This window comes from Streptomyces sp. NPDC031121 (genome assembly GCF_055570615.1).
On the sequence record NZ_JBVIGV010000001.1, the window covers coordinates 74,421 to 129,455 of the forward strand.

Consider the following 55,035-nt stretch of genomic DNA (forward strand, 5'->3'; position numbering starts at 1 on the left):
CTTCTTCCCTTTTTCCCCCCCCCCCCCCCCACCCATCCCCCCCCCCCCCCCCCCCCCCCCCCCCCCCCCCCCCCCCCCCCCCCCCCCCCGTACGCGCACCCGCGGGGCGGCACGCCGCTCACTCGGGGAGCGGCTCCAGGCGGTCGGTCCGGGCGGCCGGGTCGGCGCGCAGCTTCTCCTGGAGCTGCCGGCTCTCCTCGGTGAGCCGCTGGGGGCCGCTGAGCGGCGGCACCCCGGAGACGCTGGTGCCGGGGAAGACCGGGGGCTCGTACCGGGTGGGGGCGGTCGCCAGCGTGTAGGCCGTGGCCGCGGTGAGCAGCGCGGTCACCCCGGCGACGGTGCGGGACCAGCGCCGGGCGCGGTACTCGGCGGCCCCGCGGACCGCCGCGGCCGGGCGCGGCACGAGCCGTACGGGCGGCCGCAGTGCACCGAGCCGCTCCTGCAGCAGCGCCGCCCGCTCCTGCGGCGGCACCGCGGCCACCGCGGGGATGCGGCACGCGAGGTCGTCGTGGGCGTACAGCAGGCGGTGGCCGGCGGTCGGCGTCGTGGCCTCGGTCTCGGCGGCGGTGTCGGGGAGGTCGAGGCCCACGGCGTGGTACAGCAGGACGGTGCGGCGGTGGACCGGCGGCAGCGCCAGCACGGCGTCCATCAGGACGCGGTCGGCGGGGTCGACGGATCCGGCGGGCGGCTCGGGGTGCCGGTGGGCGCGCCGGAAGCGGTGCCAGGGGGAGAGGGCGTACTCGTGCGCGGCCGCCCGGACCCAGCCCACGGGGTCGGGGTCGGTGGCCACCTCGGGCCACCGCGCCCACGCCTGCTGGAACGCGCGCTCCACCGCCTCCAGGGCCAGCGGGCGGTTCCCGGTGAGCAGGTACGCCTGCCGGGCCAGGGCCGTGGCCGAGCGCCGGTACAGGGCGTCGAACGCCGCCCGCGGCCCGTCGACCGGACCCCCGGCCTCCGCCCCGGCCTCCGCCGCGGCCTCCTCCTCGGGCGCCTCGCCGGAGGGGTCCGCCGAGCCGGGCCCCTCCGCGCCGGGACCCGGGAGGGTCCCGGGCGAGCCGCCCGCAAGCGCATCGCGGCCCCGCGCCGCGGCACCCCCGGCGGCGGCGTCCGGGGCGGCGTGGGGGCCGGACTCCGGGGTGAGGGCGCCCGGGGTGGCGTACCTCCCCGGGCCCGGGTCGGGATTGGCAGGTGTGGCGTACGGGCCGGGCTCCGGGCCTGAGCTGCCCGGGATGGCGTACGGGCCGGGCTCCGATCCGGAGCTGCCCGGGATGGCGTACGGGCCGGGCTCCGGGCCTGAGCCGCCCGGGGCGGCGTACGGGTCCGGCATCGGGGTGGGGCCCGGCGGCGGGGGTGCCGGGTCCGCGGCCGGGACGGGGCCGGGGCGCGGCGGCGGGGTGTCGGGGCGCCGTACCGGCCCGGGCCGGGTGGCGGGGCGGCGCGGGGCGCGCGCGGGCGGCCCGGCCGCGGGGTCGGCGACCGCGCCCGGGCCGGGAACGGGCCCGCCGTCGGGCGGCCGTGACGGCCCGTCCGCGGCGCCGCGCGCCAACAGCCGCGCGTAGGCGGCCCGCTTGCGCCCGCGCGGGTGCGTGCGGCCCGCCTCCCAGGAGCGGACGGCGGCGCCGGAGACCCCCAGCAGCTCCGCGACCTGTTCGCACGTCAGGTCCGCCGCCTCGCGGAGCCGTCGGCGGTCCTCGGGCGAGGGGAGCCCGGCGGGCTCCCCGGTGCTCTCCGTCATGCCAGACTCCCCGCGCTTTGCCGATCACAGCAAACCTGCACGAAAAAGTACATAAACGTATATTGAGCGACACAACGGACATTCGCCTATTACCCACCCATAGCGCGTGTCGTTGGCACCATGGCGGAGTGACCCAATTGACCGACCGCGACGTGCCGTTGCCGACCGCGCCGCGCCACGCCGCCCCCCGGCGCAACCGTTCGCCCGAGGCCGCCGCCTGCGTGTTCGGCGGGGCCGTCGCCGCCGGGCTGGGGCTCGGCTTCCTCGCCGTCCTCGTGATCGTCCTGTGGATCAGCTCCCCCTACCCCGACAGCGGGCCCGGCGGGGCCCTCCACCTCGCTGCCGGCCTGTGGCTGCTCGCCCACGGCACCGAACTCGTCCGGTACGACACCCTCTCCGGCGTGCCCGCACCCGTCGGGGTGACGCCGCTGCTCCTGATCGCCCTGCCCGCCCTCCTCATGCGCCGCGCCGCGCGCCTCGGCAGCGCCTCCGGCGACGGCAGCGACGGGGACGAGGTACTGCCCGCCGGAGTCGTCTTCTCCGCGGTGCTCTGCGGCTACCTGGGCATGGGCTGCCTCGCCACCGTGTACGCGGCCGGCGGACCCATGCCCGCCGACCCCCTCAGCGCCGCCTGGCACGTCCCCCTCGTGGCCGTGCTCGCCGCGGCCGCCGGGGTGTGGGCGGCGAAGGGGCGCCCGCTCGGCCCGCTGCCGCACTGGGTCCCCGAAGTGCTGCGCAGGGCGGTCGTCCGCCCCCGCTACGCCGTCGCGGTCCGCGCCGGGACGGCCGGGGCGCTCTCCCTGGCCGGCGGCGGCGCGCTGCTCGTCGGCCTCTCGCTGGCCTGGCACGGCAAGGAGGTCGAAGGGGCCTTCCTCGCGCTCACCGGGGTGTGGTCGGGCCGCTTCGCGGTCCTGCTGCTCGCGCTCGCGCTGCTGCCGAACGCGATGGTGTGGGGCGCGGCGTACGCCCTGGGCCCCGGCTTCGCCCTCGGCGGCGGCGCGTCCGCCACCCCGCTCGGCTTCGAGGGGGCGCCCGCGCTGCCGCGGTTCCCGCTGCTGGCGGCGCTCCCCCCGGAGGGCCCGGGGACGCCGCTGACCTGCGCGACGGCGGTGCTGCCGGTGGCCGCCGGGCTCGTGGTCGGATGGTTCGCGGTGCGCCGGGCACGGGAGGTGCGGCGCGCGGAGACCGCGCTGACGGCGGCTCTGGGGGCGCTGGTGTGCGGGCTGCTGATGGCGGGGCTCGCGGCGGTCTCGGGAGGGCCGCTCGGCTCGGGGCGGCTGGCGGAGTTCGGGCCGGTGTGGTGGGCGACCGGGTCGGCCGCCTTCGCGTGGACGCTGGTTCTGGCCGTTCCCCTGGCCGTGGCGGTGCACTCGTGGCGGACGCGGCCGGCGCGCAAGGCCGCCGAGGCGGAGGAGGAGGCCCTCGCCGCCGGCGACGAGTGGCACACCGGCGGGGGGCGGGAGGTCCGCTGGGAGGCGCTGCGCCGTACGGCGGGCGCCCTGGTCCCGGACCTCGCCCCGGAACCTCCGGCGCCGCCCGCGGAGGCGTCCGCTCCGGCGGCGGACACACCGTCCGGGGGCCGCTCCCGCCGCCTCACGGTGGTCACGGGCCTCGGCATCGACCTGCCCGCCGCCCTGCACCGCCCCGCGCCGGACGGCTCCACCACGGATGGCCGAACCCCGCCCGCCGCGGCCGACCCCCCGCCCGGCCCGCCCCCGCAGGCCCCCGCCGGGGAACCGGAGCCCGGCGCCGCGCCCGCGGCCCCGGACGCCGTCCCGGCCCCCGCGGGGCGGCCGCTGGCCCCGCCGGTCGCCGGGGCCCGCGTCCTGGCCAGGCGCCGCCCGACCGCCTGAAGCCGACCGCCTGAAGCCGACCGCCTGAAGCCGACCGCGCCCGCCCCCGTACTGCGGGAGCGGGCGCGGCGGCCGGCCCGCTACTGGCGGACCTTGAGGACCTTGCCGAGGGGGTTGTCCGGCAGGAGGTCGTTGCACTGGAGCTCCGCCGCCTTCGTCAGGGCGTCGTCGCGGCAGATGTAGAAGTCCTTGTAGGCGATCTGCACGCCGTACGAGCCGAGGGCCAGGGCGATCGCCAGCGTCGCCGTGACGAGTCCGCCGACCGCGGCCGCCCGCTGCGGGCCCGCCGCCGGGCCGAGCGCGGCGAGACCGCCCCCGCCGCCCCCGCCGCCGGCCGGGCGGGCGTTCGCGCCGGAGGTGTCGGCCGCGGTCCCGGCGGCCGCCGCCGGCCTGCCCCTCAGGCCGCTGACGCCCCAGTACACCGCGAGCGCGCCGAGCAGCAGCCCCACCGACGGGATCCCGAAGATCCCGAAGAAGAACCCCCACATGCCGGCGAGCAGCGCGTAGCGGGCGCGCCGCTGCACGGGGTCGGTCGGGTCCCAGCGCGCCGGGCCGGCCGGCCCGCCCGGTCCCCCGGGGCCGCCCGGGCCGGCGGAGGGGTCCTGGCCGGGGCGGCCGCCGCCACCGCCGGGGCGGGGCTGCCACGGCTGGTCGGGCCGGCCCTCCGGGGGAGCCGCGAAGGGGTTGTCGTCGGTGGAGGAGTCGGGCTGGCGGCGGTCCGGCATCGAGTGCGTTACTTCCCCTGTGTCGTGGACGCCGGCCGCGCCCGGGTGCGGGGCGCCGGCGTCGGAATGCGTCGCGGGCGGCGTGCGTCGAAGTGCTGCGCGGTCCCCTCTCACCACGCCGTTCGCGGCCTGTACGCCAGACGCTACCCGCCGGCCGTCCCCCCGTCCCTCCGGGGCTGTCCGGTGTGCCGGTATCGTTGCAGGCGGTCGGCGGCTTCGTAGGGTCCCCCGTATATCGGGGTGTCGAAGTTTTGTACGACCGCACAAGACGAACGCCGCGCCCCCGGGGCCTCCCCGGGCGGCACCCACGCGAGAAAGGGCCTGTCATGGCCGCCTCCCGCCTGGTCGTCCTGGTCTCCGGATCCGGCACCAACCTCCAGGCCCTGCTCGACGCCATCGCTTCCCACCCCGGAGGGGCCGAGGGCTTCGGCGCCGAAGTCGTCGCCGTGGGGGCCGACCGCACCGGCATCGCCGGCCTGGAGCGGGCCGAGAAGGCGGGCATCCCGACCTTTGTCTGCCCGGTCGGTGACTACGCGAGCCGCGAGGAGTGGGACGCCGCCCTCACCGAGGCGACCGCGGCCCACGACCCCGACCTCGTCGTCTCCGCCGGGTTCATGAAGATCGTGGGCAAGGCCTTCCTCGCACGCTTCGGCGGCCGCTTCGTCAACACCCACCCCGCCCTGCTGCCCGCGTTCCCCGGCGCGCACGGCGTCCGGGACGCGCTCGCATACGGGGCGAAGGTCACCGGCTGCACCGTCCACTTCGTGGACGCCGGCGTGGACACCGGCCCGATCATCGCCCAGGGTGTCGTCGAGGTCAGGGACGGGGACGACGAGGCCGCTCTGCACGAGCGCATCAAGGAAGTCGAGCGCCGGCTGCTCGTCGACGTCGTGGGGCGCCTGGCCCGGCACGGCTACCGCATCGAGGGACGAAAGGTAACGATCCAGTGACCGCCGCAGAGAGCACCACGACGTCGCAGCGACCGATCCGGCGCGCGCTCGTCAGCGTCTACGACAAGACGGGACTGGAGGAGCTGGCCCGCGGCCTGCACGAGGCGGGCGTCGCGCTCGTCTCGACCGGCTCGACCGCCTCCCGCATCGCCGCCGCCGGCGTCCCCGTCACCAAGGTCGAGGAGCTGACCGGCTTCCCCGAGTGCCTGGACGGGCGCGTCAAGACGCTCCACCCGCGCGTGCACGCCGGCATCCTCGCCGACCTGCGCCAGGAGGACCACCGCAGCCAGCTGGCCGAGCTGGGCGTCGAGCCGTTCGACCTGGTCGTCGTCAACCTGTACCCGTTCCGGGAGACCGTCGCCTCCGGCGCCACGCCCGACGAGTGCGTCGAGCAGATCGACATCGGCGGCCCGTCCATGGTCCGCGCCGCCGCGAAGAACCACCCCTCGGTCGCCGTCGTCACCAGCCCCGAGCGGTACGGCGACGTCCTCGCCGCGGTCCGCGGCGGCGGCTTCGACCTGGCCGCCCGCAAGCGCCTGGCCGCCGAGGCGTTCCAGCACACGGCCGCCTACGACGTCGCCGTCGCGTCCTGGTTCACGAACGCGTACGCCCCCGAGCCGGAGGCCGCGCTGCCCGAGTTCCTGGCCGGCGCCTGGGACCGCAAGGCCGTCCTGCGCTACGGCGAGAACCCGCACCAGGCCGCGGCCCTCTACACCGACGGGCAGCCGGGCGGGCTCGCCAACGCCGAGCAGCTGCACGGCAAGGAGATGTCCTTCAACAACTACGTGGACACCGAGGCCGCCCGCCGGGCCGCCTACGACCACGAAGAGCCCTGCGTCGCGATCATCAAGCACGCCAACCCGTGCGGCATCGCGATCGGCGCCGACATCGCCGAGGCGCACCGCAAGGCGCACGCCTGCGACCCGCTGTCGGCCTTCGGCGGCGTCATCGCCGTCAACCGCCCGGTGACCGTCGAGCTCGCCGAGCAGATCGCGGAGATCTTCACCGAGGTCGTCGCGGCCCCCTCCTACGAGGACGGCGCGGTCGAGGTCCTCGCGAAGAAGAAGAACATCCGCGTGCTGCGCGTCGAGGGCAGCCCGCACCAGCCGGGCGACCTCAAGCCCATCTCGGGCGGCGCCGTCCTCCAGCAGAGCGACGTCTTCCAGGCCGAGGGCGACGACCCGGCGAACTGGACGCTGGCCACCGGCGAGGCGCTCGCCCCCGCCGAGCTCGCCGAGCTGGCGTTCGCATGGAAGGCCTGCCGGGCCGTGAAGTCCAACGCGATCCTGCTCGCCAAGGACGGCGCCTCGGTCGGCGTCGGCATGGGCCAGGTCAACCGCGTCGACTCCGCGCGCCTCGCCGTCGAGCGGGCCGGCGCCGAGCGCGCCCAGGGCTCGTACGCCGCGTCCGACGCGTTCTTCCCCTTCCCGGACGGGCTGGAGATCCTGACCGCCGCGGGCGTCAAGGCCGTCGTGCAGCCGGGCGGCTCGGTCCGCGACGAGCAGGTCGTCGGGGCCGCGAAGGCCGCCGGGGTGACCATGTACCTCACCGGCACCCGGCACTTCTTCCACTGAGCCGCGGCGCCCGCCCCACACGGCGAAGGCCGCGCCCCGCACGCTGCGGGGCGCGGCCTTCGCCGTGCCACGGGCTCCGTCGCGGCCCCTGCCGCGCGACTCAGTACCGCGGGCGGTTGAACCAGGCGGCCGAGTCCTTGTTGACGGCGGCGACGAGGAGCAGCACACCGATGGCGATGCCGATCACGTCGCCCACCACCGATCCGGCGTTGGCCTCCGCGCCGGCCAGGTTGGTGAAGTTGAGGAGGCTGAGGAGCAGGAACAGCACGGAGTAGACGATCGTCGTGACGCGGGTCCCGTTGCCGCCCTTGGCGAACTTCACGCCGAGCACGATCGCCCAGATGCCGAAGGCGATGGTGATGATGGCGACGACGGCGATGAGGCCGGCCGCGGCGTCCGCGGTGGAGCTGCTGCCGAGGCTGTCGCTGCTGGAGAGGAAGGCCGCGCCCAGCAGGGCGAGTATGCCGACGATCAGCTGGAAGCCCGCGATGATGAAGAGGAAGACGCGGGCCGTCTTCAGCAGGCCGGGCATCTGCATCGGCGCGCCCGGGTAGCCGCCGGGGCCGGCCGGGTAGCCGGGGTAGCCCTGCTGGGCCTGCTGCGGGTAGGCGTAGCCGCCGCCCTGCGCCGGGTAGCCCTGGGGCTGCTGCTGCGGGTAGCCGTAGCCGGGCTGGCCCTGCGGCTGCTGCCCGTACGGGTTGTTCGGGTCTCCGAAGCTCATGTTGCGGTGTTCCTCCGTGGAAGTGCGGGGACGCACGGCACGCACGGAGGCCGTTCTGTTCTGCGGTCCGCCCCCCGGCACTGCCCGCGGCAATCTCGTCCCGCCATCGTCGGCGCAGGCGGCGGACTTGTCCAGCGGCCGGAGCGGCGGCCCCGCCGCTTGTTGTGCAAGTGCAACGAACGGTGCAGGGCCGTGACATGGGCCCGGCGCGCGCCCGCGCCCGCCGCCGCGGGGGCCGCGCCGGACGGCGCGACTGGAACCGGGGGCACCAGATCCGGGAGGATGGGCGCATGACCGCCCAGATTCTCGACGGCAAGGCCACCGCAGCCGCGATCAAGTCCGAGCTGACCGCCCGTGTGGAGAGGCTCAAGGCCCAAGGCATCACCCCCGGCCTCGGCACCCTGCTGGTCGGGGACGACCCGGGCAGCCGCTGGTACGTCAACGGAAAGCACAAGGACTGCGCCGAGGTCGGCATCGAGTCGATCCGCCGCGAACTGCCCGCCACGGCGGCCCAGGAGGAGATCGAGGCGGTCGTCCGGGAGCTGAACGAGGACCCGGCCTGCACCGGCTACATCGTCCAACTGCCGCTGCCCAAGGGCATCGACACCAACCGCGTGCTGACGCTGATGGACCCGGACAAGGACGCCGACGGCCTCCACCCGGCCTCGCTGGGCCGCCTCGTCCTGAACGAGCCCGGCCCGCTGCCCTGCACTCCGAACGGGATCGTGGAGCTGCTGCGCCGCCACGGCGTGGAGATCAACGGCGCGCACGTGGTCGTCGTCGGCCGCGGCATCACCGTCGGCCGCTCCATCGGGCTGCTCCTGACCCGCAAGTCGGAGAACGCCACCGTGACGCTCTGCCACACCGGCACCCGCGACCTGTCCTCGCTGCTGCGGCAGGCCGACATCATCGTGGCCGCCGCAGGCGTCGCGCACCTGGTCAAGCCGGAGGACGTCAAGCCCGGCGCGGCCGTCCTCGACGTCGGCGTCTCCCGCGACGACGACGGCAGGATCGTCGGGGACGTGCACCCCGGCGTCGCCGAGGTCGCCGGCTGGATCTCGCCGAACCCGGGCGGCGTCGGCCCGATGACCCGCGCGGAACTCCTCGTCAACGTGGTCGAGGCCGCGGAACGGCAGGCCGCCAGTGCAGGCTGAGCACGGCACCGGGCAGGGCCCCGCCGCCGCGGCGGCGAAGTCGCGCCGCTTCCCGTCCCTCACCCGGGACACGGCCCGCCCCGAGGGCGCCGGCCGGGCCGGGCCGGGGACCGCGCTCACCTCCCGCCAATGGCCGATGCTCAGCGTCCTCGCCGCGACCGCGGTCGGCCTGCTGTGCACCGCCCTCGGGGCCGTCCGGGCGGGCTGCCTCGTCATCGGGGTGGCCCTGCTCGCGGCCGCCGTGCTGCGGCGCGCCCTCCCCGACGTGGGCATGCTCGCCGTACGCTCCCGCTTCACCGACATGATCACGTACGGGGTGCTGGGCGCGGCGATCACGCTGCTGGCGCTGGTCGTCGGTCCCCACCCGCTGCTGAAGATCCCGTTCCTGGAGGACGCGGTCCGCTTCACCGTCCGCTGACGGCCGCCTGCCGATCCACCCGTCCGGGCGAGCCCGCCGGGTGGAATCCGCGGCGGCAGCGGCCCCCGGGCCTTCGAACCCGCCCGGTCCGTGTGCCGCGGACCACACGGACCGGGGGGTTGGGCCCGTGAGGAGTCGGATAGCCTGACGCCGGATGTCTCTTCACGTCAAGATTCGCAGGGAAGCGGCGTCCGCCAGCACACGGGGCGGGGACGCCCCACCGCCAGCTGTCTAACGGAGAAGGCCATGACCCGCACTCCTGTGAATGTCACCGTCACCGGCGCCGCCGGCCAGATCGGCTACGCGCTGCTCTTCCGCATCGCCTCCGGTCACCTGCTCGGCGCGGACGTGCCGGTCAGGCTCCGCCTCCTGGAGATCCCCCAGGGCCTGAAGGCCGCCGAGGGCACCGCCATGGAGCTCGACGACTGCGCCTTCCCGCTCCTCAAGGGCATCGACATCTTCGACGACCCGAACCAGGCCTTCGACGGCGCCAACGTGGCGCTGCTGGTCGGCGCCCGCCCCCGCACCAAGGGCATGGAGCGCGGCGACCTGCTGTCCGCCAACGGCGGCATCTTCAAGCCGCAGGGCAAGGCCATCAACGACCACGCCGCGGACGACATCAGGGTCCTCGTCGTCGGCAACCCGGCCAACACCAACGCCCTGATCGCCCAGGCCGCCGCCCCGGACGTACCGGCCGAGCGCTTCACCGCGATGACCCGCCTGGACCACAACCGCGCGATCTCGCAGCTCGCGAAGAAGACCGGCGCCGACGTCACCGACATCAAGCGCCTGACCATCTGGGGCAACCACTCGGCCACCCAGTACCCGGACGTCTTCCACGCGGAGATCGCCGGCAAGAACGCCGCCGAGGCCATCGGCGACCAGGCGTGGCTGGCCGACGAGTTCATCCCGACCGTCGCCAAGCGCGGCGCCGCCATCATCGAGGCCCGCGGCGCGTCCTCGGCCGCCTCCGCCGCCAACGCGGCCATCGACCACGTCCACACGTGGGTCAACGGCACCGCCGAGGGCGACTGGACCTCCATGGGCATCCCGTCGGACGGCTCCTACGGCGTCCCCGCCGGCCTGATCTCCTCCTTCCCCGTCACCTGCAAGGACGGCAAGTACGAGATCGTCCAGGGCCTGGACGTCAACGAGTTCTCCCGTGCGCGCATCGACGCGTCCGTGGCGGAGCTCATCGAGGAGCGCGACGCGGTCCGCGAGCTCGGCCTCATCTGACGACACGGCAAGGGGGCCCCGGCGCAGCAGCGCCCGGGGCCCCCTTGCCGTTCCCCGCGCCCGTCAGCCGCGCGGGCCGCCGGGCGTGTAGCCGCCCGGCACCATCCGGGTGGTGACGGCGAAGCGGTTCCAGACGTTGATCGTCGCGATGACGGTGATGAGCTGGGCCAGCTCCTGCTCCCCGAAGTGCTTCGCGGCCCGGTCGTACACCTCGTCCGGGACGAAGCCGTCCGTCAGGACGGTGACGGCCTCGGTCAGTTCGATCGCGGCGATCTCCCGCTCGGTGTAGAAGTGCCGCGACTCCTCCCAGGCGCTCAGCTGGACGATGCGCTGCACGCTCTCCCCGGCGGCGAGTGCGTCCTTGGTGTGCATGTCGAGGCAGAACGCGCAGTGGTTGAGCTGCGAGGCGCGGATCTTGACGAGTTCGAGGAGGACCGGGTCCATGCCCTTGCGGGTGGCCGCCTCCAGCGCGACGACGGCCTTGTAGATCTCGGGGACCTGCCGGGCCAGGTTCATGCGGGGGGTGTGCTCGGCGCAGCGGTCGGAAGGGGCGGGAGTGTGCGTCTCGTCGGTGGTCATGACCTCACCCTAGGGAGCAGGCGGACCGCGGATATGGTCCATCTCCATGACGGAATCCCGGGCCACTTTCGGAGCCGACCTGCACCTGGAGCTGTCCGCCGGACGGGGTCTGCGGGCGGGCCTCGCCGAGGCGCTGCGGGACGCCGCGCGCAGCGGCCGCCTCGCGCCCGGCACCCGGCTGCCGTCCTCCCGCTCGCTCGCCGCGGACCTCGGCATCGCCCGCAACACCGTCGCCGAGGCGTACGCGGAACTCGTCGCCGAGGGGTGGCTGACAGCCCGCCAGGGCTCCGGTACCCGCGTCGCGGAGCGCGCCCGGCCGCGCCGGCCGGGTCCGGGCGCCGCGGCCGCCCCGCCGCCGCGGCCGCCGGTGCGGCGGGGGCCCGCGTACGACCTGACGGCGGGCAGCCCCGACCTGGGCGGCTTCCCGCGCGCCGCCTGGCTGGCGGCGGCCCGCCGGGCGATCGCCGGCGCGCCGAACGAGGCCTTCGGGTACGCCGCCGACCCGCGCGGCCGCACCGAACTGCGGGAGGCCCTCGCGGGCTATCTGGCGCGGGCGCGAGGGGTGTACGCGGACCCCGGGCGGATCGTGCTGTGCGCGGGCTTCGCGCACGGCCTGACCCTGCTGGCGAAGGTGCTGCGGGCCCGCCGGGTCCGCGAGGTCGCCGTGGAGGGGTACGGCCTGGACGTGCACCGGGACCTGCTGGAGCGGCGCGGGCTGCGGACGGTGCCGCTCCCGGTGGACGCCGCCGGGGCGTGCACGGACCGGCTGCCGGGCCTCGCCGCCGGGGCGGTGCTCCTCACCCCCGCCCACCAGTTCCCGACCGGGGTCGCCCTGACGCCGAGCCGGCGGGCCGCCGCCGTCGACTGGGCGCGGACCACCGGCGGGCTGGTCGTGGAGGACGACTACGACGGGGAGTTCCGCTACGACCGCCAGCCGGTCGGCGCCCTCCAGGGCCTCGACCCGGAGCGGGTGGTCTACCTCGGCACGGCGAGCAAGTCCCTGGCGCCGGGCCTGCGGATGGGCTGGATGGTGGTGCCGGCGGGGCTGCTGGACGAGGTCCTCGCCGCGAAGGGGCCGGCGGAGTGGGCGGCGGGCGCCCTGGACCAGCTCACCCTCGCCGAGTTCATCCGCTCCGGGGCGTACGACCGGCACGTGCGCGGCATGCGGCTGCGCTACCGGCGCCGCCGCGACGAACTCCTCGCCGCGGTGTCGGGGCGGGTCGCCGTCTCCGGGATCGCAGCGGGCCTGCACGCCGTCCTCGACCTCCCCGAGGGCACCCAGCAGGGCGTGCTGCGGGCGGCGGCCTGGCACGGCCTGGCACTGGAGACGCTCTCGCGGCACGCCCATCCGGAGGCCGGGCTGCCGCCGCGCGAGGCCCTGGTCGTCGGCTACGGCACCCCGCCGCCGAGTGCCTGGTCGCCGTCGCTCGCGGCGCTGGTGGCGTCCCTGCCGTGACCGTGTGTCCGAGGGCGGTGGCAGGATGGGGGGATGGCGACTGACCTGGTGTGGGCGGGGCTCCACGAAGAGCTGGCGGCGGCGAAGGCGGCCGTGTACGACCCGGGCGGCTTCGCCTGCACCCCGCCCGTGCCGGAGCCGGAGAGCGCCGAGTACGCGGCCTGCGCGTTCACGCTCGACGGCCGAGCGGTCCGGTTCCGGGCGGCCAAGACCACCCCGCGGAAGGCGGGCCTGTTCGTCACGGTGTGGCAGCGGTCCGAGGAGGGGCCGATCCGGCCTTTCGACGCCGCCGACGGGGTGGACCTCTTCGTCGTCGCCGTCCGCGACGCCGGCGGCCGCGGGCAGTTCGTGTTCCCGACGGGGGTGCTGTGCGAGCGGGGCGTCGTCTCCCGCGGAGGCTCCGGCGGGAAGCGGGGCTTCCGGGTCTATCCGCCGTGGGCGCAGACCACGAGCCGTCAGGCCGGCGCCACCCAGGCGTGGCAGACCGCCCACTTCCTTCCTTTCGAACCGGACGGCGCCGCCGACCCGGCCCGCGCCCGCGCCCTCTACGGCGCCGGCTGAGGAACAGACCGCGGGCCGAACGGGCAAACCATCCCCGATCCATACGAAAAGCGACTTTCGATCATGGAGGGGTTGCGCAGGTTTCCCTGGCCGGATTCCATCCCCTCGACACCCCGTTCTAGTCTGTCGGCCATGGACAGCAGCAGCAGCACCAGCACCCGACGCCGTATGCGCTCCGGCGGCGTCGCCATCGGCGGCATGGGCCTGCTCGCCGCGGCACTCGTCGCCTGCGGCAGCAGCAAGGAGCCGGACAAGCGCTGTGTCGACCGCGTGACCCTGGAGAAGCTCAACAACCGCGAGTGCAAGAGCGGCAGCAGCAGCCGGGGCGGCCACGCCGCGTACTACTACGGCGGCAGCGTCTCCGGGAACAAGGTCTCGGGCGGCAGCTTCGACAAGTCCGCCGTCACCCGCGGCGGCATCGGCGGCCACTCCTCCTCCAGCGGCGGCTGAGCCCCTTGCGGCGCCACACCATCGAACCCCGCCCCGGCTGGCAGCAGACCGTCGAGGAGCAGGGCCTGATCTACCCGCTCACCCGCTACCCCGACGACTCCCTGCGCCCCTACTGGGACGAGAGCGCCTACTACTCCTTCTCGCTCCCCGAGGTGGAGGCGCTGGAAGGGGTCGTCGAGGAGCTGCACGCCATGTGCCTGGCCGCCGCCGAGCACATCGTCGCCGAGGACCGCTTCGCCGACCTCGGCATCACCGACCGCAGACTGGCCGCGCTGGTCGCCGAGTCCTGGCGGCGCCGCGCCGAACAGCCCTCGCTCTACGGCCGCTTCGACCTCTGCTACGACGGCACGGGCCCGGCCAAGATGCTGGAGTACAACGCCGACACCCCGACCTCCCTCGTCGAGGCGGCCAGCCCGCAGTGGTTCTGGATGGAGGAGCGCTTCCCCGGCGCCGACCAGTGGAACTCCCTGCACGAGCGGCTCGTCGACGCCTGGCGGCGCCAGGCCGAACTGCTGCCGCCCGGCCCGGTGCACTTCGCGCACTCGGAGACCGACGAGATCGGCGAGGACCTGATGACGGTCGTCTACCTGGAGGAGACCGCCCAGCAGGCCGGCCTGGAGACCGAGGCGCTCGCCGTCGAGAAGATCGGCTGGGACCGCCTGTCGGGCCGCTTCGTGGACCAGAACCTGCGCTTCATCCGCAGCTGCTTCAAGCTCTACCCGTGGGAGTGGCTGGCCACCGACGCGTTCGGCCCGCACGTCCTCGACACCTACGACCACGGCGGCGGCACCGGAACCACCTGCTGGATCGAGCCGCTGTGGAAGATGCTGCTCTCCAACAAGGCGCTGCTGGCGATCCTGTGGGAGCTCTTCCCCGAGCACCCCAACCTGCTGCCCGCCTACCTCGACGGGCCGCGCGAGCTCGCCGGTACGACCGGCTTCGCCGCGAAGCCGCTGCTCGGCCGCGAGGGCGCCGGCGTGGCCCTGCACCCGGCGGGCCCGGACGCCCGGCCCTTCACCCCGGCCGAGGGCGAGACCTACGTCTACCAGGCCCTCTCCCCGCTGCCCGACTTCGACGGCAACCGCGTCGTGCTCGGCGCGTGGGTCGTCGAGGAGGAGGCGGCCGGCCTCGGCATCCGCGAGTCCGCGGGGCCGATCACGGACGAGTACGCCCGCTTCCTGCCCCACGTCATCCTGTAGCCGCCCCGGCCGGGGGCCCCGCCGGTGCGGGGCCCCCCGGCCGCCCGGTCAGGACGCCAGCACCGCGCGCAGCTGGTCCAGCCCCCAGTCGAGGTCCTCCTTGCCGATCACCAGGGGCGGCGCGATCCGGATCGTCGCCCCGTGCGTGTCCTTCACCAGCACGCCGCGCTCCATCAGCCGCTGCGAGACCTCCCGGCCCGTGCCGTGCGCCGGGTCGATGTCGACGCCCGCCCACAGGCCGCGCCCGCGCACCGCGGTCACCGCGCCGCTGCCGACCAGCAGGTTCAGCTCCCGGTGCAGGTGGTCGCCCAGTTCGGCCGCCCGCTGCTGGTACTCGCCGGTGCGCAGCATCGCCACCACCTCCAGGCCCACCGCGCAGGCCAGCGGGTTGCCGCCGAAGGTCGAGCCGTGCTCGCCCGGCTTGAACACCCCGAGGACGTCCCGGTCGGCGACGACCGCCGAGACCGGGACGACGCCGCCGCCGAGCGCCTTGCCGAGCAGGTACACGTCCGGGACGACGTCCTCGTGCTGGCAGGCGAACGTCCGGCCCGTCCGCCCCAGGCCCGACTGGATCTCGTCCGCCATGAACAGCACGTTCCGCTCGCGCGTCAGCTCGCGTACGCCCTTCAGGTAGCCGGCCGGCGGCACCAGCACCCCCGCCTCGCCCTGGATCGGCTCCAGCAGCACGGCCACCGTGTTCGGGGTGACCGCCTGCGCCAGCGCGGTCAGGTCGCCGTACGGCACGATCTCGAAGCCGGGCGTGTACGGGCCGAAGTGGTCGCGGGCCTCGTGGTCGGTGGAGAAGCTGACGATCGTGGTGGTCCGGCCGTGGAAGTTGTCCGCCGCGACGACGATCTTGGCGTGGCCGTCCGGGACGCCCTTGACCTCGTAGCCCCACTTGCGGGCCGTCTTCACGCCCGTCTCCACCGCCTCCGCGCCGGTGTTCATCGGCAGCACCATGTCCTTGCCGCACAGCGCGGCGAGTTCGGTGCAGAAGTCGGCGAAGCGGTCGTGGTGGAAGGCCCGGGAGGTGAGGGTGACGCGCTCCAGCTGCGCCCGTGCCGCGGCCAGCAGGCGGGGGTTGCAGTGGCCGAAGTTGAGCGCCGAGTAGCCCGCGAGCATGTCGAGGTAGCGGCGGCCCTCCACGTCGGTCATCCAGGCGCCCTCCGCCGTCGCCACGACGACGGGCAGCGGGTGGTAGTTGTGCGCGCTGTGCGCCTCGGCGGACGCGATGGCATCTGCGGTGGTCGACACGGGGTCTCCGATCGTCGGTCACGGGCGGGGGCGGGCCGCGGGGTGTCGGCCCCGAACCCGTCCCTCGTACACCGCTATACGTCGCTCGTATACCGGACGCGGAAACCTCCCGGCGCAGGCGGCGGCTAAGGTGGGCGGTACGCACGGCGACTGGCGCACGGGGAACGGACTCCGGGGGAGTCGTGCGCGCACGACCGCACACAGGGCCGCCCGCCTGGGCCTCGCGGGGACGAGACTTGGACATCGACCCCGGAGGAGCCGCCGTGACCGCGCCCCGCCATCCCGCCCTGACCGCGACCGACCCCGAACTCGCCTCGTTCGTCGCCGCGGAGGAAGACCTCCAGGCGCGGACGCTGCGCCTGATCCCCAGCGAGAACTACGTGTCGGCGGCCGTGCTGGAGGCCTCCGGCACCGTGCTGCAGAACAAGTACAGCGAGGGCTACCCGGGCCGCCGCTACTACGAGGGCCAGCAGAACATCGACCGCATCGAGGCGCTGGCCGTCGAGCGGGCGAAGGGCCTGTTCGGCGTCGACCACGCCAACGTGCAGCCGTACTCCGGCTCGCCCGCCAACCTCGCCGTCTATCTGGCCTTCGCCAAGCCCGGCGACACGGTGATGGGCATGGCGCTGCCGATGGGCGGGCACCTGACGCACGGCTGGGGGGTCTCCGCGACCGGCTCCTGGTTCCGCGGCGTGCAGTACGGCGTGTCCGCGGACACCGGCCTGATCGACTACGACGCCGTCCGCGACCTCGCCCTCGCCGAACGCCCGAAGATCATCTTCTGTGGCGGCACCGCCCTGCCCCGCACCATCGACTTCGAGGCCTTCGCCTCGATCGCCAAGGAGGCCGGCTCCGTCCTCGTCGCGGACGTCGCCCACATCGCCGGCCTCATCGCCGGGGGCGCCCACCCCTCCCCGGTGGGCCACGTCGACGTGGTCTCCACCACCACCCACAAGACGCTCCGCGGCCCGCGCGGCGCGATGCTGATGTGCCGCGAGGAGCACGCCAAGGCCATCGACAAGGCCGTCTTCCCCGGCCTCCAGGGCGGCCCCCACAACCAGACCACCGCCGGCATCGCCGTGGCCCTGCACGAGGCGGCCCAGCCCGCCTTCACCCGCTACGCGCACGCGGTCGTCGCCAACGCCAGGGCCCTCGCGCAGGCCCTCCTGGAGCGGGGCTTCGACCTGGTCTCCGGCGGCACCGACAACCACCTCGTCCTGATCGACCTCACCGGCAAGGGCGTCCCCGGCAAGACCGCCGCCAAGGCCCTCGACCGGGCCGGCATCGTCGTGAACTACAACACGGTGCCCTTCGACCCGCGCAAGCCGTTCGACCCCTCCGGCATCCGCATCGGCACCCCCTCGCTGACCTCCCGGGGCCTGGGCACCGGGCACATGCCGCAGGTCGCCGAGTGGATCTCCCGCGCGGTGGACGCCGCCGCGGCCGGGGACGAGCCGGCACTGGCCGCGATCCGCGCCGAGGTCGCCGACCTCATGGCCGCGCACCCCGCCCCCGGCCTGCCCGTGGCCTGACCGCACAGGAAGCGGCCCCGGCCGGAACCGGCCGCCCGGCCGGGGCGGTATCCCCACACCCCCTACGCCCGGGTAGGCCGCCCCGCGGCGGGAACCCGGCGCCACCGGCGCCGCGGCCCCGCCCCGGCCCCGGCGGGAACCGGCGGCTTCCGGCCGCCGAACGGCCGGAGTCGGCCCCCGCACCTGAGAGAATGGGCCCATGGCTTCTGACCGTCCCCGCGCGCTCTCCGGCATCCAGCCCACCTCCGGCTCGTTCCACCTCGGGAACTACCTCGGAGCGATCCGCCAGTACGTCGCACTCCAGGAGACGCACGACGCGTTCTACATGGTGGTCGACCTGCACGCGATCACCATGCCGCAGGACCCGAAGGACCTCCGCGCGAACACCCGGCTCTCCGCCGCCCAGCTGCTCGCCGCCGGCCTCGACCCGGAGCGCTGCACCCTCTTCATCCAGAGCCACGTCCCCGAGCACGCGCAGCTCGGATGGGTCATGAACTGCATCACCGGCTTCGGAGAGGCCAGCCGGATGACGCAGTTCAAGGACAAGTCCGCCAAGGGCGGCGTCAACAACGCCAGCGTCGGCCTGTTCACGTACCCGATCCTCCAGGTCGCCGACATCCTGCTCTACCAGGCGAACGCCGTCCCGGTCGGCGAGGACCAGCGCCAGCACATCGAGCTGACCCGCGACCTCGCGGAGCGCTTCAACCAGCGCTTCGGGCAGACCTTCACGGTCCCCGCCGCGCACATCGTCAAGGAGGTCGCCAAGATCTACGACCTCCAGGACCCCGCGATCAAGATGTCGAAGTCGGCGTCCTCGCCCAAGGGCCTGATCAACCTCCTCGACGAGCCCAAGGCCACCGAGAAGAAGATCAAGAGCGCGGTGACCGACACCGGCACCGAGATCCGCTTCGACGCCGAGAAGAAGCCCGGCGTCAGCAACCTGCTCACCATCTACTCCACCCTCACCGGCGAGACGGTCCCCGCGCTGGAGGCCCGCTACGAGGGCAAGGGCTACGGCGCCCTGAAGACCGACCTCGCCGCCGTGATGGTCGACTTCGTCACACCCTTCCGCCGGCGCACCCAGGAATTCCTGGACGACCCGGAGACGTTGGACGCGATCCTGGCCAAGGGCGCCGAGAAGGCCCGCGCCGTCGCCTCCGAGACCCTCGCCCAGGCCTACGACCGGCTCGGGTTCCTCCCCGCCAAGCACTGACGCGGGCCGCCGGGCCCGCCGGCGGGACGGAAGGGCGCTGGCCATCCGGGGCCCCCTGGCCGCACACTGGGCCGGGCGGCACAGCACGCATCCGGCAGACGCAGACGCAGACGACCAAGGAGAGACACGTGGGGACCGTCACGCTCGGCGTTTCGATCGCGGTCCCGGAGCCGTACGGCAGCCAGCTCCAGCAGCTGCGGGCCGGCTTCGGGGACGCCGCCGCGCACGGCATCCCCACGCACGTCACCCTGGTCCCGCCGACCGAGGTCGAGGCGGAGCGGCTGCCCCGGATCAGGGCCCACCTCGCGGAGGTCGCGGAGGCCTTCGGGACCTTCGCGATGCGCCTGGAGGGCACCGGCACCTTCCGCCCGCTCTCCCCGGTCGTCTTCGTCCGGGTCGTGGAGGGCGGCGAGGGCTGCAACCGCCTCCAGGGCCTCGTCCGCGACCCGGCCGGGCCGCTCGACCGGGAGCTCGCGTTCCCGTACCACCCGCACGTCACGGTCGCCCACGGCATCCCCGACGAGGCGATGGACCGGGCCTTCGCCGAGCTCGCCGACTACAGCGCCGCATGGCCGTGCACCGGCTTCGCGCTCTACGAGCAGGGCTCCGACGGCGTCTGGCGCAAACTGCGCGAGTACCCCTTCGGGAACGCCGCCGCCGGCGCAGTCCCCGCACAGCCCGGCTCGCCCGTCGACGAGGCGGCCGGAACGGCTGCCGACCCGGCCCCCGGGCAGTCCTGACGCGCCTCCCGGCGCAGCGGGCGCAGGGTCCGGCGGGTACGGAACAGCACGGCGCGCAGGACCAGGCGCGGGAACGGGTGGAGGCCCGGGCGAAAAGTCACAAACGACGACCGTAGTGCGCGCAAGCGGCAATCACCGCCATTTCCGAGGGCTCCTTTACGGTGACCCCATGGACTGGCTGGTGAAACTCCCCGTGGTCGGCCCGGCGGCCGCCCGGCTCATGCAGACCCGCGCATGGCAGGCGTACCAGCGCCTGGAGCGCGTCCACTGGAGCCGGCTCGCCGCCGCGATCACCTTCATCAGCTTCCTCGCGCTCTTCCCCCTGATCACCGTCGCCGCCGCCGTCGGCGCGGCCACCCTCGGCGAGGACGAGCTGGACAGGCTCCAGCAGACCCTCGCCGAGCAGGTCCCCGGCATCTCCGACCAGCTGGACCTGCCCGGACTCGTCGCGAACGCCGCCACCATCGGCGTCGTCGCCGGGGCCCTGCTGCTGCTCACCGGCATCGGCTGGGTCGGCTCCATGCGCGAGTGCCTGCGCGCCGTGTGGGAGAAGGACGACGACGAGGGCGAGAACCCGGTCGTCCGCAAGGGCAAGGACGCCCTCGTCCTGCTCGGCCTCGGCGCGGCCGTCCTCGCCTCGGCCGCCGCCTCGATCATCGGCTCCAGCGCCGTCGGCCGGGCCGGCTCCTCCCTGGGCGTCCCGCAGGACGGCGCGGGCGGACTGCTGCTGCGCGCCGCGGCGTTCCTCGTCGGCGTCCTCGCCGCGTTCCTGCTCCTGCTGTACCTGCTGACCCTGCTCCCCGGCGTCGAGCCGCCGCGCCGCGCCCTCGTCCAGGCGGCGCTGATCGGCGCGGCCGGCTTCGAGCTGCTGAAGCTGCTGATCGGCGGCTACATCCGGGGCGTGGCCGCGAAGAGCATGTACGGCGCCTTCGGCGTACCCGTCGCCCTGCTGCTGTGGATCAACCTCACGGCGAAGCTCCTGCTGCTCTGCGCGGCCTGGACGGCTACGGCAGAGCCTGTAAGAGCGTCCCGGCCCTCAGATCAGGGGTGAATCGCCAGGCCGCCTGATTGTGGCGATATATGTTCGATATCACCCTATAGTGCGGTTTTGCTCTTGTGTGGTGGCATGGATCGATAGAGTGATCGTCGTGCATATCCGGTACAGCTTCCGCGTGTACCCGAGCGCTGGTCAACGCCAGGTGCTCGACAGGACGTTCGGATGCGTGCGGGTCGTCTTCAACGACGCTTTGCGCGTCCGCGAGGAGGCCCGGGCGGCGGGGCTGCCGTTCATCACCGCAGCGGAACTGTCCAGGCGCCTGACCGCTGCCAAGAAGACGCCGGAACGGGCCTGGCTCGGCGCGGTCTCCGCAGTCGTTCTCCAGCAGTCCCTCCGGGATCTGGACTCCGCATACCGGAGCTTCTTCGACGGCCTCAAGGGCAAGCGCCCGCGAATGGGTGCCCCGCGCTTCAAGACGAAGCGGGACAGCCGGCAGTCGATCCGTTTCACCGCGAACGCCCGCTGGGCGATCACAGAGGGTGGGAAGCTGAGGCTGCCGAAGATCGGCGACCTCGCGGTGAAGTGGTCCCGGGCACTGCCGTCCGCCCCGTCAAGCGTCACGGTACTGAGGGACGCCGCGGGCCGGTACTTCGCGAGCTTCGTCGTGGAGACCGGCCCGGACGAGATACTGCCGAAGACGACGCCCGAGGTCGGTGTCGACCTCGGCCTCGGGCACTTCGCCGTCCTCTCCGACGGCCGGAAGATCGACTGCCCGCGTTTCCTGCGTCGGGCCGAGAAGCGCCTGAAGAAGGCGCAGCGAGACCTGTCCCGCAAGACCAGGGGTTCCCGTAACCGGGACAAGGCCCGGCTGAAGGTCGCCCGCACGCACGCGCGGGTCGCCGATGCGCGCCGCGGGTTCCACCACCAGCTCTCCACGAGGCTGATCCGCGAGAACCAAGCGATCGCGGTGGAGAATCTGGCGGTGAAGGGGCTCACCCGCACCAGCCTGGCCAAGTCCGTCCACGACGCCGGATGGTCGGCGTTCGTGGCGATGCTGGAATACAAGGCCGCCCGGTACGGGCGGACCTTCGTCCGGATCGGCCGTTTCGAGCCCACCTCTCAGGTGTGCTCGGTGTGCGGTGTAAACGACGGCCCCAAGCCCCTGCACGTCCGTGTGTGGACTTGCGGGTCATGTGGGGCCGTCCTGGACCGGGACATCAACGCGGCGGTCAACGTCGCCAGGGCGGCCGGACTGGCCGTGACAGCCTGTCGAGCGCAGGTAAGACCAGGACTCGTCCCGGCACCGCGCAGCGAAGCAGGAACCCACCCGAAGCGGTCCCCACGGCTCGTGCGGGCGCAGGCGGGAATCCCGGGCCGTTAGCCCGGGAGGATGTCAAGGCAAGAGCTCTTCCTCCGGACGGCGGCGACGGCCGGCCGGGAAGCGCCGGTTGAAGGCGTACGACCCGCCCACCACCAGGGCCAGCGTCCCGGCGGCGACCGCGAGGGCGGTGCCGCGGGCGCCGCCCTCCCCGCGGCCGGCCGCGGCCGCCTCCCGGTCGTGGGACTGGGCGGGGGAGCCGAAGGAGGAGGTGTCGGCGCTCTTCGGCGGGACCAGCTCGCCGACCGGCTTGACCTTGCCGGCCGCGGCGAAGCCCCAGTCGAGGAGGTCCGCGGTCTCCTGGTACACCGAGTTCAGCCCGCCCGACGGGTTCATCACCGTGACGAGGAGCTGCCGGTCGCCGCGCCGGGCCGCGCCGGTGAAGGTGGAGCCGGCCATCGTGGTGTTGCCGTTCTTCACCCCCGCGATGCCCTTGTAGGCGGGGAGCCCGCCCGCGCCGGTCATCAGCCGGTTGGTGTTCTGGATCTCGAAGTACTCGCGGGTCCCGCCGTCCTGCCGGCCCGGGAACTTCGCGCTGGCCGTGCCGCAGTACTCGCGGAAGTCCGCCTTCTGCAGCCCGGAGCGGGCGATGAGGGTGAGGTCGTACGCGCTCGACACCTGGCCCGCGGCGTCGTACCCGTCGGGCGAGACCACGTGCGTGTCGAGGGCCTGGAGCTCCTCGGCGTGCGCCTGCATGTCCCGCACGGTCTTCTCCACACCGCCGTTCATCGCCGACAGCACGTGCACGGCGTCGTTCCCGGACCGCAGGAACACCCCCAGCCACAGGTCGTGCACCGAGTACTCCAGGTCTTCCTTGACGCCGACCAGGCTGGAGCCGGAGCCGACCTCCGACAGCTCCTCCGACGTGACCCGGTGGACCCGGTCCTTGGGGAGCTTCGGCAGCAGGGTGTCGGCGAAGAGCATCTTCATCGTGGAGGCCGGAGGCAGCCGCCAGTGCGCGTTGTTCGCCGCGAGCACCTCGCCGGTGGCGGCGTCCGCGACGATCCACGACCGCCCGGTGAGCGTCGCCGGCAGGGCCGGCGCCCCCGCCAGCGGGTTCACCTGCACGCCCGGCTTGCCGAGCAGCGCGCCGCCCACGGTCGACATCGACTCCGGAGGGGCGGCGGGGGCCCGGTGCGGCTGCCCCTTGCCGTCGGCGGGCGGCGCGGGCGGCGAGGCGTGCGCGGGGACCGTCAGGAGCGAGGGGACGAGCAGCGCGGCGGACAGGACCGCGAGCGCGGTCTTCTTTGCAGACACGCAGGTGAACGTACATCCCGATCGGCTCGCGGCCACCGGGGACCGGCCAAGTCGGGCGAACCACTGCCGGGACAGCCCACCCTGGCGCGTCCGTCCTGGGGACCGAACCGATACTGGGGGCATGAGACTCAGCCGCGCCGCCTCCTGGTTCCTGCTCGCCTTCGGAGTGTGGAGCTGGTTCATCTGGGTGTCTTTCGTCCGGAACCTGTGGAGGAACGGCAGCGGCCTGGCCTTCGACGCCGCCGGCGAGCCGACCACGTACTTCTGGGTACACCTTCTCCTGGCGGTGTCCTCCTTTCTCCTGGGGACGGCCGTTGGTGTGATCGGGTTGCGCGGCGTGCTCGCCCTGCGGCGCGAGGCGCGCGCGGAGCGCCCGGAATGAGCGCGGCCCTGGCCGTCGCCGCGGTCCTGCTGGTCCTGTCCCTGCTGGCGCTGGTCCACCGGTGGCTGTGGATACGGCTGGTGCGCGACACGACGCGGCCCGGCGGGGCGGCCCGCCGGGCCGGCACCGTGCTCGCCTTCACCCTGCCGCTCCTCTCGCTGGCCGCCCTCACCGCGGGGCGCGCCGGGGCGCCCTTCCCGGTCCAACAGGCCGTGGCCTGGCCGGGTTACCTGTGGCTGGCCGTCCTGCTGTACCTGACCTTGGCCGTCCTCGTGACGGAGCCGGTGCGCGCCGTCCTGCTCCGGCGCGGCGCGGCCGCGCGGCCGGAGCCGCGGCCCGGGGACCCGCGGCCGCAGCCGGAGCCCCGGCCGGAGCCGCAGCCCGCGTCCGCGGGGGCTCCGGCCGCCGCGCCGCCGCCGCGGCCGGCTCCGGCGGGCGGGCCGTCCGCGGAGCATCCGCAGGACGCGGCGCAGGCCGCCGCCGAACCGGATCCCGAGCCCGCCGCCGAATCCGCCGCCGGCCCGGATGCCGGGGCGGAGGGCGCCGGCCTGAGCCGGCGGGTGTTCGTCGCCCGCGCCCTCGCCGGCGCCGCGGCCGCCGCCGCGGCGGGGACCGTCGGGTACGGGACGTACGGGGTGCTGCGCGGGCCGAGCGTGAAGCGGGTGCGGGTGCCGCTGGCCAGACTGCCCCGCGCGGCGCACGGCTTCCGGATCGCCGTCGTCAGCGACGTCCACATCGGCCCGGTCCTCGGCCGGGCGCACACCGCCCGCGTCGTCGACGCCGTCAACGGCACCCAGCCCGACCTGATCGCGATCGTCGGCGACCTCGTCGACGGGGACGTGGCCGACCTCGGGCCCGCCGCCGAGCCGCTCGCCCGGCTCCGGGCCCGGCACGGCGCCTTCTTCGTCACCGGGAACCACGAGTACTTCTCGGGCGCGCAGCAGTGGATCGACCACGTCCGGGAGCTGGGCGTGACCCCGCTGGAGAACGCGCGCCGCGCGCTGCCGTACTTCGACCTCGCGGGCGTCAACGACGTCCAGGGGGAGCGGGAGGGCACCGGGCCGGACTTCCGGGCCGCCCTCGGGGACCGCGACCGCGGGCGGGCCGCCGTGCTGATGGCCCACCAGCCCGTCGTGGTCCACGAAGCGGTCCGGCACGGGGTCGACCTCCAGCTGTCGGGCCACACCCACGGCGGCCAGCTGTGGCCGGGCGAGTACCTGGCCGGCCTCGCCAACCCGACCGTGGCCGGGCTGGAGCGCTACGGCGACACCCAGCTGTACGTCTCGCGGGGCGCGGGCGCCTGGGGCCCGCCGGTCCGGGTCGGGGCCCCGTCCGACATCACGGTCGTCGAACTGGCCTCCTACCAGGCCTGACCGGCCCGGGGCCCGGGCCGCGTCACGCGGCGAGGCGGCGTTCGAGGCCGTCGAGGATCAGTTCCAGCCCGAAGCCGAACTCCGCGCCGTACTCGTAGCCGGGCTGCATGACGTGCTCCCGGGCGAGTTCCGCGAGGTGGGGGTACTCCTGCGCCGGGAACTGCCCGAGGAGGTCCTCGACGGCGCCCGCCGCGTCTCCGGGCTCGAACGGCAGGGCCGCCTCGGTCAGGGCGAACCCGTACACGTAGCTGTCCAGCAGCGAGTACGCGTGCGCGGCGAGCGCGACGGGGAAGCCGCCCCGCCGCAGCACGGCGATCACCGCGTCGTGGTGGCGCAGGTTGGCCGGGCCGGGGTGGGAGCGCGACTCCATGAGCGCGGTCGCCCAGGGGTGGCGGCGCAGCACGGCGCGGGCGGAGTGGGCGCGGTGGTGCAGCGCGGTGCGCCAGTCCGCCTCGGCGGGCGGCAGGTCGATCTCGGCGAAGACGGCGTCGACGATGCCGTCGACGATGGCCTCCTTGTTGGGCACGTGGTGGTAGAGCGACATCGGCTTGACGCCGAGTTCCTGCGCCAGCGACCTCATCGTCAGGGCTGCGATGCCGCCCTCGTCCGCGACGCGGACCGCCGCGGCGAGCACCCGCTCCCGGGTGAGCGGAGCGTGCTTGGCCATCTCGCCTTCCGTCGGCACTCGTGGGTTGACTGCTGCCCGAAGGGTACCGTACTAAGTAAGTCGTACTTAGTACGGGAGAGAGGCGGACGGCATGGACCCCACCGGACGGGCGGTACCGGCCCCCACGCGGGCCGGCGTGATGAAAGCGGTCGTCCAGGAGGGGTACGGCCCTCCGGAGGTGCTGCGCCTGGCCGAGGTGCCGCGGCCGTCGCCCGGGCGGGGCGAGGTGCTGGTCCGGGTCCGCGCGGCCGGGGTCACCCGGGGCACCTGGCACCTGATGGCCGGCCTGCCCTACGTCGTCCGGCCGTTCACCGGGCTGCGCCGACCGCGGAACCCGGCCGTCGGGCACGACGTGGCGGGCACCGTCGAGGAGGTGGGGCCCGGGGTGGCGGAGTTCGCGCCGGGCGACGAGGTCTGGGGAGTGGCGTCCGGCTCGTTCGCCGAGTACGCGGTCGCCCGCGCCGACCGGATCGCCCGCAAGCCGGACCGGCTGGGCTTCGCGGAGGCGGGCGTCCTGGCGGAGTCCGGGCTCACGGCGCTCCAGTGCCTCCGGGACGCGGGCCGGGTCCGGGCGGGGCAGCACGTCCTGGTGGTCGGGGCCTCGGGCGGCGTCGGGACGTACGCGGTTCAGGTGGCCAAGGCGCTGGGCGCCGAGGTGACGGGGGTGTGCAGCACGGCGAAGACCGACCTGGTGCGCGCGGTCGGCGCGGACCACGTGGTCGACTACACCCGCACCGACTTCGCGGCCTCCGGCCGCCGCTACGACGTTGTCCTGGACATCGGCGGGAGCAGCCGGCTGTCCCGGCTGCGGGCCGTGCTGGCGCCGCGCGGGACGCTCGTCATCGCGGGCGGCGAGGACGACGGCAACTGGCTGGGCCTGCGGCGGCAGTTCGCCGCGCTGGCCCTCGCGCCGTTCGTGCGGCAGCGTATGGCGGTGCTCGTGGCCAAGACGCGCCGCGCCGACCTGGAGACGCTGGCCGGCCTCGTCGAGGACGGCCGCCTCATGCCCGCCGTGGGCGCCCGCTTCCCGCTGGCCGACGCCCCGGAGGCCCTGCGCCTCCTGGCGGCCGGCGGTGTACGCGGCAAGGCCGCGATCGTGGTCCGCGAGGAGGGCGCCTAGTGCTGTGGCCGGGGAGGTTTGCCGGGTCGCGGTGTCCGGTGCGGTGCATCGCAAGGCGGAGGGCCGTGGCTCGTACTGGGCGTACGTGTGCGGTCCGACAACGCGGCGAGGTGCCGGGCCGGGCGCCGTGACCAGGTGAACCTCCCCGGTCACAGCACTGGCTAGCGCTGTGACCGGGTCCGGCGGGTCTTCACCGGCTCCGGGGCGGCCGCCTCGGCCTCCGCCTCGGCGTCCGGCTGGGGGTCCGGGTGGGGGTCCGAGGCGCGCTTGCCCCGGGAGACGGCTGTCTGCGCCATGCCGGGCAGGAAGTCCGCGAACAGCTCGTGCACCTCCCGGACGAGCGGGCGCAGCACCCGGAAGCGGGCCAGGGCGATGCCGCGCGTCGTCAGCTGGGCGCCGCGCTCGGCGAGCCGCCGGGTCTTGGCGCTGCCCGGCGAGCGGTCGAAGACCCAGTACAGGACGAGTCCCATCTGCGCGAGCCACATCAGCTCGGGCAGGACGTCGGCCAGTTCGTCCGGGACCTTGGTCTTCGCGCCGGCCAGCACCTCGCGGTGCATGTCGATCGCGGCCCGGCGGGCGGGCTCGGACTCGGGGGAGAAGGGGCTGAGCGGGCTCTCCGGGTCCGCCGCGTTCTTGAAGAACTGGGAGGCGAACTCGTGGTAGGGCTCCGCGACGTCCAGCCAGCTCGTCAGTACGCCCGCGAGCCGCTTCTGCAGGTCGGTCTCCCGGTCCAGGATCGGCCGGACCGCCGCCTGGTGGGCGGCGCCGATCCGGTCGTAGAAGCCCTGGACCAGGTGTTCCTTCGACTCGTAGTAGTAGTAGGCGTTGCCGACCGAGACTCCCGCCTCCTTGGCGATGGCCCGCATGGTCGTCTTGTCGAACCCGCGCTCCTGGAAGAGGCGGAGCGCGGTTTCGAGGATGAGCGTGCGGGTCTGCTCGCTCTTGGGAGCCTTCTGATCAGTCACGGTGTCCGAGCCTATCGGGACGGCGGGCAGTGGTCTCCGCAGGCGGTCTCCCGCGCATCCTCCGCCCCTTCCCCGGCGGTCTGCGCCGCGGACTGCGCGCCGGGTTCGGCCCGTACGGCCTGACGCCAGGCGGAGGCGGTGTACATGGCGCCCCGGGCGAAGGGGCGGCCCGCGGGGGTGGCGAGCCATTCGGCCTTCGGCCGGTGCTCGGCCAGCGCCCACAGGCAGACGATGAAGGCGTCGGTGCCGGTCCACAGCTGCCCGGAGTCCCCGATCACCGTGATCTCGCGGAGTGTTGCCGCGTGGTCGAGCGCCGGGTAGAGCCGCCGGGCCTCTTCGGATCCGGCGGGGACGAGCCGGAGGGGGACGATCCAGGGCCGGCCGAGGAGCCAGTGCCGGATGTGCACGCACAGCGGGCAGTCGGCGTCGTACAGGACGGTCAGCCGCCGGACGGGCGGGGCGCCCTGTGCCTCCCGGGCCACCGGTCAGGCCCCGGCCGGCGTGGTCCAGCCCTGGGGGGCGACGGGCGGGGTCTGGCGGCGCTCCATGATGCCGCGGCGCCGCATCCTGTTCAGCACCCACACGTTGCCCAGGTGCATCACGCCGAGGACGAGCAGGACGACGCCCAGCTTGACCGAGAGGGCCTCGAAGAGGGTGCGGGCGGTGTCGATGCTGTCGGCCGAGCGCAGGTAGAGCGTCACGAAGCCGATGTTGACGAGGTAGAAGCCGACGACCAGCAGGTGGTTCACGGCGTCGGCGAGCTTCTCGTCGCCGTGCAGGACGTCCGCGATGAAGATCCGCCCGTTGCGGCTCAGGGTGCGGGCGACCCAGATGGTGAGGCCGATGCTGATGAGCAGGTAGATGACGTACGCGACGACGGTGAGGTCCATGCCCTCGCCCCCCTTGAACGTGTTCAACTCGTTGGCACGCCTGACTGTAGACCTCTTTTTGAACAGGTTCAAGCGAATGGGGGTGGTGCACGCGGCGGGCTCGCGCAGAGCCCGCCGCGGTCATCCGCGCCCGCGCCCGCCGAGGAAGTCGAGCAGCAGGGCGGTGGTCTCCTGCGGGCGCTCCAGCGACGGCAGGTGCCCCGCCCACGGCAGCTCCACGTGGCGGGCGCCGGGGATGCGGCGGGGGAGGGAGGCCGCGATCCCGCGGAAGTCCGGTACGTCGTGTGCGCCGCCGACCGCGAGGGTCCGTGCGGTGACCGCGCCGAGGTCGGCCTCGCGCGGGGGCAGCTCGTGTTCGCCCTCCGCCGACAGGGCGGTCTCGAAGCCGCGGCGCTGCATGGCGCGGACCAGGTCGCGCGTGCGGTCGTCGGCGGACGGGCCGAGCCAGGTGCGCACCATCAGCTCCACCGCCCCGTCGACGTCCCCCGCCTCCAGCAGCGCGTCCTCCAGGTCGCCGACCTCCCGCAGCCCGGGGCCGGGGACGTGGCCGGCCACGGCGGGGCACAGCAGGGCGAGGTCGGACACCCGGTCCGGGTGCAGGGCCGCGACCTGCAGGGCGACCAGGCCGCCGTACGACGAGCCGACGAGGGCGGCGCGCCCGATGCCGAGTGCGTCGAGCAGGGCGAGGACGTCGTCCTCGTCGCGGTAGGGGGCGGTGGCCGGCGGCGAGTCGCCGCAGGTGCGGAAGTCCATCCGGACGACCCGGAACCCGGCGGCGGCGAGCGGCTCCCACTGGGGCTGCCACATCCGGCGGTCGCAGACGGAGGAGTGCAGCAGGACCAGCGGGGGGCCGTCGGCCGGGCCGGCGGTGTCATGGGCGGGAAGAGTGTCGATCACGGCCACATCCTGGCCGACCGGGCCCGCCCCCGCGCCCCGGTTTTCCGTGCCCCCGGAAGGCCCGCCCCCGCCCCCCGCCCCCGCCCCCGCCCCCGCCCCCGCCCCCGTCCTCCGCCGGGCCGTCAGATGCTCAGCGAACGGGCCTGGTTCACCATGCTCATGACCCAGTGGAAGGTGTTCTGGTCCGTCGCCGGGATCATCGTGGAATGGTGGCGGCCGCCGCTGGTGACGGTGACCTGGATGAACCCGGTGGTGACCTTCTCCTTCATCAGCAGGAACAGCAGCCCCAGCAGGCAGAAGATGAAGAACACGATGGCCAGGACGACGGCGTGCGTCGGCATCTTCGTCTCGGTGCGGGAGAAGTCCGTCGCGTTCCACATCGCGCCCCGCAGCGGCATCGTGCCCGACGGGGTGATGATCTGGTCTCCGGCGATGGTGATGTCACCGATCGTCAGGCCCGCGCCGCCCGCGCCCGCCCCCGCGACGGGCGCGGCCGGGTAGGCCGGGGCAGGGGCCGGCGGCACCGCCGGGGGCGGGGCCTGGGAGGGGATGCCCGCGCCGCCGACGGTCGGCTGGTAGGCGGGCGGCGCCGGGTACGGCTGCGGGTACCCGTAACTCGGGCTGCCGGGGCTTCCGTTGCCGCCCGGGTAGGGATTCGGCTGCTGGTCACTCATGCGGCCGATCCTCGCACAGAAGCGGCCGCCCGCCCCCGGCCCGGGCGGAATCGGCCCTCCGCCCGGGAACGCCGCGGGGGCGCCGCTCCGGTCGTGGACCGGGGCGGCGCCCCCGCGGGTGGTGCGTGCGGCCCGAGGGCTCAGAAGCGGCGCGTGATCAGGGCGCGCTTGACTTCCTGGATCGCCTTCGTGACCTCGATGCCGCGCGGGCAGGCGTCCGTGCAGTTGAACGTGGTGCGGCAGCGCCACACGCCGTCCTTGTCGTTCAGGATCTCCAGCCGCTGCTCGCCGGCCTCGTCACGCGAGTCGAAGATGAAGCGGTGCGCGTTGACGATCGCCGCCGGGCCGAAGTACTGGCCGTCGTTCCAGAACACCGGGCACGAGGACGTGCACGCGGCGCACAGGATGCACTTGGTGGTGTCGTCGAAGCGCTCGCGGTCCTCGGCGGACTGCAGGCGCTCGCGGGTCGGCTCGTTGCCCTTGGTGACCAGGAACGGCATGACGTCCCGGTACGCCTGGAAGAAGGGCTCCATGTCGACCACGAGGTCCTTCATCACGGTCAGGCCCTTGATGGCCTCGACGGTGATGGGCTTCTCCGGGTTGATGTCCTTGATCAGCGTCTTGCAGGCGAGCCTGTTCTTGCCGTTGATCCGCATCGCGTCGGAGCCGCAGATGCCGTGCGCGCAGGAGCGGCGGAAGGTGAGCGTGCCGTCCAGGTTCCACTTGATCTTGTGGAGACCGTCGAGCACGCGCTCCTTCGGGTCGATCTCGATCTGGAAGTCCTGCCACTCCGCCTGGTCGGAGACCTCGGGGTTGAAGCGGCGGATCCGGAACGTGACCGTGATGTACGGGGAGTCGGCGGCCGGCGCCGCGTCGTCCTTCTTCACGAGGGTCGGGGTGGCCATCAGTACTTACGCTCCATCGGCTGGTAGCGGGTGGTGACGACGGGCTTGTAGTCGAGCCGGACGGAGTCCTTTCCGTCGGCCGCCACCTCGCGGTACGCCATGGTGTGGCGCATGAAGTTGACGTCGTCGCGGTTCGGGTAGTCCTCGCGGTAGTGGCCGCCGCGGGACTCCTTGCGGGCCAGTGCCGAGACGGCCATGACCTCGGCCAGGTCGAGCAGGTTGCCCAGCTCGATGGCCTCCAGCAGGTCCGTGTTGAACCGCTTGCCCTTGTCCTGGATCGAGACGTTCTTGTAGCGCTCGCGCAGCTCCGCGATCTTCTCGACCGCCGTCTTGATGGTCTGCTCCGTGCGGAACACCGACACGTTGGCGTCCATCGTCTCCTGGAGCTCGTTGCGCAGGTCCGCGACCCGCTCCGTGCCGGTGGAGTTCCGCAGCCGCTCGACGAGGTCGACCACCAGCTCGGCCGGGTTCTCCGGCAGCTCGACGTAGTCGTTCTCGGCGGCGTACTTGGCAGCGGCGATGCCGGACCGCTTGCCGAAGACGTTGATGTCCAGCAGCGAGTTGGTGCCCAGGCGGTTCGCGCCGTGCACCGACACGCACGCGACCTCGCCGGCCGCGTACAGGCCGGGGACGACGGTCGTGTTGTCCGCCAGGACCTCGCCCTCGACGTTGGTCGGGATGCCGCCCATGGCGTAGTGCGCGGTCGGCTGGATCGGGATCGGGTCCGTGTAGGGCTCGATGCCGAGGTACGTACGCGCGAACTCGGTGATGTCGGGCAGCTTGGCGTCCAGCTGCTCCGGCGGCAGGTGCGTCAGGTCCAGGTACACGTGGTCGCCCTCGGGACCGCAGCCGCGGCCCTCGCGGATCTCCGTGTAGATGGAGCGGGAGACGACGTCACGGGACGCGAGGTCCTTCATGACCGGCGCGTACTTCTCCATGAAGCGCTCGCCGTCCTTGTTGCGGAGGATGCCGCCCTCGCCGCGGGCGCCCTCCGTCAGCAGGATGCCCATGCGCCAGATGCCCGTCGGGTGGAACTGGAAGAACTCCATGTCCTCCAGCGGCAGGCCGCGCCGGTAGCAGGCCGCCTGGCCGTCACCGGTGAGGGTGTGCGCGTTGGAGGTCACCTTGAAGAACTTGCCGTTGCCGCCGGAGGCGTAGATGACGGCCTTCGCCTGGAAGATGTGGATCTCGCCGGTGGCCAGCTCGTACGCGACGACGCCGGCGGACTTCTTGACGCCGTCGACCTCGGTGATCAGCTGGTCCAGGACGTAGAACTCGTTGAAGAACTCCACGCCCTCCTTGACGCAGTTCTGGTACAGCGTCTGGAGGATCATGTGGCCGGTGCGGTCCGCGGCGTAGCAGGACCGGCGGACCGGAGCCTCGCCGTGGTTGCGGGAGTGGCCGCCGAAGCGGCGCTGGTCGATGGTGCCGTCCGGGGTGCGGTTGAACGGCAGGCCCATCTTCTCCAGGTCGAGGACGGCGTCGATGGCCTCCTTCGCCAGGATCTCGGCGGCGTCCTGGTCGACCAGGTAGTCGCCGCCCTTGACGGTGTCGAAGGTGTGCCACTCCCAGTTGTCCTCCTCCACGTTCGCCAGCGCGGCGGCCATGCCGCCCTGCGCGGCGCCCGTGTGGGAGCGGGTGGGGTAGAGCTTCGTCAGGACCGCGGTGCGGCTGCGCTTCGTCGCCTCGATGGCGGCGCGCATGCCCGCGCCGCCGGCGCCGACGATGACGGTGTCGTACTTGTGGATCTTCATGGGATGTTGTCGCCTCAGCCCCGTTGCCTAGCGGATGTTCGGGTCGAAGGTGAAGATCACCAGCGTGCCCAGGAGGATGGTGAACACCGTGGCGGTGTACAGCAGGCCCTTCAGCCACAGGCGCGTGTTCGCGCGCTCCGCGTAGTCGTTGATCACGGTACGCAGGCCGTTGGCGCCGTGCAGCATGGCCAGCCACAGCATCAGCAGGTCCCAGACCTGCCAGAACGGGGACGCCCAGCGGCCCGCCACGAAGGCGAAGCCGATCTTGGACACGCCGCCGTCCAGCACCAGCTGGATCAGGAGGTGGCCGATGACCAGGACGACGAGGACGATGCCCGAGAGGCGCATGAAGAGCCACGCGGCCATCTCGAAGTTGCCGCGCGTCGAGCGCGGCGTCTTGCCGGTGCGCTTGCGCGGGGCCTCGATGTACGGAGCCGGGTTGTCGACGTCGTAGAGGCTCACGCCCTCCACGTCGCCGATGGCCTTGGCGGAAGAAGTGTCAGAGGACATGCGCGTCACTTCCCGAACAGTTCAGCGGCTGCGTGGCCGAGCACGGGGTACAGGGCCCCGACCATCAGCACGAACCAGATGCCCACGACCCACCAGAGCATCGCCTTCTGGTGGCGGGGTCCCTTGGACCAGAAGTCCACAGCGATGACACGGAGACCGTTGAGCGCGTGGAACAGGATGGCGGCGACGAGGCCGTACTCCAGCAGCGCGACGATCGGGGTCTTGTAAGTCGCCACGACGTCGTCGTACGCCTCGGGGGAGACGCGGACGAGAGCGGTGTCGAGGACGTGTACGAACAGGAAGAAGAAGATGAGGACGCCGGTGACTCGGTGAGCCACCCAGGACCACATTCCTTCCCGGCCGCGGTACAGCGTTCCAGCCGGCACGGAAAACCCTCCGGAAGCGGGGCGGGGGCCAGCCGGCTTCGTTGTCGGTCGGGCCCGGCCGGGTACGGTCCACCGGCCCCGGACATCGTAGCGACGCTTTGTCGGTTCCTTCGCGCGGGGTCCGCCGGTGTGATCAAACAGGCACGGACGGCCTATCCTGCACGGGCGAATCGCCCCGTTTCGGCGCCGGATACCCTCTCCTGGGACGCGAGCCGGTCCGTCAGGTCGGCGAGCCGGGCCAGGGCCAGCCGGCGCAGCTCCTCGGCGGAGATCGCCCGCTCCTCCTCCACCTCCAGGCCCATCCGGCGGCGGATCGCCGCCATCAGGTGCCCGGGCCGCTCCTCCGGCGGATGCCCGTCGAGGCAGACCACGAAGGAGTGCCCGAACGTGCGCTCGTACTCCGCCCGGGCGGCGTCCAGCGCCAGCAGGGCGGCGTACGGCGCGCCGTCGGCCAGCTCCACCGGCGGCTCCTCGGCCAGCGCCTCGACCAGTTCGGAATCGGACAGGTCGTACGACGCCTCGTCGGCGGCGGCGCGCAGGGCGCCCGCATCCGGGTACGGTCGGTGCGCGGCCACCCGCTGCGCCCAGCGCGGGCTGCCGCAGCACCGGAGCAGCACGGCTTCGGCGAGTTCGGCGGGCAGGGCGTTGAACCGCGCCAGGCCGCGGTCGTCGAACGGGACGGAGCTGCCGCGGGCCTGCGCCGGAAGATGGCTCGACAGCGGGGCTCCTCGGGGCGCGGTGCGGGTGTGGGGCAACGCTAGCGACGCCGGACGCGGCCCGCTGTACCGATTCGGGGTTTTCACCCGGAAGTGAGCCGAAAGGATGAGCGGGATGGGCTGCACGCACACCGGGCTGCCGGACGGCGGGGAGAGGGGCGCGGAAGCGCGCCGGAGAAGGTGGAAGACGACCGAGGCCGCCACCCCCCACAGGAGAGGCCCCGGTCGCCGTCCGTACGGGCTCGTGCGACAAGCCCGTATCCCTCTCAGCGCCGCGCGTGCGTTTTCTGTCACACCCCGCTTCGCGCACGCTTGATTGCAGGCCGTACAACTCGTGGACGAAGGTACTTGAAAGCCGTAACGTGCTGATTTGCGCCACACGTACAGGACAGTGAACGGGTTGGGGACTTTGCTGGGGGACGACGCGGAGCTGACCGCCGCCGTGCTCGCGGCACAGGACGGCGACGAGGACGCGTTCCGTGCTGTGTACCGCGCCGTGCACCCGCGCCTGCTGGGGTACGTCCGCACCCTCGTCGGCGATTCCGACGCGGAGGACGTGGCCTCGGAGGCGTGGCTGCAGATCGCCCGTGACCTCGGGACCTTCACCGGCGACGCCGACCGCTTCCGCGGCTGGGCGGCCCGGGTGGCCCGCAACCGGGCGCTGGACCACATCCGCATGCGCGGCCGCCGGCCCGCCGTCGGCGGCGACGAGACGGAGCTGACGGGCCGGGCCGCCGACAGCGACACCGCCGCCCTGGCGATGGAGGCGCTGTCCACGGGCCGCACGATGGAGCTGATCGCGCGGCTCCCGCAGGACCAGGCCGAGGCCGTGGTGCTGCGCGTCGTGGTCGGCCTGGACGCCAAGAGCGCCGCCGAGACCCTCGGGAAGCGGCCCGGTGCCGTGCGCACCGCCGCCCACCGCGGGCTGAAGAAGCTGGCCGAGCTGCTCGGCTCGGAGGGCGGCCCCTGGCCGGACGCCGAGCCCGGCTCCGGGGCGGGCGCGCCCGTCGGCCATAATGCCGGTGGCCAGGGCCCGGACGCCGCGGGCGACCGGGACCTCGACGCGGTTCCCGCGCAGCGCGGGCGGGGCGGCGGTCTCGTAGAGCAAACCGGTGTGACGCATTCACGTTGGCGGACGCAGAAGGACATGTGATGGCCGACGAGCGCAACAGGTGGCTGGACCGGGCCGCCTCGGAACGATTGCTGCGCGGCGCACCTGCCTCTGCCGGCGCGGATCCGCGCGACCGGGAGGCCGAGGCGCGCCTGCGGGCCGCCCTCGACATGCTGGTGCAGCCGCCGGCGTCCCCCGGACCGGAACTCCCGGGCGAGGCCGCCGCGGTGGCCGCCTTCCGCGCCGCGCGCGGCGCTGCGGGCGTGTCCGGTGCGGCGGGGCCGTCCGCGGCGGCCGGTGCGGCCGTACCCCTGGTGGAACTCGGCAGGAAGCCCTCCGCGGGCATCCCGGCGCAGGCGCGGGCCTCCGCCGGGGGCCGGCGCGGCAGCCGCCCGGCGCGGTTCGCGCTGGCCGCGGCGCTGGCCGGGGTCGCCGTCGGCGGGCTGGCCGCGGCCGCGGGCGCCGGACTGCTCGACCGGATCACCCACGACACCGCGGCCCCCGCGCCGGCCGTGTCGCTGAGCGCCGACGACGGCCCCGCGCCCGCGGGCGGGACCGCACGCCCCTCCTCCCCGCCGCAGCTCCTGCCGTCGCCGTTCCGCGGCGACGACCTCGCACCGCCCCCGGCCACCCCGGGCGGGGAGGCGGCCGCGGGCCAGGGCCGCGGCGGAGGCGGCGAGCCGGGCTTCGGCGCGGGCGGCACCGGCACGCCAACGGACACGGCGTCCGGCGGCGGCACCCGCGGCACCGGCAAGGAGACCCAGGGCGGCGCCACCGAGCTGCTCGAACGGGAGCGGGAGATCCACCGCAAGGCGGTCGACCTGTGCCAGGCGTACCGGTCGGGCCAGATGAACGCCGACCGCCGCGACCGGCTCTCCCGGCTGGCGCAGGGCATCGCGAGGATCCCGCTCTACTGCGAGTCGCTGCTCGACGGCCCCCGCGAGTCCGGCAGCGGCGGCGGCTCCACCGCCCCGCGCGCCAGCGCCGACCCGGGCACCGTCCCGAAGGCGCCCCGGCTCGGCCAGGCGCCCGCGGACCGGCCGGCCCTGCCTGCCCCGACCGCGTCCCCCGAGGTCCCCACCGCCCGCTGACCCCTTCCGTACCCCCGGCGGGGTGCGTTCGGAGGGAAACGCGAGGTGGGCGCGGAGCCGCTGTAACACTTTTCGAAGCTGCGGCGCAGTACATAACGAGCCGACTGGTCATCGGCCGCGCAAGAGCCGGGGTTCCCCCCGTACCCCTGGGCTCTGCGCACCCGGCGCGGGCGGGGTTCGTTCCCCCGGCCCTGCCCGCGCCCCCCTTCTCCTTCCCCTCCCCGCGGTACGACGCCTCCGCGCACGCGCGCCCCGCCACCGCATCTCCCCGGCCCCAGCCGCCCGCCTGGCCCCGGACAGCGGAAAGCCCGGGCGCCGGCAGGGCCGGGCACCCGGGCTCGTCAGCGGGGCCCCCTGGGCGGGGGCTCCGGAGCCGACCGTCCGGTCACCAGTAGACGACGACCTTGTCGCCGACCTTCACCTGGTCGAACAGTGCGGCGATCTTGCCCTTGTCGCGGACGTTCACGCAGCCGTGCGAGGCGCCGTTGTAGCCGCGCGCCGCGAAGTCCGCCGAGTAGTGCACCGCCTGGCCGCCGCTGAAGAACATCGCGTACGGCATCGGCGTGTGGTAGATCGTCGACGTCCAGTCCTTGGCCTTCCAGCCCACGCTGAACTCGCCCTCGCGGGTCGGCGTGTTCTCGGAGCCGAAGCGGACGTCCATCGTCGAGATGATCTTGCCGTCGATCATCCAGGCGAGGGTCCGGCTCTCCTTGCTGATGCACATCACGCGGCCCTGCATGCAGCGCGGGTCCGGCGCGTCCGCCTCGTTGACCTCCGGCGGGCGCAGCTCGTCGGCGGTGGGCTTCTTGCTCATCGCCTGGATCTTCTTCCAGGTGGCCGCGTCGACGGCGCCCGTGGCGGGCAGGCCGTTCTTGGCCTGGAAGGACTTGACGGCGGAGGTCGTCTTGGAGCCGTAGAAGCCGGTCGGCTTCACGGACAGGAGCTTGAGCTGCTTCAGGCGGGCCTGGAGCTCGCGCACCTGCTCGCTGTCGTCGCCGTTCGCCATGATCGCCTTGACCGTCGGGGACGGCGAGGCCGAGGCCGACGGGGACGCCGACTGCGACGCGGACGGCGAGGGCGACGGCGAGGCGGCCTTGCCGTCGTCCGACGGCGACGACGCGGGCGACGGCTCCGTCGCGGACGTCGAGGGCACCGCCGACGCGGCGCCGGCCGGCGCCGACTCCGACGGTCCGCACGCCGTCGCGGCGAGCGCGACGGCGGTGGCCGCGCCGAGCGCGCGGACTATGGCTTTCTGGCGGTGCATGGCTGTCCCCCCGGGATCTCTGCTTCGTGTACCTAGGTGATGCCTGGCGGGCGTGGAGAGTTGCACACGCGGACGGGATGTTGCGCCATTGTGACCAGCGGCCGTCAGGGGACGGCGGCAGCCGTCGCGGGGAAGGTTGTATCAGCCCCGGGTCCCTTTGCTCTACGGAGGGTTTGGTCACATGGCGCGCACCGAGAGCGGAAACCCCATCGAACCGGTTTACGGGCCGCGGGACCTGACGGGATGGGACCCGGCGGTCAAACTGGGCGAACCGGGAGCGTATCCGTACACAAGGGGGATTTACCCGACGATGTACACCGGCAAGCCGTGGACCGTGCGGCAGTACGCCGGCTTCGGGACGGCCGCCGAGTCCAACGCCCGCTACCGCCGGCTCATCGACGCCGGCGGCACCGGCCTGTCCGTCGCGTTCGACCTGCCCACCCAGATGGGCCACGACTCCGACGCCCCGCTCGCCCACGGCGAGGTCGGCAAGGTCGGCGTGGCCGTCGACTCCCTCGACGACATGCGGACCCTCCTCGCCGGGATCCCCCTCGACCGCGTCTCCACCTCGATGACCATCAACGCGCCCGCGGCGCTGCTGCTGCTCCTGTACCAGCTCGTCGCCGAGGAGCAGGGCATCGCCGGCGACCGGCTCACCGGCACCGTCCAGAACGACGTCCTCAAGGAGTACATCGCCCGCGGCACCTACATCTTCCCGCCCGGCCCCTCCCTGCGGCTGACGGCGGACACCTTCCGGTACTGCCGCGCCGAGATCCCCCGCTGGAACACCATCTCCATCTCCGGCTACCACATGGCCGAGGCCGGGGCCTCGCCCGCCCAGGAGATCGCCTTCACCCTGGCCGACGGCATCGCCTACGTGCGGACCGCGCTGGCCGCCGGGATGCGCGTCGACGAGTTCGCCCCCCGGCTGTCGTTCTTCTTCGTCGCCCGTACCACGCTCCTGGAGGAGGTCGCCAAGTTCCGCGCCGTCCGGCGGATCTGGGCGCGCGTCATGCGCGAGGAGTTCGGAGCCCGCGACCCGAAGTCCCAGATGCTGCGCTTCCACACCCAGACCGCCGGCGTCCAGCTGACGGCGCAGCAGCCCGAGCTGAACCTGGTCAGGGTGGCAGTCCAGGCCCTCGCGGCGGTCCTCGGCGGGACGCAGTCGCTGCACACCAACTCCTTCGACGAGGCGATCGCTCTGCCCACCGAGAAGGCGGCCCGGCTGGCCCTGCGCACCCAGCAGGTCCTCGCGCACGAGACCGACGTCCCGCACACCGCGGACCCGTTCGCCGGGTCCTACGCGGTGGAGCGCATGACGGACGAGGTGGAGGAGGCCGCCCTCGCCCTGATGCGGCGCGTCGAGGACCTCGGCGGTGCGGTGGCCGCGATCGAGGCCGGCTTCCAGAAGGCGGAGATCGAGCGGAACGCCTACCGCATCGCCCGGGAGACCGACACCGGCGAGCGGGTCGTCGTGGGCGTCAACCGCTTCGCCCTCGACGAGGAGGAGCCGTACGAGCCGCTGCGCGTGGACCCCGCCATCGAGGAGCGGCAGCGGGAGGCCCTCGCCCGGCTGCGCGCGGAGCGCGACGGCGCGGCCGTGGAGGCGGCGCTCGGTGCGCTGCGCCGGGCCGCCGAGGGCACGGACAACGTCCTGTACCCGATGAAGGAGGCGCTGCGCGCCCGCGCGACGGTGGGGGAGGTGTGCACGGCCCTGCGCGGGGTCTGGGGGGCGTACGAGCCGACCGGTTCCACATGGTGAAACACCCGGCACGACAGCAGCAAACCTATGGAACACTCCTGCGCATGCTGGGCGTCACCGACCTGCCGACCTATCTGGCCGGCCTCCTCCTCATCATCCTGCTGCCGGGGCCGAACTCCCTCTACGTGCTCTCCGTCGCCGCACGGCGCGGCGTGCGCACCGGGTACAAGGCCGCCGCCGGCGTCTTCACCGGCGATGCCGTGCTCATGACGCTGGCGGCCGCCGGCGCCGGGGCGCTGCTCCAGACCAGCCCCCTGCTCTTCGGCGTCGTCAAGCTGCTCGGCGCCGGCTACCTGACCTGGCTCGCCGTCGGGATGCTCCGCGGGGCCTGGTCGCTGTGGCGGTCGCGGGCCGAGCGGGACGAGCCCGGCGCGGCCGAGCTGCAGCCGGCCGGGGACGCCGCCGCCGAGCGGGAGCGGCCGTACCGGCGGGCCGTCCTGATCAGCCTGTTCAACCCGAAGGCGATCCTCTTCCTGGTCTCCTTCTTCGTGCAGTTCGTCGACCCGGGCTACGCCTACCCGGCGCTGTCCTTCCTGCTCCTGGGCGCCCTGCTCCAGCTGGGCAGCTTCCTCTACCTGACGCTGCTGATATTCGGCGGCACCCGCCTGTCGGCCGCCTTCCGCCGCCGACGGCGGCTGACCGCCGGAGCGACCTCCGCCGCGGGCGTCCTCTTCCTCGGCTTCGCCGCCAAACTGGCGACGGGTTAGGGCCCGGCCCTGATCCGCCGGACAGGCCCTAGGGCCTGTCGCCCCGGGGCGCGCGTCGACCCCGACGCGCCGTGCGCTCGGCCGAGGCGCCGTCAGCTTCCCGTCCACACCCGTCCACACGCCCCCGTACGCACCGGCGGTCCGGGCGGCCACCGGGGCCGGATGAGCGCGCGAGTTTACCCCTGGGTGCAACCGGTCATGCGTCCAGAGGTCTGGTTTTTTTCCCCTGACGGCATGAACTTTTGCACTTCTCCATCCGGTTGGACCATTCGTGCGCCTACCCTTCAACGGGTGAACCAGTTGATGTCCCGCGAGTCCCAGACCGTCCTGCCCGGTGTGCCCTCCCAGCCCGAGCTGCCGGGGAAGCTGCCGGACCACCTGCGTGCCGAACTGATCGCCTTCCGCCGGGACTTGCACATGCACCCCGAGCTAGGACACCAGGAGTTCCGCACCACGGCGGCCATCAAGGCCCGACTGGAGGAAGCCGGCCTGCGCCCACGCGTACTGGAGTCGGGGACCGGCCTGGTCTGCGACGTGGGCACCTGGGACGGCGGCCGGCCCATGCTGGCCCTGCGTGCGGACATCGACGCCCTTCCGATCCCCGACGCCAAGACCCACGTCCCCTACCGCTCGACGGTCCCCGACCGGGCCCACGCCTGCGGCCACGACGTCCACACGGCGGTCGTCCTCGGCGCCGGGCTGGTCCTCGCCGAGCTCGACCGGCAGGGCCTGCTGCCCCGGCCGGTGCGGCTGCTGTTCCAGCCGGCCGAGGAGGTGCTGCCGGGCGGGGCGACCGACGCCATCGCCGCCGGTGTGCTCGACGGAGTCGGCAAGATCATCGCGGTGCACTGCGACCCCCGCGTCGACGCCGGGAAGATCGGCCTGCGGACCGGCGCGATCACCTCGGCCTGCGACCGGCTGGAGGTCACCCTGGAGGGCCCCGGCGGCCACACCGCCCGCCCCCACCTGACCACCGACCTGGTCACCGCCGCGGCGCGGGTCGCCGTCGACCTGCCGGCGGTGGTGGGCCGCCGCATGGACGCCCGCTCCGGCATGTCGATCACCTGGGGGAGGATCGAGACCGGGCACGCCTGCAACGTCATCCCCATGCGCGCGGAGCTGTCCGGGACGATCCGCTGCCTCGACATCAACGCCTGGCACGAGGCCCCCGACCAGATCCACGCCGCGATCGACGAGATCGCCTCGCTGCACCGCGCCAAGTCGGAGATCACCTACGTGCGCGGCGTCCCGCCGGTCGTGAACGACCCGGCCGTCACCGAGCTGCTGCGCGAGTCCATGACCGCCCGCTGCGGGGCGGCGTCCGTCGAGGGCACCGAGCAGAGCCTCGGCGGCGAGGACTTCTCCTGGTACCTGGAGCACGTCCCCGGCGCGATGGCCCGCCTCGGCGTCCACCCGCCGGGCGGATCCGTCAAGAAGGACCTGCACCGCGGCGACTTCGACGTCGACGAGGACGCGATCGCCGTCGGAGTCGAGTTCTTCACGGCCGCGGCCCTGCTCGACGGGCGCCGCGCAAGCGCGGTCGGCTAGAAATCTTTACCTCATCTGAGCGGCGCCCGGCACACCTGTCCAGCCCTTGATACACAAGGGCTGGACGCCCCGGCAGTCACCAACCGGTCACTGTCCGGTTCGCGACGATCCGATAACGACTCCTGAACGGGCTCTTAACTGACATCTACGCGCGTTACGATCGCCGCGAAACCAGCGCCGGTCATGGCGCTTTCGGTCAGGTTTTGAAGGAGCCTCCCCTTGCGCCGGATCACCAGGATCGCCACCGTGGGCATCGCGTCCGCGGCGCTGGCCCTCTCGGCCACCGCCTGTGGCGGAAAGAAGTCGTCCGACTCCGCCTCCTCCACGGAGACGGGTCAGAAGTCCGCAGCCATCGCCTACGACATCGGCGGCCGCGGCGACCAGTCCTTCAACGACGCCGCCTACGCGGGTCTGGAGAAGGCCGAGAAGGACCTGCAGATCAAGGGCGCGGAAGCCGAGCCCACCGAGGGCGAGAGCGAGGCCGACAAGGTCCAGCGCCTCACCGAGCTCGCGCGCAAGGGCCACAACCCGGTCATCGGTGTCGGCTTCGCCTACGGCGCCGCGATCGAGAAGGTCGCCCCGAAGTTCCCGAAGACCACCTTCGGCCTCATCGACGACGCGTCGAAGACCGGCCCGAACATCGCCAACCTGGTCTTCAACGAGGAGCAGGGCTCCTACCTGGCCGGCGTCGCCGCCGCCAAGGCGTCGAAGTCCGGCACGGTCGGCTTCATCGGCGGCGTCGAGGTCCCGCTGATCAAGAAGTTCGAGGCGGGCTTCACCCAGGGCGTCAAGGACACCAACCCCAACGCCAAGGTGCTGTCGACCTACCTGAGCCAGCCGCCGGACTTCTCCGGCTTCGCCAAGCCCGACCTGGGCAAGGCCGCCGCCAAGGGCCAGCTCGACAACGGCGCCGACGTGATCTACGCCGCCGCCGGCCTCGCCGGCTCGGGTGCGATCGAGGCCGCCGCCACCGCCGGCAAGTGGGCCATCGGCGTCGACTCCGACCAGTACAACCAGGCCGGCCTGGCCAAGTACAAGGACAAGATCCTGACCTCGGTCACCAAGGACGTGTCCGGCTCCGTGTACAACCTGATCAAGTCCGTCCAGGACGGTTCGCCGCAGTCCGGCGAGGTCCGCTACGGCCTGGACAAGAACGGCGTCGGCCTGGCCGACTCCAACCCGGAGTACAAGAACATGGCCGAGCTCCAGGCCGCGGTGGAGAAGGCCAAGGCCGACATCATCGCCAAGAAGATCAACGTCAAGACCGCGCCGTAAGGGCTACCCTGACGTGAGGTAAACGGTCTCCGGGGTCCGGGTGGCGGTCTCACCGCTCCCGGGCCCCGAGCCGCGTTCCGTGATCCTTGTGGCCGCATGGCCGCAAGTTTTCACTTCCGACAGTGCTACGCGCGTAGAGGCATCGTGGACGCGATACCTTCTCCCCCCGCCCTGTCCCCCCGCCACACCGGCTTCCAGCTCCTTCCGCGCCAAGGAGAGTGCGTCATCAACGCGTCCAGCCCCCCCGCCGTAGAACTGCACGGCATCACGAAGCGTTTCCCCGGCGTCGTCGCCAACAAGGACATCGCCATCACCGTCCGCAAGGGCACGGTCCACGCCCTCATCGGTGAGAACGGTGCCGGCAAGTCGACCCTGATGAAGATCCTCTACGGCATGCAGAAGCCGGACGAGGGCACCATCGCCGTCGACGGGGAGCAGGTCTCCTTCAACAACCCGGGCGACGCCATCGCCCGCGGCATCGGCATGGTGCACCAGCACTTCATGCTCGCCGACAACCTCACCGTCCTGGAGAACGTGGTCCTCGGCGGCGAGAAGCTGTACGGCATCGGCGCCAAGGCCCGCAAGAAGATCCTGGAGATCTCGGACGCGTACGGCCTCGGTGTCCGCCCCGACGCCCTCGTCGAGGACCTCGGCGTCGCCGACCGCCAGCGCGTGGAGATCCTCAAGGTCCTCTACCGCGGCGCCCGCACCCTCATCCTCGACGAGCCCACCGCGGTGCTCGTGCCGCAGGAGGTGGACGCGCTCTTCGACAACCTGCGCGAGCTCAAGGCCGAGGGCCTGACCGTCATCTTCATCTCGCACAAGCTGGGCGAGGTGCTGAAGGTCGCCGACGACATCACCGTCATCCGCCGCGGCACCACCGTCGGCACCGCCGACCCGAAGACCGCCACCACCAAGCAGCTCGCCGAGCTGATGGTCGGCAGCGAGCTGCCGTCGCCGGAGACCCGCGAGTCGACGGTCACCGACGTCCCCATGCTGAAGGTCTCCAACCTGCGGCTGGCCGCCACCGACCCCGACGGCGTCGTGCGCGAGGTCCTCGCCGGGATCGACTTCACCATCCACAAGGGCGAGGTCCTGGGCATCGCCGGCGTCGAGGGCAACGGCCAGACGGAGCTGATCGAGGCCCTCATGGGCATGGCCCTCCCGGACGGCGGCACCATCACCCTCGACGGCGCGGACATCTCCGCCACCCCGACGCGCAAGCGGCGCGAGGGCGGCATCGGCTACATCCCCGAGGACCGCCACCGCCACGGCCTGCTGCTGGAGTCCCCGCTGTGGGAGAACCGCATCCTCGGCCACGTCACCGAGCAGCCCAACTCCAAGCGCGGCATCCTCGACCCGAAGGCCGCCCGCAAGGACACCGAGCGGATCGTGCGCGAGTACGACGTGCGCACCCCCGGCATCGACGTGACCGCGGCCTCGCTCTCCGGCGGCAACCAGCAGAAGCTGATCGTCGGCCGCGAGATGAGCCACAACCCGAAGTTCCTGATCGCCGCCCACCCGACCCGCGGTGTGGACGTCGGCGCGCAGGCGCAGATCTGGGACGCCATCCGCGAGGCCCGCCGCGAGGGCCTGGCCGTGCTCCTGATCTCCGCCGACCTGGACGAGCTGATCGGCCTGTCCGACACCCTGCGCGTCATCTACCGCGGCCGCCTGGTCGCGGACGCCGACCCGGCGACGATCACGCCCGAGGAGCTCGGCACCGCCATGACGGGTGCCGCCCGCGGCCACCTGGAAGCCACCGACAACCCTTCCGCCGCTGCCGACGGTGACACGACGGAGGACGAGGCCCGATGAAGAAAATCGACAAGGACCGGCTGCTGCTCGCGGCCGCCGGCCCGGCGCTCGCTCTGGTCAGCGCCTTCGCACTGACGATGATCGTGCTGGCGGCGTCGGGCGTGAACCCGATCGAGCCGCTTCAGATCATGGTGGAGCAGGCCGGGTACGAGGACGTCCAGGTCCTGATCCTCAACCAGGCGGGCATCTACTACCTGGCGGCCCTGGCCGTGGCCATCGGCTTCCGGATGAACCTGTTCAACATCGGCGTCGACGGCCAGTACCGCCTCGCCGCGATGGTCTCGGCCGTCGTCGGCGCCGCGGTCGCGCTGCCCGGTCCGCTGCACATCCTGATGATCGTGGCCGTGGCCATGTTCACCGGCGCCTTCTGGGCGGGCATCGCGGGCCTCCTGAAGGCCAAGCGCGGCGTCAGCGAGGTCGTCTCGACGATCATGCTGAACGCGATCGCCACGTCCCTGATCGCCTGGCTGGTCCTGCCGAAGAACCTGGGCGTCCAGGTCGAGGGGTCCAACGACCTCACCACCGGCAAGATCGCCGAGTCCGGCTGGTTCCCGCCGCTGACCATCGGCGACGGCCTGGAGATCTACGGCTTCACCTTCGTCGCCTTCGCCCTGGGCATCGTCTACTGGTTCGTCCTCAACCGGACCCGCTTCGGCTTCGACCTGCGCGCCACCGGCGCCAGCGAGTCCGCCGCGCAGGCCTCCGGCGTCGACGCCAAGAAGATGATCATGACCTCGATGCTCATCTCCGGCGCGGTCGCCGGCCTCACCGGCATGCCGCTCCTGCTCGGCGAGTCGCACACGTACAACCTGTCGTTCCCCCTCGGCATCGGCTTCACGGGCATCACCATCGCCCTGCTCGGCCGCAACCACCCGGTGGGCATCTTCTTCTCCGCCCTCCTGATCGCCTTCATCGACAAGGCGTCCGCCGGTCTCGACACCGCCGGCTACGCCAGGGAGATCGGCACGATCATGCAGGGCCTGATCGTGATCGCGGTCGTCGTCAGCTACGAGCTCGTGCGCCGCTACGGCATCCGCCGCCAGCAGCAGAAGGTCGGCGAGGAACTCGCCGCCGGGCACGCCATCAAGACCGACAAGGAGGTCGCGGCGTGAGCACCAGCACCGTTTCCGCGACGAGCGCCGCGCCCAAGAAGGGCGGCGGACGCCGCAAGCTCACCCTCCCCTGGATCCTGCTGATCATCGCGGGCGGCCTCGCCCTGATCTCGCTGGTCCGGGTCATCTCCGGCGCCGACGACCTGACGTCCGTCGGCCAGATCTCCGGCGCCCTCCAGCTCGCCGTGCCGATCGCCCTCGCGGGCCTCGGCGGCCTGTGGGCCGAGCGCGCGGGCGTGGTCAACATCGGCCTCGAAGGCATGATGGTCCTCGGCACCTGGTTCGGCGCCTGGGCCGGCTACCAGTGGGGTCCCTGGACCGGCGTCGTCATGGGCCTCGTCGGCGGCGCCCTCGGCGGCCTGCTGCACGCGATCATCACCGTGACGTTCAACGTCAACCACATCGTCTCCGGTGTGGCGGTCAACATCCTGGCGATCGGGTTCACCCAGTACCTGTCGAACTTCACCTTCGGCGAGGCTCCCGGCGGCTCCTCCAAGCAGTCCCCGCGCATCGAGCCCATCACGGAGATCACCATCCCAGGGCTCTCCGACTGGCTGGCCACCCTCCAGGCCAAGCACTGGTTCTTCGTCTCCGACGTCGCCGGCGTCCTCGGCGGCCTGGTCACCGACCTCTCGCTGCTGACCGTCGTCGCGGTGCTCCTCATCCCCGCCACCTGGTGGGTGCTGTGGCGCACGGCCTTCGGCCTGCGGCTGCGCTCCTGCGGCGAGAACCCGGTCGCCGCCGAGTCCCTCGGCGTCAACGTCTACAAGTACAAGTACATCGCCGTGATCGTCTCGGGTGCGATGGCCGGCCTCGGCGGCGCGTTCCTCGCGATCGTCTCCACCGGCATCTACCAGGAGGGCCAGACCGGCGGCCGCGGCTACATCGGCCTCGCCGCGATGATCTTCGGCAACTGGATGCCGGGCGGCATGTCCCTCGGCGCGGGCCTCTTCGGCTTCACCTACAGCCTCAGGCTGCGCGGCGGCGCCGAGAACGTCCACGCGATGCTGCTGCTGCTCGCGATCCTGCTCGTCGCCGTCGTCGTCTGGCAGCTGTACAAGAAGAAGCACGTCCAGGCGGCCATCTCCGCGGCCTGCGCGGCGGGCCTGTTCGTCTGGTACACCCTGACGGACGCCGTCCCGAGCCAGTTCGTCGACGCGGCCCCGTACGTGACGACGCTGCTGGTCCTGGCGCTCTCGGCACAGCGCCTGAGGATGCCGAAGGCGGACGGCATGCCGTACCGCAAGGGCCAGGGCAAGTGACGACGGCGACCCACGCCGACTGGGAGGCCCTGCGGGCGGCCGCCCGGGACGCCATGTCCCGGGCCTACGCCCCCTACTCGGGCTTCCCGGTCGGCGCCGCCGCCCTCACGGACGACGGCCGCACCGTGACCGGCTGCAACGTGGAGAACGCCAGCTACGGGCTCGGCCTGTGCGCCGAGTGCGGCCTGGTCTCCGCGCTGCAGGCCACGGGCGGGGGCCGCCTGACGCACTTCACCTGCGCCGACGGCAACGGCGACGTGCTCGTCCCGTGCGGCCGGTGCCGCCAGCTGCTGTTCGAGTTCGGCGGCCCCGAGCTGCTGGTGGACACCCCGAAGGGGATCCTCCCGCTCGCGGAGATGCTGCCCCAGGCCTTCGGGCCCGACCACCTGAGATAACCGTGCCGACGGCCCTTCGCCCTGCGGGGCGGAGGGCCGTCGCAGTCCCGCGGACCACCCACACCCCTCTATGCGCGTAGAAGGAAGCACCACATGGACGTCATCTCCGTCATCCGCACCAAGCGGGACCGCGGCGAGCTGAGCCCCGAGCAGATCGACTGGGTCATCGACGCGTACACCCGCGGTGTCGTCGCCGACGAGCAGATGTCGGCGCTGGCCATGGCCATCCTGCTCAACGGCATGAACCGGTCCGAGATCGCCCGCTGGACCGCCGCGATGATCGCCTCCGGCGAGCGGATGAACTTCGACTCCCTCTCCCGCCCGACCGCCGACAAGCACTCCACCGGCGGCGTCGGCGACAAGATCACCCTGCCGCTCGCCCCGCTCGTCGCCGCCTGCGGCGCGGCCGTCCCGCAGCTCTCCGGCCGCGGCCTCGGCCACACCGGCGGCACCCTCGACAAGCTGGAGTCCATCCCCGGCTGGCGCGCCCTGCTCTCCAACGAGGAGATGCTGCACGTCCTCGACACCACCGGCGCCGTCATCTGCGCCGCCGGCGACGGCCTGGCCCCCGCCGACAAGAAGCTGTACGCCCTGCGCGACGTCACCGGCACCGTCGAGGCCATCCCGCTGATCGCCTCCTCGATCATGTCGAAGAAGATCGCCGAGGGCACCGGCTCGCTCGTCCTCGACGTGAAGGTCGGCTCCGGCGCCTTCATGAAGAACATCGAGGACGCCCGCGAGCTGGCCTCCACCATGGTCGCCCTCGGCACCGACAGCGGCGTGAAGACCATCGCCCTGCTCACCGACATGTCCACCCCGCTCGGCCTGACCGCCGGCAACGCGCTGGAGGTCCGCGAGTCCGTCGAGGTCCTCGCCGGCGGCGGCCCCGCCGATGTCGTCGAGCTGACCATCGCCCTGGCCAAGGAGATGCTGGACGCCGCGGGCATCAAGGACGCCGACCCGGCCAAGGCCCTCGCCGACGGCTCCGCCATGGACGTCTGGCGCCGCATGATCCAGGCCCAGGGCGGCGACCCCGACGCGGCCCTGCCCGTCGCCCGCGAGCAGCACGTCGTCACCGCCCCGGAGTCCGGCGTGCTGACCCGCCTCGACGCGTACGCGGTCGGCGTCGGCGCCTGGCGCCTGGGCGCGGGCCGCGCCCGCAAGGAGGACCCGGTGCAGGCCGGCGCCGGCATCGAGCTGCACGCCAAGCCGGGCGAGCAGGTCACCGCCGGCCAGCCGCTGATGACGCTGCACACCGACACCCCGGAGAAGTTCGACTACGCCCTGGCCTCGCTGGAGGGCTCGTACGACATCGCCCCGGCGGGCACCGCGTTCACCGCGAACCCGATCGTCCTGGACCGCATCGCCTGATCCCGGGCCGTCCGCCGCGCAGCGGGCGGGGCAGGCGCCGCGCGCGCCCGCCCCGCCCGCTCCCGCATGTGCGGCGGCTCGCGATGAGTTCCGGCGGCCCGTGCGGTCCTACCGGCATGACGAGACCGGTACTGGCCCTGACCGGGCCCGACGTGGCGGCGGGCGGCGCGCCCGCCGCCTGCCTCCGGCTGGCGGAGCTGTACGGCGCCGGGGCCGCCGCCGTGGTGTGCGACCTCGGCGGGATCGGGCCGCCGGGCCTCGCGGCCGTGGACACCCTAGCCCGGCTGCGGCTGACCGCCCGCCGCCTCGGCCGCGGTCTCACGGTGACCGGCGCCGGCCCCGAGCTGCGGGCCCTGCTGGCGCTCGCCGGGCTAGGGCAGCTCCTCGGGGAGCCCGAACAGCGGGAACCACCGGTCGGTGTCGAGGAAGGCGTTGAGCCCGGTGATCCGGCCCTCTGACACCTCCAGCACCTGGAGCGCCCACGGGACGTGGCCCGGCCGGCCGTCCTGCCGCGGCCGGTACTGGGCGAAGGCGGGCAGTCCGTTCGCGGTCGTCGGGAGCAGGCGGGAGCCCTTGCAGCCGATGCCCTGGTTCAGGTGCCAGGCGGCGATGTCCTCGGGCCCCTGGAGCCACAGGTCGTACGGCGGCATGGACAGCACGGCGTCCTCGTGCAGCAGCGCGGTCAGCCGGGTGATGTCGTACGCCTCGAACGCGGACAGGTACCGCTCCAGCAGCCGCACCTGCTCGGCGTCCAGCGGGTCCGCGGCCTCGCTGTCGCGGACCGGCCGGGCGGAGAGGGTGGCCCGCGCCCGCTGGAGCGCGCTGTTCACGGACGCGGTGGTGGTCTCCAGCAGCGCCGCGACCTCGTCCGCCTTCCAGGCCAGCACCTCCCGCAGGATCAGCACGGCCCGCTGCCGGGGCGGCAGGTGCTGGAGCGCCGCCACGAACGCGAGCCGGACCGACTCCCGGGCCAGCGCCGCCTCCGCAGGGTCGGCGGTCTGCGGCAGCACCCGCGCGTCGGGCACCGGCTCCAGCCAGGTCACCTCGGGCCGCTCGTTCAGCACCGCGGAGGCCTGGTGCTGCGGCGAGGTCAGGTCCATGGGGCGGGCCCGCCTGCTGCCCGCGCTCAGCAGGTCCATGCAGACGTTGGTGGCGATCCGGTAGAGCCAGGAGCGCAGCGAGGAGCGGCCCTCGAACTTCGCGTAGCCGCGCCAGGCCCGCACGTACGTGTCCTGCACCGCGTCCTCCGCGTCGAACGCGGAGCCCAGCATCCGGTAGCAGTAGCCGGTGAGCTCGACCCGGTAGCGGTACAGGGCCGCGTCCAGGTCCTCGCGCCCGCCCGCAGGGGCGGTGGTGAGGTTTCCGGTGTCCGTCATGTGCCGCTCCCCCTGGTCGGTCCCGATGGAGTGGAACCTACCCGAGGGGTCCGACACCCGCAGGGCGAGCGGTGCGGGAGTCCGCCGGCCGGCCCCGGATGAGAGGAGGCGGGCCCCGGGGATCGCCCGGGGCCCGCCGCGCGTCCCCGCACGGACGCGTTCGCCGGAAGGTCTGTCAGCGGGCGGCGGCCGCCCGTACCGGCAGGCGCCGCTCCGCGCGGGCGGCGTGCGAGCCGTACAGGGTGATCGACACGACGCCGAGCACCGCCAGCAGCGCGATCCCGGCCGTCGCCGCCCAGCCGCCCGCGTGGTAGGCGAGGGCGCCGAGTGTGCCGCCCGCGCTGGAGCCGAGGTAGTACGCGGACTGGTACAGCGCCGAGGCCTGCGCCCGGCCCGAGGTCGCGGTGCGGCTGACCGCCGCCGACGCCACGGCGTGGCCCGCGAAGAAGCCCGCGGTGATCAGCACCAGCCCGGCCAGCACCGCGGCCAGCGCGTCGGCGAGCGAGAGCAGCAGGCCGAGCGCGGTGGTGGCGACCGCCAGGTACAGCGCCCCGCGCCGCCCGGCCCGCGCCACCAGTCCGCCCGCGGCCGCGGAGGACGCCGTACCGACCAGGTAGATCAGGAAGACGGAGCCGACCACGCCCTGGCCGAGGGAGAACGGCTCCTCGACGAGCCGGTAGCCGACCACCGTGTACACGGCCCCGAAGACGGTCATGAACAGTGCGCCGATCCCGTACAGCCGCAGCAGCAGCGGATCGCGCAGGTGCCGGGCGACGGCGGCGCCCACCGCGCGGGGCGCGAGCGGGGCCGGGCGGAAGAACCGGGCCCGGGGCAGCAGCACCCGGTAGGCGGCGGCGCAGGCCAGCGCCAGCACGCCGACGGTCAGCAGGCCGGCCCGCCAGCCCCACGCCTGGGCCGCCCAGCCGGCGGCGATGCGGCCGCTCATGCCGCCGATGGAGTTGCCCGCCACGAACAGGCCGATCGCCCCCACCAGCGCCTTCGGCTCGACCTCCTCCGCCAGATAGGCCATCGCCGAGGCGGGGACGCCGGCGATCGCCGCGCCCTGGACGGCCCGCAGCACGACCAGCCACTCCAGGTCGGGGGCGAACGGCACGAGCAGTCCGACGCCGACGGCGACCGCGAGGGAGACCGTCATCAGCCGCGTCCGGCCGAAGCGCTCGGACAGCGCGCTCAGCGGCAGCACGAACAGGGCGAGCGCGCCGGTCGCGGCGGAGACGGTCCAGCTGGCCTGGCCCGCCGTCACCCCGAAGCCGTCCGAGATCGCCGGCAGCAGCGCCTGGGTGGAGTAGAGGAGGGCGAACGTGGCGAGTCCGGCGGCGAAGAGCGCCAGGCTCATCCGGCGGTAGCCGGGGCGGCCGGGGGAGTGGGCGCGGAGTGGCTTCGGGGACGACGGGGTGGAGGCACCCGTGCGGACGGGTGCCCCGGTATGAGCGGGAGGCATGCAATGACCGTAGGCCCGGCCCGTTTCATGCGTCCAATGCACAGAATCGCGATAATCGATCCACCAGCGCATCAGTGCTGCTCAGGAGGGCGCATGTCAGCGAACCGTTACGAAGAAGACATGGCCGTGACAAGTCTGCTGGCCCCGCGGCTGGCGTACTTCGCCGCGGTCGCCCGCCACGAGCACGTCACGCGCGCCGCCCATGAGCTCGGCGTCCCCCAGTCCACCCTGTCCCGGGCCATGGTCCGACTCGAACAGGACCTGGGCGTCGCCCTGTTCGCGCGCCGCGGCCGCACCGTCGCGCTGACCACGGCCGGGCGGACCTTCCTCGCCTCCGCGGAGAAGGCGCTCGCCGAGATCGCCCGCGCCGCCGGATCCGTCCAGCAGGACGCCGACGCCGCCCACGGCAAGGTGGCGTTCGGCTTCCTGCACACCCTCGGCCCCGAGACCGTGCCCGGCCTGATCCGCGCCTTCCGCGCCGACCACCCCGGCGTCCGCTTCTCCCTCGTCCAGAACTACGGCGAGGCGATGCTGGAGCGGCTGCGCGCCGGCGAACTCGACCTGTGCCTGACCTCGCCGCTCCCCGACGCCCCCGACCTGGTGGCCCGCCGCCTCGACGAGCAGCGCCTGCGCCTGGTCGTCCCCGACGACCACCGGCTCGCCGGCCGCAAGCGCATCCGCCTGGCCGAGGCCGCCGAGGAGGTGTTCGTGACCCTGGAGCCCGGCTACGGCCTGCGCCGCATCACCGACGACCTGTGTGCCGAGGCCGGGTTCGCCCCACGCGTGGCCTTCGAGGGCGAGGAGGCCGAGACGCTGCGCGGCCTCGTCGCCGCCGGCCTCGGGGTGGCCCTGCTGCCACCCCCCGCGGTCCCCCGGCCGGGGGTCGTCGAGCTGACGGTGACCGCGCCGCGGGCCGTCCGCGAGATCGGCGTCGCCTGGCTCGACGGCCACCCCGACACCCCGCCGGTCGCGCAGTTCAAGCGGTTCCTGCTGTCCCGGCGCGGCCGGCTGATCCCGGAGTGGCACGCCCCGGTTCAGGAGCCGGGCGCCGCCCCCTCCGCCCCGGCCGCGGAGGGAGGCCCGGCCGCCGGGAGCGGATAGCCCGCCTGGAAGCGGGACGTGGCGCCGACCGCGCGCACGATCCCGGCGATGTGGCGCCGGCAGGTCCGCGGATGGTGCGCCGACGGCCGACGACCACGGCGGTCCGCATCCTGCCCGACCGCGTCCCGCCGTACGGCGGCCGCCCGGTGCGCAGGCGCGCGTACGGCGGTGGCCGCACCCGGCAGCCCTGGGCCGTCCGACCGGGAGGGGGCGGAACGGCCGGCCTCGGTGGACCGGTGCGGTCGCCGCCCAGGACCGCGGGCGTCAGCCGCCCGCCGCCTTCGCGTACCCGACGAAGCCGGTCCAGTCGACGACCTCGCAGGCCTCCTCGCCGAGGACCCAGGCGTCGTGCCCCGGGGACACCTGCATGAAGTCGCCCGCCTCGTAGTCCTCCGACTCGCCGTCGTCCATGACGACGTGCATCCGCCCGCTCACCACGTATCCGGTGTGCGCGGACTGGCAGCTGTCGGTGCCGGCCAGCGGCTTGACGTGGTCCGACCAGCGCCAGCCCGGCTCGAAGACGGCGCGGCCGATGGCTCCGCCCTCGACCTGGATCAGGTCGAGCCGACCCGTGCCGTCCACGAAGGGCCGCGTCTCGTCGGCCTTGTCGAAGTTCCTGCGGACCATGGCCATGCCGATCGCCTCCCGGAGAGCGCTGCCCCCGAGTCCTCTTCCACTCTACGCCGCGGGCCCCCGCTCAGCCCCGCAGAGAACGGCCGAACCCCGAGGCCAGCGGCATGCGCAGGCCGAGCGGCGGCGGGGCGGCCAGGGCGTCGGCCACCGGGCGGGAGCGGCGGGCGCACAGCACCGCCCCGAGGACGAAGTCCACGGTGAGGGCGACCACTTCGGACCGGTGCTCGCGTAACCGGTGGCCGTCGGAGTGCACCTCGAAGCGGCAGGTCGCCCGGTTCGCCTTCTTCGCGCGCTCGGCCAGCCGGAAGGAGGACTCCGGATCGCTGCGGGCGTCGTCCGTCCCGTGCACGAGGAGCACCTGCCGGCCGGAGAGCTGCTTCACCGGTTCGGGCGAGTCCGGCTCCGCGGCCGCGCCGAGCGAAGGGGCCAGCGCCACGACGCAGTTGACGGCCTCGTGGCCGGCGGCCAGCAGCGCCGCCCGGCCGCCCGCGCCGTACCCGGCCAGGCAGACGGGGACGTCCCCGTAGCGGCGTACGGCCTCGTCCGCGGCCCAGCGCGCGTCCTGCTCGCGGGAGCCGCGGCCGCCGTACGCGAGCGTGTGCACCACCAGGCCGTCCGGCCCGCCCGCCCGGGCCAGGGCCCGCGCGAGCCGGGGCACCGGGCCGGGCGCCCACCGGGACCCGCCCGGGAGGAGGAGCACCGCGCCGTTGACCGTCAGGACCGTGCCGTTCGCGCCGGAAGCCCGCCCCAGGCGGGCCCCGCGCGCCGGCGGCGTATGAGGTGACATGGCGGAACAGTCTCAGACTGACAGGTGTACGCGACCCGTCCGTACGGTCTCTGTTGGATATCGGCGCCTCACGCCGCGGGCGCGCTCTACGCGCGTAGGAGCTAGAGTGCGCAGATGACGAGCGAGACCTCCAACCCGCCCACTCCGGACCAGATCCGCCGTGCCCCGAAGGTGCTGCTCCACGACCACCTCGACGGCGGACTGCGCCCCGGCACGATCATCGAGCTGGCCCGCGCGGCCGGCTACGACAAGCTGCCCGAGACCGACGCCGACAAGCTGGGCACCTGGTTCCGGGACGCCGCCGACTCCGGCTCCCTGCCCCGCTACCTGGAGACGTTCGCGCACACCTGCGCCGTCATGCAGACGAAGGAGGCCCTCTTCCGGGTCGCCGCCGAGTGCGCCGAGGACCTCGCCGAGGACGGCGTCGTCTACGCCGAGGTCCGCTACGCCCCCGAGCAGCACCTGGAGGCGGGCCTCACCCTCGAAGAGGTCGTCGAGGCCGTGAACGACGGCTTCCGCGAGGGCGAGCGCCGCGCGAGGGATGCCGGGCACCGCATCCGCGTCGGCGCCCTGCTCACCGCGATGCGCCACGCGGCCCGCGCGCTGGAGATCGCCGAACTCGCCAACCGCTACCGCGACAACGGCGTCGTCGGCTTCGACATCGCCGGCGCCGAGGCGGGCTTCCCGCCCACCCGCCACCTCGACGCGTTCGAGTACCTCAAGCGCGAGAACAACCACT

Annotated in this window: 54 protein-coding genes (1 of these 54 cut by a window edge); 32 read left to right on the forward strand and 22 right to left on the reverse strand. The window is 73.6% G+C overall.

Annotated features, from left to right (window positions below; translation table 11 throughout):
* Positions 1 to 118: 118 nt before the first annotated feature.
* Positions 119 to 1,735, reverse strand: a complete 1,617-nt coding sequence (locus ACZ462_RS00315) for a helix-turn-helix domain-containing protein (protein WP_467808068.1) — start codon at positions 1,733 to 1,735, stop codon at positions 119 to 121.
* A gap of 128 nt (positions 1,736 to 1,863) precedes the next feature.
* Between ACZ462_RS00315 and ACZ462_RS00320 the strand changes: the two genes are divergently transcribed.
* On the forward strand, positions 1,864 to 3,588 hold the full coding sequence (locus ACZ462_RS00320; RefSeq protein WP_467808067.1) for a cell division protein PerM: 1,725 nt from the start codon (positions 1,864 to 1,866) through the stop codon (positions 3,586 to 3,588).
* 80 nt (positions 3,589 to 3,668) lie between these two features.
* Here ACZ462_RS00320 and ACZ462_RS00325 read toward each other — a convergent pair whose 3' ends face one another.
* Positions 3,669 to 4,313, reverse strand: coding sequence for a hypothetical protein (locus tag ACZ462_RS00325; protein ID WP_467808065.1), 645 nt, complete (start codon positions 4,311 to 4,313; stop codon positions 3,669 to 3,671).
* A 326-nt stretch (positions 4,314 to 4,639) separates the two neighbouring features.
* On the opposite strand from ACZ462_RS00325, the gene purN reads away from it, so the two are divergent.
* Both purN and purH read left to right on the forward strand, forming a co-directional pair.
* On the forward strand, positions 4,640 to 5,263 hold the full coding sequence (gene purN, locus ACZ462_RS00330) for a phosphoribosylglycinamide formyltransferase (protein ID WP_467808064.1): 624 nt from the start codon (positions 4,640 to 4,642) through the stop codon (positions 5,261 to 5,263).
* Positions 5,260 to 6,837 carry a bifunctional phosphoribosylaminoimidazolecarboxamide formyltransferase/IMP cyclohydrolase gene (gene purH, locus ACZ462_RS00335; protein ID WP_467808063.1) on the forward strand — a complete coding sequence of 526 codons (1,578 nt, stop codon included), beginning with the start codon at positions 5,260 to 5,262 and terminating at the stop codon, positions 6,835 to 6,837. Before purN ends, purH begins: the two co-directional genes overlap by 4 nt.
* A gap of 100 nt (positions 6,838 to 6,937) precedes the next feature.
* Here purH and ACZ462_RS00340 read toward each other — a convergent pair whose 3' ends face one another.
* Entirely contained in the window at positions 6,938 to 7,558 is a 621-nt protein-coding gene (locus ACZ462_RS00340) for a hypothetical protein (RefSeq protein ID WP_467808062.1), read from the reverse strand.
* A gap of 290 nt (positions 7,559 to 7,848) precedes the next feature.
* On the opposite strand from ACZ462_RS00340, the gene ACZ462_RS00345 reads away from it, so the two are divergent.
* From ACZ462_RS00345 to ACZ462_RS00355, 3 genes are all read left to right on the forward strand, one after another.
* The gene (locus ACZ462_RS00345) at positions 7,849 to 8,712 is read left to right on the forward strand and encodes a bifunctional methylenetetrahydrofolate dehydrogenase/methenyltetrahydrofolate cyclohydrolase (RefSeq protein ID WP_467808061.1); all 864 of its coding nucleotides are present in this window, start codon (positions 7,849 to 7,851) and stop codon (positions 8,710 to 8,712) included.
* Positions 8,702 to 9,130: a DUF3017 domain-containing protein gene (locus ACZ462_RS00350; protein WP_467808060.1), complete on the forward strand. Its 429-nt coding sequence runs from the start codon at positions 8,702 to 8,704 to the stop codon at positions 9,128 to 9,130. The genes ACZ462_RS00345 and ACZ462_RS00350 overlap by 11 nt, the downstream gene beginning before the upstream one ends.
* A 246-nt stretch (positions 9,131 to 9,376) precedes the next feature.
* A complete protein-coding gene (locus tag ACZ462_RS00355; RefSeq protein WP_467808059.1) occupies positions 9,377 to 10,366 on the forward strand; it encodes a malate dehydrogenase in 990 nt (329 codons plus the stop codon).
* Positions 10,367 to 10,429: 63 nt separating this feature from the next.
* On the opposite strand, the gene ACZ462_RS00360 is transcribed toward ACZ462_RS00355, so the two are convergent.
* The gene (locus ACZ462_RS00360; RefSeq protein WP_467808057.1) at positions 10,430 to 10,945 is read right to left on the reverse strand and encodes a carboxymuconolactone decarboxylase family protein; all 516 of its coding nucleotides are present in this window, start codon (positions 10,943 to 10,945) and stop codon (positions 10,430 to 10,432) included.
* 46 nt (positions 10,946 to 10,991) lie between these two features.
* Between ACZ462_RS00360 and pdxR the strand changes: the two genes are divergently transcribed.
* The 4 genes from pdxR to ACZ462_RS00380 all read left to right on the forward strand — a co-directional run bounded on the left by pdxR (position 10,992) and on the right by ACZ462_RS00380 (position 14,611).
* Positions 10,992 to 12,401: a MocR-like pyridoxine biosynthesis transcription factor PdxR gene (pdxR, locus tag ACZ462_RS00365; protein ID WP_467808056.1), complete on the forward strand. Its 1,410-nt coding sequence runs from the start codon at positions 10,992 to 10,994 to the stop codon at positions 12,399 to 12,401.
* A 33-nt stretch (positions 12,402 to 12,434) separates the two neighbouring features.
* Positions 12,435 to 12,962 (forward strand): MepB family protein, encoded by a 528-nt coding sequence (locus ACZ462_RS00370; protein WP_467808055.1) that lies wholly within the window; start codon positions 12,435 to 12,437, stop codon positions 12,960 to 12,962.
* 132 nt (positions 12,963 to 13,094) lie between these two features.
* Positions 13,095 to 13,412, forward strand: coding sequence for a hypothetical protein (locus tag ACZ462_RS00375; protein WP_467808053.1), 318 nt, complete (start codon positions 13,095 to 13,097; stop codon positions 13,410 to 13,412).
* A 5-nt stretch (positions 13,413 to 13,417) separates the two neighbouring features.
* Positions 13,418 to 14,611 (forward strand): glutathionylspermidine synthase family protein, encoded by a 1,194-nt coding sequence (locus ACZ462_RS00380; protein ID WP_467808052.1) that lies wholly within the window; start codon positions 13,418 to 13,420, stop codon positions 14,609 to 14,611.
* A gap of 48 nt (positions 14,612 to 14,659) precedes the next feature.
* Here the strand turns inward: ACZ462_RS00380 and rocD are convergent, their stop codons facing one another.
* Positions 14,660 to 15,865 (reverse strand): ornithine--oxo-acid transaminase, encoded by a 1,206-nt coding sequence (gene rocD, locus ACZ462_RS00385; protein ID WP_467808050.1) that lies wholly within the window; start codon positions 15,863 to 15,865, stop codon positions 14,660 to 14,662.
* Positions 15,866 to 16,128: 263 nt separating this feature from the next.
* On the opposite strand from rocD, the gene ACZ462_RS00390 reads away from it, so the two are divergent.
* The 5 genes from ACZ462_RS00390 (at position 16,129) to ACZ462_RS00410 (ending at position 21,728) form a co-directional block, all read left to right on the forward strand.
* Positions 16,129 to 17,397: a serine hydroxymethyltransferase gene (locus ACZ462_RS00390; RefSeq protein WP_467808049.1), complete on the forward strand. Its 1,269-nt coding sequence runs from the start codon at positions 16,129 to 16,131 to the stop codon at positions 17,395 to 17,397.
* 199 nt (positions 17,398 to 17,596) lie between these two features.
* Positions 17,597 to 18,610, forward strand: a complete 1,014-nt coding sequence (trpS, locus tag ACZ462_RS00395; protein WP_467808048.1) for a tryptophan--tRNA ligase — start codon at positions 17,597 to 17,599, stop codon at positions 18,608 to 18,610.
* Positions 18,611 to 18,738: 128 nt separating this feature from the next.
* Positions 18,739 to 19,350 carry a 2'-5' RNA ligase family protein gene (locus ACZ462_RS00400; protein WP_467808046.1) on the forward strand — a complete coding sequence of 204 codons (612 nt, stop codon included), beginning with the start codon at positions 18,739 to 18,741 and terminating at the stop codon, positions 19,348 to 19,350.
* Between the two features lie 169 nt (positions 19,351 to 19,519).
* Positions 19,520 to 20,401: a YihY/virulence factor BrkB family protein gene (locus ACZ462_RS00405; protein WP_467808045.1), complete on the forward strand. Its 882-nt coding sequence runs from the start codon at positions 19,520 to 19,522 to the stop codon at positions 20,399 to 20,401.
* Positions 20,402 to 20,498: 97 nt separating this feature from the next.
* Entirely contained in the window at positions 20,499 to 21,728 is a 1,230-nt protein-coding gene (locus tag ACZ462_RS00410) for an RNA-guided endonuclease InsQ/TnpB family protein (protein ID WP_467808073.1), read from the forward strand.
* A 12-nt stretch (positions 21,729 to 21,740) separates the two neighbouring features.
* Here ACZ462_RS00410 and ACZ462_RS00415 read toward each other — a convergent pair whose 3' ends face one another.
* A complete protein-coding gene (locus tag ACZ462_RS00415; RefSeq protein WP_467808044.1) occupies positions 21,741 to 22,982 on the reverse strand; it encodes a D-alanyl-D-alanine carboxypeptidase family protein in 1,242 nt (413 codons plus the stop codon).
* Between the two features lie 121 nt (positions 22,983 to 23,103).
* Between ACZ462_RS00415 and ACZ462_RS00420 the strand changes: the two genes are divergently transcribed.
* Both ACZ462_RS00420 and ACZ462_RS00425 read left to right on the forward strand, forming a co-directional pair.
* On the forward strand, positions 23,104 to 23,364 hold the full coding sequence (locus tag ACZ462_RS00420) for an SCO4848 family membrane protein (RefSeq protein WP_467808043.1): 261 nt from the start codon (positions 23,104 to 23,106) through the stop codon (positions 23,362 to 23,364).
* On the forward strand, positions 23,361 to 24,737 hold the full coding sequence (locus ACZ462_RS00425) for a metallophosphoesterase (protein WP_467808041.1): 1,377 nt from the start codon (positions 23,361 to 23,363) through the stop codon (positions 24,735 to 24,737). Before ACZ462_RS00420 ends, ACZ462_RS00425 begins: the two co-directional genes overlap by 4 nt.
* A gap of 22 nt (positions 24,738 to 24,759) precedes the next feature.
* Here ACZ462_RS00425 and ACZ462_RS00430 read toward each other — a convergent pair whose 3' ends face one another.
* Positions 24,760 to 25,404: a TetR/AcrR family transcriptional regulator gene (locus ACZ462_RS00430; protein WP_467808040.1), complete on the reverse strand. Its 645-nt coding sequence runs from the start codon at positions 25,402 to 25,404 to the stop codon at positions 24,760 to 24,762.
* Between the two features lie 91 nt (positions 25,405 to 25,495).
* Here ACZ462_RS00430 and ACZ462_RS00435 point away from each other — a divergent pair, with 91 nt between their 5' ends.
* Positions 25,496 to 26,524 carry an NAD(P)-dependent alcohol dehydrogenase gene (locus tag ACZ462_RS00435; protein ID WP_467808038.1) on the forward strand — a complete coding sequence of 343 codons (1,029 nt, stop codon included), beginning with the start codon at positions 25,496 to 25,498 and terminating at the stop codon, positions 26,522 to 26,524.
* A 161-nt stretch (positions 26,525 to 26,685) separates the two neighbouring features.
* Here ACZ462_RS00435 and ACZ462_RS00440 read toward each other — a convergent pair whose 3' ends face one another.
* The 10 genes from ACZ462_RS00440 to ACZ462_RS00485 form a co-directional block, all read right to left on the reverse strand.
* The gene (locus tag ACZ462_RS00440) at positions 26,686 to 27,489 is read right to left on the reverse strand and encodes a TetR family transcriptional regulator (RefSeq protein ID WP_467808036.1); all 804 of its coding nucleotides are present in this window, start codon (positions 27,487 to 27,489) and stop codon (positions 26,686 to 26,688) included.
* Positions 27,490 to 27,500: 11 nt separating this feature from the next.
* Complete coding sequence (locus tag ACZ462_RS00445; RefSeq protein ID WP_467808034.1) at positions 27,501 to 27,971, reverse strand: thiol-disulfide oxidoreductase DCC family protein; 471 nt, start codon at positions 27,969 to 27,971, stop codon at positions 27,501 to 27,503.
* A gap of 3 nt (positions 27,972 to 27,974) precedes the next feature.
* On the reverse strand, positions 27,975 to 28,379 hold the full coding sequence (locus ACZ462_RS00450) for a hypothetical protein (RefSeq protein ID WP_467808072.1): 405 nt from the start codon (positions 28,377 to 28,379) through the stop codon (positions 27,975 to 27,977).
* 120 nt (positions 28,380 to 28,499) lie between these two features.
* Positions 28,500 to 29,276 carry an alpha/beta fold hydrolase gene (locus ACZ462_RS00455; RefSeq protein WP_467808033.1) on the reverse strand — a complete coding sequence of 259 codons (777 nt, stop codon included), beginning with the start codon at positions 29,274 to 29,276 and terminating at the stop codon, positions 28,500 to 28,502.
* Positions 29,277 to 29,398: 122 nt separating this feature from the next.
* Positions 29,399 to 29,950: a hypothetical protein gene (locus tag ACZ462_RS00460; RefSeq protein ID WP_467808032.1), complete on the reverse strand. Its 552-nt coding sequence runs from the start codon at positions 29,948 to 29,950 to the stop codon at positions 29,399 to 29,401.
* A 140-nt stretch (positions 29,951 to 30,090) separates the two neighbouring features.
* On the reverse strand, positions 30,091 to 30,855 hold the full coding sequence (locus tag ACZ462_RS00465) for a succinate dehydrogenase iron-sulfur subunit (RefSeq protein WP_467808031.1): 765 nt from the start codon (positions 30,853 to 30,855) through the stop codon (positions 30,091 to 30,093).
* A complete protein-coding gene (gene sdhA, locus ACZ462_RS00470; RefSeq protein ID WP_467808030.1) occupies positions 30,855 to 32,609 on the reverse strand; it encodes a succinate dehydrogenase flavoprotein subunit in 1,755 nt (584 codons plus the stop codon). The genes ACZ462_RS00465 and sdhA overlap by 1 nt, the downstream gene beginning before the upstream one ends.
* A 27-nt stretch (positions 32,610 to 32,636) precedes the next feature.
* Complete coding sequence (locus ACZ462_RS00475; RefSeq protein ID WP_030027687.1) at positions 32,637 to 33,119, reverse strand: succinate dehydrogenase hydrophobic membrane anchor subunit; 483 nt, start codon at positions 33,117 to 33,119, stop codon at positions 32,637 to 32,639.
* A gap of 5 nt (positions 33,120 to 33,124) precedes the next feature.
* Positions 33,125 to 33,505 carry a succinate dehydrogenase, cytochrome b556 subunit gene (gene sdhC / locus ACZ462_RS00480; protein ID WP_467808029.1) on the reverse strand — a complete coding sequence of 127 codons (381 nt, stop codon included), beginning with the start codon at positions 33,503 to 33,505 and terminating at the stop codon, positions 33,125 to 33,127.
* Between the two features lie 152 nt (positions 33,506 to 33,657).
* The gene (locus tag ACZ462_RS00485; protein WP_467808028.1) at positions 33,658 to 34,260 is read right to left on the reverse strand and encodes a 2-oxo-4-hydroxy-4-carboxy-5-ureidoimidazoline decarboxylase; all 603 of its coding nucleotides are present in this window, start codon (positions 34,258 to 34,260) and stop codon (positions 33,658 to 33,660) included.
* Between the two features lie 370 nt (positions 34,261 to 34,630).
* Here ACZ462_RS00485 and ACZ462_RS00490 point away from each other — a divergent pair, with 370 nt between their 5' ends.
* Both ACZ462_RS00490 and ACZ462_RS00495 read left to right on the forward strand, forming a co-directional pair.
* Entirely contained in the window at positions 34,631 to 35,374 is a 744-nt protein-coding gene (locus tag ACZ462_RS00490; protein WP_467808071.1) for an RNA polymerase sigma factor, read from the forward strand.
* Complete coding sequence (locus ACZ462_RS00495) at positions 35,374 to 36,423, forward strand: hypothetical protein (protein ID WP_467808027.1); 1,050 nt, start codon at positions 35,374 to 35,376, stop codon at positions 36,421 to 36,423. Before ACZ462_RS00490 ends, ACZ462_RS00495 begins: the two co-directional genes overlap by 1 nt.
* A gap of 385 nt (positions 36,424 to 36,808) precedes the next feature.
* Here ACZ462_RS00495 and ACZ462_RS00500 read toward each other — a convergent pair whose 3' ends face one another.
* Complete coding sequence (locus ACZ462_RS00500) at positions 36,809 to 37,687, reverse strand: L,D-transpeptidase family protein (protein ID WP_467808026.1); 879 nt, start codon at positions 37,685 to 37,687, stop codon at positions 36,809 to 36,811.
* Positions 37,688 to 37,868: 181 nt separating this feature from the next.
* Here ACZ462_RS00500 and ACZ462_RS00505 point away from each other — a divergent pair, with 181 nt between their 5' ends.
* From ACZ462_RS00505 to ACZ462_RS00550, 10 genes are all read left to right on the forward strand, one after another.
* Positions 37,869 to 39,449 carry an acyl-CoA mutase large subunit family protein gene (locus ACZ462_RS00505; protein WP_467808025.1) on the forward strand — a complete coding sequence of 527 codons (1,581 nt, stop codon included), beginning with the start codon at positions 37,869 to 37,871 and terminating at the stop codon, positions 39,447 to 39,449.
* Positions 39,450 to 39,493: 44 nt separating this feature from the next.
* Positions 39,494 to 40,156, forward strand: a complete 663-nt coding sequence (gene leuE, locus ACZ462_RS00510) for a leucine efflux protein LeuE (protein ID WP_467808024.1) — start codon at positions 39,494 to 39,496, stop codon at positions 40,154 to 40,156.
* 303 nt (positions 40,157 to 40,459) lie between these two features.
* A complete protein-coding gene (locus tag ACZ462_RS00515; RefSeq protein WP_467808070.1) occupies positions 40,460 to 41,704 on the forward strand; it encodes an amidohydrolase in 1,245 nt (414 codons plus the stop codon).
* A gap of 219 nt (positions 41,705 to 41,923) precedes the next feature.
* Positions 41,924 to 42,979 carry a BMP family lipoprotein gene (locus ACZ462_RS00520; RefSeq protein WP_467808023.1) on the forward strand — a complete coding sequence of 352 codons (1,056 nt, stop codon included), beginning with the start codon at positions 41,924 to 41,926 and terminating at the stop codon, positions 42,977 to 42,979.
* Between the two features lie 96 nt (positions 42,980 to 43,075).
* On the forward strand, positions 43,076 to 44,797 hold the full coding sequence (locus ACZ462_RS00525; protein ID WP_467808022.1) for an ABC transporter ATP-binding protein: 1,722 nt from the start codon (positions 43,076 to 43,078) through the stop codon (positions 44,795 to 44,797).
* Positions 44,794 to 45,909, forward strand: coding sequence for an ABC transporter permease (locus ACZ462_RS00530; protein WP_467808021.1), 1,116 nt, complete (start codon positions 44,794 to 44,796; stop codon positions 45,907 to 45,909). Before ACZ462_RS00525 ends, ACZ462_RS00530 begins: the two co-directional genes overlap by 4 nt.
* A complete protein-coding gene (locus tag ACZ462_RS00535) occupies positions 45,906 to 47,171 on the forward strand; it encodes an ABC transporter permease (protein ID WP_467808020.1) in 1,266 nt (421 codons plus the stop codon). Before ACZ462_RS00530 ends, ACZ462_RS00535 begins: the two co-directional genes overlap by 4 nt.
* Complete coding sequence (locus tag ACZ462_RS00540) at positions 47,168 to 47,566, forward strand: cytidine deaminase (protein ID WP_114053848.1); 399 nt, start codon at positions 47,168 to 47,170, stop codon at positions 47,564 to 47,566. The genes ACZ462_RS00535 and ACZ462_RS00540 overlap by 4 nt, the downstream gene beginning before the upstream one ends.
* A 93-nt stretch (positions 47,567 to 47,659) precedes the next feature.
* A complete protein-coding gene (locus ACZ462_RS00545; protein WP_189808108.1) occupies positions 47,660 to 48,937 on the forward strand; it encodes a thymidine phosphorylase in 1,278 nt (425 codons plus the stop codon).
* A gap of 116 nt (positions 48,938 to 49,053) precedes the next feature.
* Entirely contained in the window at positions 49,054 to 49,395 is a 342-nt protein-coding gene (locus ACZ462_RS00550; RefSeq protein WP_467808019.1) for an STAS domain-containing protein, read from the forward strand.
* Here the strand turns inward: ACZ462_RS00550 and ACZ462_RS00555 are convergent.
* Both ACZ462_RS00555 and ACZ462_RS00560 read right to left on the reverse strand, forming a co-directional pair.
* Entirely contained in the window at positions 49,309 to 50,313 is a 1,005-nt protein-coding gene (locus tag ACZ462_RS00555; RefSeq protein WP_467808017.1) for a sigma-70 family RNA polymerase sigma factor, read from the reverse strand. The genes ACZ462_RS00550 and ACZ462_RS00555 overlap by 87 nt on opposite strands.
* A gap of 175 nt (positions 50,314 to 50,488) precedes the next feature.
* Positions 50,489 to 51,775, reverse strand: a complete 1,287-nt coding sequence (locus tag ACZ462_RS00560) for an MFS transporter (protein ID WP_467808016.1) — start codon at positions 51,773 to 51,775, stop codon at positions 50,489 to 50,491.
* Positions 51,776 to 51,868: 93 nt separating this feature from the next.
* Here ACZ462_RS00560 and ACZ462_RS00565 point away from each other — a divergent pair, with 93 nt between their 5' ends.
* Positions 51,869 to 52,876: a LysR family transcriptional regulator gene (locus ACZ462_RS00565; RefSeq protein ID WP_468142692.1), complete on the forward strand. Its 1,008-nt coding sequence runs from the start codon at positions 51,869 to 51,871 to the stop codon at positions 52,874 to 52,876.
* Between the two features lie 264 nt (positions 52,877 to 53,140).
* On the opposite strand, the gene ACZ462_RS00570 is transcribed toward ACZ462_RS00565, so the two are convergent.
* On the reverse strand, positions 53,141 to 53,509 hold the full coding sequence (locus tag ACZ462_RS00570) for a cupin domain-containing protein (RefSeq protein ID WP_467808013.1): 369 nt from the start codon (positions 53,507 to 53,509) through the stop codon (positions 53,141 to 53,143).
* 64 nt (positions 53,510 to 53,573) lie between these two features.
* Positions 53,574 to 54,296, reverse strand: coding sequence for an alpha/beta hydrolase (locus tag ACZ462_RS00575; protein ID WP_467808012.1), 723 nt, complete (start codon positions 54,294 to 54,296; stop codon positions 53,574 to 53,576).
* A 114-nt stretch (positions 54,297 to 54,410) separates the two neighbouring features.
* Here ACZ462_RS00575 and ACZ462_RS00580 point away from each other — a divergent pair, with 114 nt between their 5' ends.
* A protein-coding gene (locus tag ACZ462_RS00580; protein WP_467808011.1) for an adenosine deaminase crosses the window boundary here: on the forward strand, positions 54,411 to 55,035 show its 5' portion. Its footprint extends 536 nt past the window's final position; only the first 625 of its 1,161 coding nucleotides appear in the window; its start codon is at positions 54,411 to 54,413; the stop codon falls past the right edge of the window.

What these genes read in the sequence shown, in the direction of transcription:
- ACZ462_RS00325 (WP_467808065.1), bottom strand. Translation starts at nt 4,313, where the DNA reads ATGCCGGACCGCCGCCAGCCCGACTCCTCCACCGACGACAACCCCTTC.
- trpS (WP_467808048.1), top strand. Translation starts at nt 17,597, where the DNA reads ATGGCTTCTGACCGTCCCCGCGCGCTCTCCGGCATCCAGCCCACCTCC.
- pdxR (WP_467808056.1), top strand. Translation starts at nt 10,992, where the DNA reads ATGACGGAATCCCGGGCCACTTTCGGAGCCGACCTGCACCTGGAGCTG.
- ACZ462_RS00345 (WP_467808061.1), top strand. Translation starts at nt 7,849, where the DNA reads ATGACCGCCCAGATTCTCGACGGCAAGGCCACCGCAGCCGCGATCAAG.
- ACZ462_RS00425 (WP_467808041.1), top strand. Translation starts at nt 23,361, where the DNA reads ATGAGCGCGGCCCTGGCCGTCGCCGCGGTCCTGCTGGTCCTGTCCCTG.
- purN (WP_467808064.1), top strand. Translation starts at nt 4,640, where the DNA reads ATGGCCGCCTCCCGCCTGGTCGTCCTGGTCTCCGGATCCGGCACCAAC.
- ACZ462_RS00360 (WP_467808057.1), bottom strand. Translation starts at nt 10,945, where the DNA reads ATGACCACCGACGAGACGCACACTCCCGCCCCTTCCGACCGCTGCGCC.
- ACZ462_RS00570 (WP_467808013.1), bottom strand. Translation starts at nt 53,509, where the DNA reads ATGGCCATGGTCCGCAGGAACTTCGACAAGGCCGACGAGACGCGGCCC.
- ACZ462_RS00465 (WP_467808031.1), bottom strand. Translation starts at nt 30,855, where the DNA reads ATGGCCACCCCGACCCTCGTGAAGAAGGACGACGCGGCGCCGGCCGCC.
- ACZ462_RS00475 (WP_030027687.1), bottom strand. Translation starts at nt 33,119, where the DNA reads ATGTCCTCTGACACTTCTTCCGCCAAGGCCATCGGCGACGTGGAGGGC.
- ACZ462_RS00370 (WP_467808055.1), top strand. Translation starts at nt 12,435, where the DNA reads ATGGCGACTGACCTGGTGTGGGCGGGGCTCCACGAAGAGCTGGCGGCG.
- ACZ462_RS00525 (WP_467808022.1), top strand. Translation starts at nt 43,076, where the DNA reads ATGGCCGCAAGTTTTCACTTCCGACAGTGCTACGCGCGTAGAGGCATC.
- ACZ462_RS00315 (WP_467808068.1), bottom strand. Translation starts at nt 1,735, where the DNA reads ATGACGGAGAGCACCGGGGAGCCCGCCGGGCTCCCCTCGCCCGAGGAC.
- ACZ462_RS00405 (WP_467808045.1), top strand. Translation starts at nt 19,520, where the DNA reads ATGGACTGGCTGGTGAAACTCCCCGTGGTCGGCCCGGCGGCCGCCCGG.
- ACZ462_RS00375 (WP_467808053.1), top strand. Translation starts at nt 13,095, where the DNA reads ATGGACAGCAGCAGCAGCACCAGCACCCGACGCCGTATGCGCTCCGGC.
- ACZ462_RS00420 (WP_467808043.1), top strand. Translation starts at nt 23,104, where the DNA reads ATGAGACTCAGCCGCGCCGCCTCCTGGTTCCTGCTCGCCTTCGGAGTG.
- leuE (WP_467808024.1), top strand. Translation starts at nt 39,494, where the DNA reads ATGCTGGGCGTCACCGACCTGCCGACCTATCTGGCCGGCCTCCTCCTC.
- ACZ462_RS00430 (WP_467808040.1), bottom strand. Translation starts at nt 25,404, where the DNA reads ATGGCCAAGCACGCTCCGCTCACCCGGGAGCGGGTGCTCGCCGCGGCG.
- ACZ462_RS00355 (WP_467808059.1), top strand. Translation starts at nt 9,377, where the DNA reads ATGACCCGCACTCCTGTGAATGTCACCGTCACCGGCGCCGCCGGCCAG.
- ACZ462_RS00555 (WP_467808017.1), bottom strand. Translation starts at nt 50,313, where the DNA reads ATGACGGACACCGGAAACCTCACCACCGCCCCTGCGGGCGGGCGCGAG.
- ACZ462_RS00340 (WP_467808062.1), bottom strand. Translation starts at nt 7,558, where the DNA reads ATGAGCTTCGGAGACCCGAACAACCCGTACGGGCAGCAGCCGCAGGGC.
- ACZ462_RS00545 (WP_189808108.1), top strand. Translation starts at nt 47,660, where the DNA reads ATGGACGTCATCTCCGTCATCCGCACCAAGCGGGACCGCGGCGAGCTG.
- sdhA (WP_467808030.1), bottom strand. Translation starts at nt 32,609, where the DNA reads ATGAAGATCCACAAGTACGACACCGTCATCGTCGGCGCCGGCGGCGCG.
- ACZ462_RS00515 (WP_467808070.1), top strand. Translation starts at nt 40,460, where the DNA reads ATGTCCCGCGAGTCCCAGACCGTCCTGCCCGGTGTGCCCTCCCAGCCC.
- ACZ462_RS00505 (WP_467808025.1), top strand. Translation starts at nt 37,869, where the DNA reads ATGGCGCGCACCGAGAGCGGAAACCCCATCGAACCGGTTTACGGGCCG.
- ACZ462_RS00435 (WP_467808038.1), top strand. Translation starts at nt 25,496, where the DNA reads ATGGACCCCACCGGACGGGCGGTACCGGCCCCCACGCGGGCCGGCGTG.
- ACZ462_RS00495 (WP_467808027.1), top strand. Translation starts at nt 35,374, where the DNA reads ATGGCCGACGAGCGCAACAGGTGGCTGGACCGGGCCGCCTCGGAACGA.
- ACZ462_RS00575 (WP_467808012.1), bottom strand. Translation starts at nt 54,296, where the DNA reads ATGTCACCTCATACGCCGCCGGCGCGCGGGGCCCGCCTGGGGCGGGCT.
- ACZ462_RS00500 (WP_467808026.1), bottom strand. Translation starts at nt 37,687, where the DNA reads ATGCACCGCCAGAAAGCCATAGTCCGCGCGCTCGGCGCGGCCACCGCC.
- ACZ462_RS00560 (WP_467808016.1), bottom strand. Translation starts at nt 51,775, where the DNA reads ATGCCTCCCGCTCATACCGGGGCACCCGTCCGCACGGGTGCCTCCACC.
- ACZ462_RS00565 (WP_468142692.1), top strand. Translation starts at nt 51,869, where the DNA reads ATGTCAGCGAACCGTTACGAAGAAGACATGGCCGTGACAAGTCTGCTG.
- ACZ462_RS00460 (WP_467808032.1), bottom strand. Translation starts at nt 29,950, where the DNA reads ATGAGTGACCAGCAGCCGAATCCCTACCCGGGCGGCAACGGAAGCCCC.
- ACZ462_RS00450 (WP_467808072.1), bottom strand. Translation starts at nt 28,379, where the DNA reads ATGGACCTCACCGTCGTCGCGTACGTCATCTACCTGCTCATCAGCATC.
- ACZ462_RS00550 (WP_467808019.1), top strand. Translation starts at nt 49,054, where the DNA reads ATGACGAGACCGGTACTGGCCCTGACCGGGCCCGACGTGGCGGCGGGC.
- ACZ462_RS00530 (WP_467808021.1), top strand. Translation starts at nt 44,794, where the DNA reads ATGAAGAAAATCGACAAGGACCGGCTGCTGCTCGCGGCCGCCGGCCCG.